This is a genomic window from Streptomyces sp. NPDC051104 (genome assembly GCF_040682835.1).
In the GTDB taxonomy this organism is placed as follows: Bacteria; Actinomycetota; Actinomycetes; order Streptomycetales; family Streptomycetaceae; genus Streptomyces; species Streptomyces cynarae.
Window position 1 is genome coordinate 113,010 of sequence record NZ_JBFBBS010000013.1, and the last position, 54,094, is coordinate 167,103.

The window sequence follows — 54,094 nt, forward strand, 5'->3', positions numbered from 1 at the left end:
GGCCCAGTGCGTCCAGCACCTCCGGCACACCCTCGGTGTCGGAGAGGTTGTCCCCGGTGTTGATCACGAAGTCGGGGCGCAGGCCCGCCAGTGAGCGCAGCCAGCGCTGCTTCTTGCGCTGCCCGCTCACCATGTGGATGTCGGAGACCTGCAGGACGCGCAGCGGATGCGCCCCCGGGGGCAGCACCGGGACCGTCACCCGGCGCAGCCGGAAGGAACGGGCTTCGAAACCGGCCGAATACAGCAGTCCGGCGGCGGTGACCGCCGTGATTCCCAGGGGTACTCCGTATCGTGCGCGCATACGACCATGGTGTCAGAACCGGCTGCCGCCCCGCGTTCACCTGTGGACGACCCCGACCCGGCGACGCCTGTGATCGGCACCGACGGTCCCGGTCGCCCACCGCGCCGCGGAAATGTACGGGCAGCCGCCCCACCGCACCTGCGACAATCAGAGGCATGACCACGCTCAAGTCGAAGCTGCAGGAAGACCTCAACGCCGCGATCAAGGAGCGCGATGAGCTCCGCTCCTCGACGCTCCGGCTGACGCTCGCCGCGATCACCAAGGAGGAGGTCGCGGGCAAGGAGAAGCGCGAGCTCTCCGACGAGGAGGTCACCAAGGTGATCACCCGTGAGGCGAAGAAGCGGCGGGAGGCCGCCGACGCGTTCGCTCAGGGCGGTCGCGCCGAACAGGCCGAGCGGGAGAAGGCGGAGGGCGAGGTGCTCGCCGCGTACCTGCCCAAGCAGCTGTCCGACGACGAGCTGCGGCAGATCGTCGCGCAGGCCGTGGAGGAGGCGAAGGCGGCGGGCGCCGAGGGCCCGCGCGCCATGGGGCAGGTCATGAAGATCGTGAACCCGAAGGTGGCCGGCCAGGCGGAGGGCGGCCGCGTCGCCGCCGTGGTCAAGCAGCTTCTCGCGAGCGGCTGATCCGGCCGCCTGCTCGCGGGCACATACGTCGACGGGGGCGCCCCTCACCGAGAGGCGCCCCCGCTGTCATGACGGGCTACCCCCTTCGCCCACCGGTGCCGTTCCCGTTGCCGCCGTTCCCGTTGCCCTGGAAGAAGCCGTCGGGAAAGGAGAAGGTGGGCGAAGGGACCTGCCCGCCCGTGGTTCCGCCGGTGTTGGTCGTGCCCCCGGTGGGCAGGCCGCCGATCAGCCCGCCGATCGTCTGCCCGCCGTTGCCGTTGCCGTTGCCGTTGCCCTTGTCGCCACCGTGGTCGTCCGGGATGTCGACGAGGTTGAAGTCCGGGGCCGGCTTGCCCGCCAGCGCGCCCGTCATCATGTCGCGCCAGATCGGGCCCGGGACCTGGCCACCGAAGACCTTGTCATAGCTGACGCCGCCGATGGTGATGTGGGTCATCTGCCGCTTGTGCGCCGGGTCGCCGACCCAGACCGCGCCCGCCATGTTCGGCGTGTAGCCGACGAACCAGGCGGCGTACCGGAAGTCCGTCGTACCGGTCTTGCCGGCGCTGGGACGGCTGCCGAGTCCGGCCTCCGTACCGGTACCGTCCTCGACGACGCCCTTCAGGAGCGTGTTGACCGTGTCCGCGGTGGTCTCCGACATCGCACGCGAGCACGTCGACTTCGGGACCGGCAGGGACTTCTTCTCGTTGCCGACGGTCTGCGTGATCGACTCGATCGCGACCGGCGTGCAGTACGTACCGCGGTCGGCGAAGGTCGCGTACGCGCTCGCCATGGTGAGCGGCGACACCTCCTGGGTGCCGAGCGCGATCGACGGGGCCTGGGCGATGGGCGCGCCGTCAGCGCGGTGGAAGCCCATCTTCTTGGCCGTGTCTATGACCGGGCAGATACCGATGTCGCTGATCAGCTGCACGTAGTAGGTGTTGACCGACTTGGCGGTCGCCTCCTTCATGCGGTACGGGCCGTGCTCCGTCTCGTTCTCGTTGGTGAGCTTGGTGCCGTCCGTGTTCTGCCACTGCTTGCCGTCACAGGCGGCGACCGGGCTCGGGTACTCCATCTCGTACGGCGACGGGTACTCCTGGGTCGCCGGCTTGCCGCCCTCGATGGCGGCCGCGGCCACGATCGGCTTGAAGGTCGAACCACCCTGGTAGCCGGCGCCGCCGCCCATGTCCTTGTCCACGGACAGGTTGATCTGCGTTTCGTCCTTGCCGAAGCCGTACGGACGCGACTGGCCCATCGCGAGGATCTTGCCGGTGCCCGGCTCGACGATGGTCGCGGCCGTGGCCACCTCGTCGCTCTTGTTGACGTGGTCCTTGATGGACTTCTGCACCGAGTCCTGCGCTTGCGGGTCGAGCGTGGTGCGGATCGTCAGTCCGCCCTGGTTCCAGATCCTCGCCCGCTCCGCCTGGGTCTTGCCGAAGATCGGGTCGTTCAGGAACGCCTCGCGGACGTAGTCGCAGAAGAAGCCCGCGCCCTTGACGGCCGTGATGCAGCCGTTCTTCGGCTGGCTCACGTGCAGGCCGAGGCCCGTCGCCTTGGCCTTGTCGGCGTCCGCCTGCGAGATGTCGTGCAGGTCGGCCATGCGCTGCAACACCACGTTGCGCCGCTGCTTGGCCTCCGCCGCGTCGTTCACGGGGTCGTAGCGCGTCGGCGACTGGACGAGGCCCGCGAGGAGCGCGGACTCCTGGAGGTTCAGGTCCTTGGCGTGCTTGGAGAAGTAGCGCTCGGAGGCGGCCTCGACGCCGTAGGCCTGCTGGCCGAAGAACGTGATGTTCAGGTAGTTCTCGAGGATCTTCTTCTTGCCGAGCTTCTCCTCGATCTGGATCGCGTACTTGAGCTCGCGGATCTTGCGGCCGAGGGTCTGCTGGGTGGCCTGGGCGACCTTGGTCGGGTCGTCGCCGGCCTCCTCGATGAAGTAGTTCTTCACCAGCTGCTGGGTGAGCGTGGAGGCGCCCTGGGCCACTCCGCCGCTCTGCGCGTTCTTGTTCAGCGCGCGCAGGACGCCCTTCAGGTCGATCGCGCCGTGCTGGTAGAACCGCGAGTCCTCGATGGCGACGATCGCCTTCTGCACGTACGGCGAGACGTCCTTGAGGTCCACCACCGTGCGGTCGCGCGAGTAGACCGTGGCGATCTGGCCGCCCTGGCTGTCCAGGATGGTGGTGCGCTGGCTGAGCTGGGGGCTCTTCAGATTGGCCGGGATGTCGTCGAATCCCTGGACCGACCCCTTGGCCACAAGTCCGAGCGCACCCGCGGCGGGCAGCGCGATGCCGGCCATCACAGCCCCCGCGAGCACACTCACTCCGAGGAACTTGGCAGCCTGCTGCACGGGGGACTGCCCCCCGCCCGAGCGCTTTTTTGGCATGAGGGCAGCCTACGTTCTCATTCGCCGGACACGCGTATAGGCCTTGGCCTAAGCTGCTCCCAACTGTCACAGCAGTAGGGCCACGTATCAAGTACGTCCGGCGACCCCGAATCGTTCCGGCGTTCCTCGAACTTTTTGGCAGATGCGTGCCCGGATTCGCCTTGTGTGTCACCAGGTGTCCGTTGTGACGTCACTGAACTGCCCTGGTCGGTCCGGAAAGTCACGTTTGTCACCAGCTCACTCCCACGGGTGATCTGCCGTTTACCCATAGTCCGTTCGGACCATTCAAGATTGGGCCCGAAGGGGGTGTTGCGCTGTCCCCTCCTTCCGTAACGTCCTCAACTGGCGGCGGTGAATATGCCGCTGCCGCCGTGGGGGAGCCTCGATTCGGGAGAGGACGGCGCCGGTATGGGCTGGGTAACCGACTGGAGTGCGCAGGCGGCCTGCCGCACTACCGATCCGGATGAACTGTTCGTTCAGGGAGCAGCGCAGAACAGGGCCAAGGCGGTGTGCACCGGATGTCCGGTACGCACGGAATGCCTGGCGGATGCGCTGGACAACCGCGTCGAGTTCGGCGTGTGGGGTGGCATGACGGAGCGGGAGCGCCGCGCACTGCTGCGCAGGCGGCCGACCGTCACCTCCTGGCGTCGCCTGCTTGAGACCGCGCGTACGGAGTACGAGCGCGGGGTGGGCCTGCTGCCCCTCGGTGAGGAAGAGACGTACGAGAACTACGCGGCGGTGAGCTGAGGGCGGCCACCGTCCGAGGCGGGCGCCCGCCGTCGGCGGGCGACGAACGCCTCATGGTCCCCTCGGCGTGCCTTCCACTCCGACCTGGGTCTCTTCGCAGGTGTCCTTCAACGGGCCTCTTCGAGGGCCCTCTTCAAGGACGGTGTCGCCAGGGGCGGGTGTGTCATGGCCTGCGGGGCCGCGCGTCTGTGCCACGGGCGGCGCGCAGGCATCAGCAGCCCTGCCTGCCGGGCCCTGCGAGGCTGGCTGCCGCGCCCTGGGGCTCGCGCACGGCCGTATGCCTGCCTCGGTCCTCCGAGCGCCAGCGCCCCGGGTGTCCGGCGGGCGTATACCGGTCTCGGCTGCGTCCCGGCGGCTGCGTTTCAGGCGTATGCCTCGCGCTCCTCGGGTCGATCGGGCTGGTTGGCCGCGAGGCGGTCACCGATGTCCCGTAGTCCCGCGAGGTCGTGGACGTCGCCGGGCAGTGCGGCCACTTCCGCCACGGCCACCTCAGGGTGGAGCGCGGTGAAACGGTCACGCGTGCGCTGTTCGCGGGAGAGCAGTTGCATACGCTCGGCATGCAGTCGCAACAGACCCACGGTGAGGTGCTCGACGCTCCGGTCCTGGTCCGTGGCGGTGGGGGAGTCCGCGCCGGGGCCAGATGCTCCGGATGAGGTGGATTCTGAACTGCCGTACGTGTCGGGAGCGTTACGAAGTCCAGCTTTCCCGCCCCGCTGATCCACAATGCGGGACTCGTCAAGATTTTCCGCGGCGGCGAGCGCCCGCTCGGCCGACAACTGGGCGGCGTCGCTGCCGTGGACCCTGTTGAGCACCAGGCCGGCCAGCGGCATGTCCTCGGCGGCCAGGCGCTCCACGAAGTACGCGGCCTCCCGCAGCGCGTCCCGCTCCGGGGCCGCCACCACCAGGAACGCCGTACCGGGCGCCTGCAGCAGCTTGTAGGTGGCGTCCGCGCGCGTGCGGAACCCGCCGAACATGGTGTCCATGGCGGCCACGAACGTCTGGACGTCCTTCAGGAGCTGACCGCCGAGCAGCTTCCCCAGGGCGCCCGTCATCATCGACATGCCGACGTTCAGGAACTTCATCCCCGCGCGTCCGCCCATCTTCGCCGGGGCCATCAGCACCCGGATCAGCCTGCCGTCCAGGAAGGACCCGAGCCTCTTGGGGGCGTCCAGGAAGTCCAGCGCCGAGCGCGAGGGCGGTGTGTCGACGACGATGAGGTCCCACTCGTCCCGCGCCCGCAGCTGCCCCAGCTTCTCCATCGCCATGTACTCCTGCGTGCCCGCGAAGCCCGCCGAGAGCGACTGGTAGAAGGGGTTGCCCAGGATGGCGGACGCCCGCTCGGGGTCCGCGTGCGCCTCGACGATCTCGTCGAAGGTGCGCTTCATGTCGAGCATCATGGCGTGCAGTTCGCCGCCCGCGGTGTCGTCGATGCCCTTCACCCGCCGCGGGGTGTTGTCGAGCGCGTCGATGCCCATCGACTGGGCGAGCCGGCGGGCCGGGTCGATGGTGAGCACCACCACCTTGCGGCCGCGCTCGGCGGCGCGCAGGCCGAGGGCCGCCGCCGTGGTCGTCTTGCCGACGCCGCCGGAGCCGCAGCACACGACGATGCGGGTCTGCGGATCGTCGAGGAGCGGGTCGATCTCCAGGACGGGCACCGGGTTCAACGCGCGCGTGGAGCGCGTGTCGTGGGCGTACGGCGCATCGTGGGCCGGATCGGCCGCCTCGGCGTGCCGGTGGGCCGTGTCGTCGTGAGTGTTGTCGTGCGTGGATGCCGTGTCGGCCTGTGTGGGGGCCTGGTCGTCGTGCGTGGGGGCCGGGTCCGAGCTCATGAGATCCCTTGCTGACGCAGTTCCGTGGCCAGTTCGTACAGGCCCGCCAGGTCCATTCCCTCGGCGAGCAGCGGCAGTTCGTGCAGGGGCAGGCCCAGTCGCGTGAGGACGGCACGCTGCTCGCGCTCCAGGCCGAACCGCTCCGCGTACTCGTCGGCCTGCTTCAGCAGCGGCTCCACCAGCCGCTCCGCGAGTCCGCCGCGCCGCGCGCCGCCGAGCCCGGCGCCCGAGAGGGACTGGGCGATGGCCGTCCGCGGCGCCGCGTGCGCGAGGTCGAGGTCCGTCTGGTCCAGGACCGTGGGCCGCACCATGTTCACGATGATCCGGCCCACCGGGAGCTTCGCCGCGCGCAGTTCGGCGATCCCGTCGGCGGTCTCCTGGACGGGCATCTCCTCCAGGAGCGCCACCAGGTGCACAGCCGTCTCGGGGGACTTCAGCACCCGCATCACGGCCTGGGCCTGGTTGTGTATCGGGCCGATCTTGGCGAGGCCGGCCACCTCGTCGTTCACGTTCAGGAAGCGGGTGATGCGGCCGGTGGGAGGTGCGTCCATCACCACGTAGTCGTACGCGAACCGGCCGCTCCTGTCCTTCCTGCGGACGGCCTCGCACGCCTTGCCGGTCAGGAGCACGTCCCTGAGGCCGGGCGCGATGGTGGTGGCGAAGTCGATGGCGCCGAGCTTCTTCAGGGCCCGTCCCGCGCCACCCAGTTTGTAGAACATCTGGAGGTAGTCCAGAAGGGCCAGCTCGGGATCGATGGCGAGCGCGTACACCTCGCCGCCGCCCGGGGCGACCGCGATCTTCCGCTCCTCGTACGGAAGCGCCTCCGTCTCGAAGAGTTGTGCGATGCCCTGTCTGCCCTCGACCTCGACCAGAAGGGCGCGTTTGCCCTCGGTCGCGAGGGCGAGCGCGAGTGCCGCGGCGACCGTGGTCTTTCCGGTCCCGCCCTTACCGCTGACGACCTGGAGCCTGCTCACGTCCTCGAGCCTAACCAGTTCGCGCGCGGGCTACGCGGGAGGCTGCGGACAACCGTGGTCGCGGTCGGCCTCCCACCCGGTCGCCCGCGCCGTCCCGGCCGCGCCCGCGCGGCGGCCGCGGCGGCCGTTCCGCCCGGCTTTCCGCCAGGTCGTGGGCACGATGGTGGCCGACCGAGTGCCCCTTGGGCCACAGCGGCTACAGTCGGCCCCATGACCAAGTGGGAATACGTCACCGTACCGCTGCTCGTCCACGCCACGAAGCAGATCCTGGACACCTGGGGCGAGGACGGCTGGGAGCTCGTCCAGGTCGTGCCCGGGCCGAACAACCCCGAGCAGCTGGTGGCCTACCTGAAGCGGGAGAAGCAGGCGTGAGCGCGGTCGAGTCCCGGATCGCCGAACTGGGCCTGCCCCTGCCGGAGGTCGTGCCGCCGCTCGCCGCCTACCAGCCCGCCGTGCAGTCGGGGCCGTACGTGTACACCTCCGGGCAGCTCCCGATGGTGGACGGCAAGCTGCCGGTGACCGGCAAGGTGGGCGCCGAGGTCACCGCCGAGGAGGCCAAGGAGCTGGCCCGCACGTGCGCGCTGAACGCGCTCGCGGCGGTCAAGTCCGTGACGGGCGACCTGGACCGCATCGCGCGCGTGGTGAAGGTCGTCGGCTTCGTGGCGTCGGCCTCCGACTTCACGGGCCAGCCCGGTGTCGTCAACGGCGCCAGTGAACTGCTCGGCGAGGTCCTCGGCGACAAGGGCGTGCACGCCCGCAGCGCGGTCGGCGTGGCGGTGCTCCCGCTGGATGCGCCGGTCGAGGTGGAGATCCAGGTGGAGCTGACGCAGGCGTGATCGACCCTCGCCGGCCACGCGAGGGCGATGACGTCCTGGAGAGGGCGAGGACGACGTCCCTCGGCGGGCGATCGTCGCCTCTCGAACATCTGCTCACTACGGGATAGCCTCCGCCCATGGCGAATGGGCAGTGGTTTCCCCCGGAGTGGCCAGAGCGGATCCGCGCGCTCGCGGAGGGCACGCTCACCCCGGTCACTCCGAAGCGCGCGGCCACCGTCATGCTCCTCAGGGACGACGGCGGCGCACCCGCCGTCCACATGCTGCGCAGACGCGCCTCCATGGCGTTCGCCGGAGGCGCGTACGCCTACCCGGGCGGCGGTGTCGACCCGCGCGACCACGACCTGAGGATCGGCTGGGCGGGCCCCACGCGCGCGTGGTGGGCTCAGCGCCTCGGCGTCGACGAGACGTCCGCCCAGGCCATCGTCTGCGCCGCCGTACGGGAGACGTACGAGGAGGCGGGCGTGCTGCTCGCCGGCCAGGCCCCGGACACGGTCGTCGGCGACACCACGGGCGCGGACTGGGAGGCGGATCGCGCGGCCCTGGTCGCCCGCGACCTGTCGTTCGCGGAGTTCCTCGAGCGCCGAGGGCTGGTCCTGCGCTCCGACCTGCTCGGTGCGTGGACCCGCTGGATCACCCCGGAGTTCGAGCCCCGCCGCTATGACACCTGGTTCTTCGTGGCCGCGCTCCCCGAGGGGCAGCGCACCCGCAACGCCTCCACGGAGGCCGACACCACGGTGTGGATCCGCCCGGCCGAGGCGGCGGCCGCGTACGACAAGGGCGAGCTGCTGATGATGCCGCCCACCATCGCGACCCTGCGCCAGCTGATCGGCTGCGCGACCGCCGCCGAGGCGCTGAAGGCCGCGCCGGGCCGCGAGCTGACCCCCGTCCTGGCCACGGCCCGCCTGGAGGACGGCCGGATCGTGCTGTCCTGGCCAGGCCACGACGAGTTCACCAAGCACATCCCGACGGGCCAGGCGCCCGCATGACCCACGTGACGGAAGGTGCCCTGGCATGACGGACGCCGCAGCCCTCCCCGGCCGGCCGCGTGGCGCGGTCCTCTCCGGCCCGGCCACCACGCGCGCGGTGAACGTCCTCGCGCCCAACGCGTCTGCGATGACACTGGACGGCACCAACACCTGGATCGTCTCCGAACCCGACTCCGAGCAGGCGGTGGTGATCGACCCCGGACCGCTCGTCGAGGGCCACCTGCGCACCGTGATCGACACGGCCGAGAAGTCCGGCAAGCGGGTCGTGCTCACCCTGCTCACCCACGGCCACCCCGACCACGCGGAGGGCGCCGCCCGGTTCGCCGAACTGACGGGCACGAAGGTACGCGCCCTGGACCCCGCGCTGCGCCTGGGCGACGAGGGGCTGGGCCACGGGGACGTGATCACGGTCGGCGGCCTGGAACTGAGGGTCGTGCCGACGCCGGGCCACACCTCCGACTCCCTGTGCTTCCACCTCCCGGCCGACCGGGCGGTGCTGACGGGCGACACCGTCCTGGGCCGCGGTACGACGGTGGTGGCACACCCCGACGGCCGCCTGGGGGACTATCTCGACTCCCTGCGCCGCCTCAGGTCGCTCACGGTCGACGACGGCGTCCACACGGTGCTCCCGGGTCACGGGCCCGTCCTGGAGGACGCCCAGGGCGCCGTGGAGTACTACCTCGCCCACCGCGCCCACCGCCTGGCTCAGGTCGAGACGGCGGTGGAGAACGGCCACCGCACACCGAGCGAGGTCGTCGCCCATGTGTACGCGGACGTGGACCGCTCCCTGTGGTCGGCGGCGGAGCTGTCGGTGCGGGCACAGCTGGACTACCTGAGGGAGCACGGCCTGATCTGAGCCCTGGGCGCGGGGTTCTGACGCCGTGCACGCGCGCGTACTCCGCCGTTCAGGCCTGAGCGGGTCTCTGGGGCGGCAGCCCGGTGGAGGCAACGGGCCCCGCCTCACCGAGAGACGGGACCCGGAGCCGTACGGCCGAGGCCGAGCGTCAGCGCGACCGCTTCGCCAGCCGCTCCACGTCCAGCAGGATCACGGCCCGCGCCTCCAGGCGGAGCCACCCGCGCTGGGCGAAGTCCGCCAGCGCCTTGTTCACGGTCTCGCGGGACGCGCCGACCAGCTGGGCCAGCTCCTCCTGCGTGAGGTCGTGCACGACGTGGATGCCCTCCTCGGACTGCACGCCGAACCGGCGCGACAGGTCCAGCAGGGCGCGGGCCACACGGCCCGGCACGTCCGAGAAGACCAGGTCGGACATCTGGTCGTTGGTCTTGCGCAACCGCCGGGCGACGGCGCGCAGCAGCGCCGCGGCCACCTCGGGCCGCGCGTTCAGCCACGGCTGGAGGTCGCCGTGGCCCAGGCCCAGCAGCTTGACCTCGGTCAACGCGGTGGCCGTCGCCGTACGCGGGCCCGGGTCGAACAGCGACAGCTCGCCGATCAGCTCACCGGGGCCGAGGACCGCCAGCATGTTCTCGCGGCCGTCGGGGGACGTGCGGTGGAGCTTGACCTTGCCTTCCATGACCACATAAAGGCGGTCACCGGGGTCGCCCTCGTGGAACAGCGAGTCGCCGCGGGCGAGGGTCACCTCACTCATGGAGGCGCGGAGCTCCGCGGCCTGCTCGTCATCGAGCGCCGCGAAGAGCGGGGCGCGCCGCAGAACGTCGTCCACGAGTTCTCTCCTTGTCGACCTGCTCAGGGGATCTTGCTCCCCCGGATACCAGGGGACCGTGTTCCCCATTTTGCCGGACGGTCCAAACAGTGTGATCTGTCACAAGGATGCCGCACCGAGAGGCCGGGGTAAGCGGCAGGGGCCCAATTGGAGGCTGATCTTCCGGGTGCGGGGCGGATGTCGGTGCAGGGCCTTAGGCTGGCCGGGTGTCCAAATCGCCGGTGAGAGCACAGGCCAAGGGAGCTGGACGGGTGGTTGCACGTCGCGATTCCGCTATGGGCGAACAGGGCCCCGGCGGCGGAAGGAAAACGGCAAAGACGGCGAAGACGGCGCCCGAGGAGGCGCCGGAGCAGCGCCCTGCCGCGAAGACGGCCACCAGGAAGTCCACGGCCGCCACCAAGAAGGCCGCTGCGGTGGAGAAGGCCGCTCCCACCAAGAAGGCCGCTGCGGTGAAGAAGGCCGCTCCCGCCAAGAAGGCGGCCTCGGCGAAGAAGGCGGCCCCCGCCGAAAAGGCCGCCGCGAAGAAGGCCCCGGCCAGGAGGGCCCCCAGGAAACCCGCCCACGCCGAGGTCGTCGCCGCCGACGGCACCGTCGCCGTCAAGAACGTCCCCGCGAAGACCGTCGCCGCCAAGCCCCCCACGAGCGAGTCGCGCGCCGCCCTCGTCCGCCGTGCCCGCCGTATCAACCGCGAGCTCGCCGAGGTGTACCCGTACGCCCACCCCGAGCTCGACTTCGAGAACCCCTTCCAGCTCATCGTCGCGACGGTCCTGTCCGCGCAGACGACCGACCTCCGGGTGAACCAGACGACCCCGGGGCTCTTCGCCAAGTACCCGACCCCGGAGGACCTCGCGGCGGCCAATCCGGAGGAGGTCGAGGAGATCCTGCGCCCGACCGGGTTCTTCCGGGCCAAGACCAAGTCGGTCATAGGGCTCTCCAAGGCCCTGGTGGAGCAGTTCGGCGGCGAGGTCCCCGACCGCCTCGAAGACCTCGTCAAACTGCCCGGTGTCGGCCGCAAGACCGCCTTCGTGGTGCTCGGCAACGCCTTCGGCCGCCCCGGTATCACCGTCGACACGCACTTCCAGCGGCTCGTGCGCCGCTGGCAGTGGACCGACGAGACCGACCCGGACAAGATCGAGGCGGCCGTCGGCGCTCTCTTCCCCAAGAGTGACTGGACCGACCTGTCCCACCACGTGATCTGGCACGGCCGCCGTATCTGCCACGCTCGCAAGCCGGCCTGCGGCGCCTGCCCGATCGCCCCGCTCTGCCCGGCCTACGGCGAGGGCGAGACCGACCCGGAGAAGGCGAGGAAGCTGCTGAAGTACGAGAAGGGCGGCTTCCCCGGCCAGCGGCTCAAGCCCCCGCAGGCGTATCTGGACGCGGGCGGAAAGCCGGCCCCGCCGCTGGGCGCCGGATGACGGCCGTGCGCGGTGCGGCACGCCGCCCGGGGGAGGGACGTGTCGCGGCGGGCCGCGGGGTGCGACACCCACACGAGGGATGCGCGGAACGATCCGTGGTACCGCGGGCGTTGGGATCGGCAGAACGGGGGTGGCGATGACGCACGCGAGCAACACGGGCCACAGGCACGACACGGACGGCGGGCGGTTGCGGCTGAGCACGGAGGGCCTGCCCGACTGGCTCGACCCGGTCGTACGGGCCGCACGGACCGTCGAGCCCCTCCAACTCAGCCGTTTCCTGCCGCCGGAGAACGGCGCGGGGCGCCAGTCGGCCGTGCTGATCCTGTTCGGGGAGGGCGAGCGCGGTCCCGAGCTGCTGCTGATGGAGCGCGCCGGTTCGCTGCGCTCGCACGCCGGGCAGCCCTCGTTCCCCGGTGGCGCCCTCGACCCCGAGGACGGCGACCCGAAGGGTGAGGGACCACTGCGGGCGGCCCTGCGGGAGGCCGAGGAGGAGACCGGGCTCGACCCGGCCGGCGTGCAGCTCTTCGGCGTGCTCCCCAAGCTCTACATCCCGGTCAGCGGCTTCGTCGTGACACCGGTCCTCGGCTGGTGGCGCGAGCCGAGCCCGGTGGGTGTCGTCGATCCGGACGAGACGGCGCGGGTGTTCACCGTGCCCGTGGCGGATCTCACGGATCCGGCCAACAGAGCCACCACGGTCCATCCCAGCGGCCACCGAGGTCCGGCATTCCTGGTCGAATCGGCCCTGGTCTGGGGCTTCACGGCCGGTGTCATCGACCGCCTGCTGCACTACGCCGGCTGGGAGCGCCCCTGGGACCGCGACAAGCAGGTCCCGCTCGACTGGCGCGCATGACAAGGTGACCCCCGTGCTGTGTTTTCCCGGGGAGCGGCGTGCCGCCGTGCCGCCGCGCGGTGAGCCGTGTCCCCGGCCGGACGACGGCGACCGGAACGTGACGAGGCGAGGCTTGAAGCAGTGAACGTGCTGGACATCCTGTTGCTGGTCGCCGCCGTCTGGTTCGCGGTCGTCGGCTACCGCCAGGGCTTCGTCGTCGGCATCCTGTCGGTGATCGGCTTCCTGGGCGGCGGTCTCGTCGCGGTCTATCTGCTGCCGTTTCTGTGGGACCGGGCTACCGGCGACCACAAGGTGAGCACGACCGTCGCCGTCGTCGCCGTCGTCGTGGTGATCGTCTGCGCCTCCGTCGGCCAGGCCCTGACCACCCACCTCGGCAACAAGCTGCGCCGATACATCACATGGTCCCCGGCGCGCGCCCTGGACGCCACGGGCGGCGCCCTCGTCAACGTGGTGGCGATGCTCCTGGTCGCCTGGCTGATCGGCTCGGCCCTGGCCGGTACGACGCTGCCGACGCTCGGCCGGGAGGTCCGCGGCTCCAAGGTGCTCCTCGGCGTCTCCCGCGCCCTGCCGGCGCAGGCGGACCCGTGGTTCGCGGACTTCTCCTCGGTCCTCGCGCAGAACGGCTTCCCGCAGGTCTTCAGCCCGTTCGCGAACGAACCGATCAACGAGGTCCAGCCGCCCGACCCGGCCCTCGCCAGGAGCGCGGTGGCCGTGCGCGCGCAGCGCTCCATCGTGAAGGTGATGGGCACGGCGCAGAGCTGCGGCAAGGTCCTCGAAGGCACCGGTTTCGTCTTCGGCGACCGCCGTGTGATGACCAACGCGCACGTGGTGGGCGGCGTCGACGAGCCCACCGTGCAGATAGGCGGCGAGGGACGGAAGTACGACGCGAAGGTCGTCCTGTACGACTGGCGGCGCGACATCGCGGTACTGGACGTGCCCGACCTTGACGCCCCGGTGCTGAAGTTCGCGTCCACGGACGCCACCGGAGGCAGCGGCGCGATCGTCGCGGGCTTCCCGGAGAACGGGTCGTACAACGTCCAGCCCGCGCGCGTCCGCGGCCGCATCACGGCCAACGGCCCCGACATCTACCACCGCGGCACGGTGCGCCGCGACGTGTACTCGCTGTACGCGACCGTCCGCCAGGGCAACTCCGGCGGCCCGCTGCTCACCCCCGACGGCAGGGTCTACGGGGTGGTGTTCGCCAAGTCCCTGGACGACGCCAACACGGGGTACGCGCTGACGGCGGACGAGGTCCGTCAGGACATCGCCCAGGGGCGTGCGGCGAACCAGCAGGTGGACAGCGACAGCTGCGCCCTGTGAGGCCCGGCGGGCCAGGAGCGGCCGTGGACGGGCGCCGGCTCAGCCGCGCGGGTGGCGCAGACGGACCGAGACCCAGCGGACCCGGCGGCGCAGAATGCGGGGGATCCCCACCTGGGTGTCCGTGCCCGCCAGTTGCGGGGCGCCCCTCTGGTGGGAGCCCGGCGCGGCGGCCGAGCGGCGGTTGCGTGCCACGTCACTGTAGTCGTGCGTCCAGCCCATACCCGGACGTCTGCCCCCGCCCCAAGGTCGATAACCGCTTCCGGGCCGCCCAATTGGCCTATGCGGCGGGCATGTGGCCGTTCGTGGAACAGGCGTTCTCGTCCGGATAGCGGGCGGATGCGCCGAGTCACCGGCCGATTCCGTCCGCGTTCCGGCCGACAGGCCGATTCCGGATGGTCGGGCGGCGGATCAGCGGTCGGGTTCGGGGTCCTTCAGCCAGTTGATCAGCTCTGAGGAGAACGCCACCGGGTCCTCCTCGTGCGGGAAGTGCCCGAGACCGTCGAACAGCCGCCAGCGGTACGGCGCCTCGACGTACTCGCCGGACCCGGCCGCGCTCCTGGTCCGCATCACCGGGTCCAGCGAGCCGTGCAGATGCAGGGTCGGTACCCGTACGGGCCGCTTCATGCGGCGGTTGAACTGGATGCCGTCGGGCCGGACCAGGGAGCGCACCATCCACCGGTACGGCTCGATGGAGCAGTGCGCCGTCGACGGGATGAGCATGGCGCGCCGGTACACCTCCAAGGCCTCGTCGTCCGGCAGCCGGGGTCCCGACCAGTCCCGGATCAGCTGCCCCACCAGAGCGGCGCCGTCGGCGGTGAGCCTGCGCTCGGGGATCCAGGGCCGCTGGAGTCCCCAGATGTGGGAACTCGCGGACGACTGCTTGACGTCGCCGAGCATCGCCGAGCGCCAGCGCCGTGGATGCGGCATCGAGGCGACCGCGAGCCGCCGTACGAGCTTGGGGCGCATGACGGCCGCCGTCCAGGCCAGGTAGCCGCCCAGGTCGTGGCCGACGAGCGCGGCGTCGGGCTCGCCCAGGGACCGTACGACCCCGGTGATGTCGAGCGCCAGGTTCGCGGGGTCGTAACCGCGCGGCGTACGGTCGCTGCCGCCCACTCCGCGCAGGTCCATCGCCACGGCCCTGAAGCCCGCGTCGGCCAGCGCCACCAGTTGGTGCCGCCAGGTCCACCAGAACTGGGGGAAGCCGTGCAGTAGCAGGACCAGCGGGCCGTCGCCCAGTTCGGCGATGTGGAAGCGTGCGCCATTGGCCGCTACGTCCCGGTGTGTCACCTTTTTCCCGCCGGGGACGTCGAGTCGTACGACCGAGGGGGATTGCGCCGAAGGGGTGGCGGGGTCCGTCATGAGGACGAGCGTGCCACAGGTTCGACCGCCTTGTCGGCCTGCTGGGGCTCACGCGGGTGCGGCTTGGCGTTCTGCAGGACGCCGGCGGTCTGCTTCATCGACGCGGCGACCTTCTGCGGGCCCTTGTTCTTCTTCGCCTTCTTGGCGAACACCAGGCCGATGAGCCCGAGCAGGCCGGCGACCACCACGTTCGCGCCGAAGGAGAGCAGGAAGCAGACGGCCAGGTTCCAGCCGCTCCACGTCCGGATGCCGTACGCCAGCGCGAAGTTCAGCATCGGCAGCGAGAACAGCAGGACCGCGCCCGCGGCCGAGAACGCGCCGCCGCTCATCGCGCCGCGCTTGACGTCCTGTTTGAGCTGGGCCTTGGCCAGTGCGATCTCGTCGTGCACCAGTGCGGACAATTCGGTCGTCGCCGAGGCGAACAGCTGGCCGATGCTGCGTTCGGCACCGACCGGGCTGCCGTCGGGTGCGCTCATCGCGTTCTCCCTGCTCTCTGCGTACGGGCTCCGCGGACGCTGCGGAGTGTGGTGATGTGTCAGATCATGCCGGACGCTCGTTCTCCTCGCTTGCCCTGCCCGCCACTTCGGCAAGCGTGCCATCAGCGTCAGCGTCAGCGCCTGCGGCAGGCGGACCGGCGTCCGTGCCGCGCCCGGCCGACTTCAGCGCCGCGAGCCTGCGGTGCTCGGCGGCCTTCCGCTCGTGGATCTCGGCCACGCGCAGGTGGTACCCCGGGTCGTCTTCCTCGTAGATGTCCGGGATGCCGTCCAGGTCGTCGTCGCGCTCCTCCTCCGCGCACAGGGCGCGGTACTTGGCGTTCCGTATCTTCAGCAGCACCGTCGCGCAGGCGGCCGCGATCAGCGATCCGGTGAGGACGGCGGCCTTCACCTCGTTCCCAAGCGCCGGATCGCCGTCGAAGGCCAGTTCGCCGATGAGCAGCGAGACGGTGAAGCCGATACCGGCCAGGGAGGCGACCGCGAACACGTCGGCCCACGCGAGGCCCTCGCTCAGCGAGGCCCGGGTGAAGCGGACCGTCAGCCACGTACCTCCGAAGATGCCGACCGCCTTGCCGACGACGAGGCCGAGCACGACACCGAGAGTCTCCGGCCGGGTGAACACGTCCGCGAGCGCCCCGCCCGAGACCGCGACGCCCGCGCTGAACAGGGCGAACAGCGGCACCGCGAGTCCCGCCGACAGGGGGCGTACGAGGTGTTCGATGTGTTCCCCGGGGGACCGCTCCTCACCCTCCCGCCGGTGGCAGCGCAGCATCAGGCCCATCGCCACACCGGCGATGGTGGCGTGGATGCCGCTGTTGTACATCAGTCCCCAGATCACCAGGGCCAGCGGCACGTACACGTACCAGCCGCGCACCCCCTTGCGCAGCAGCACCCAGAACACGGCGAGGCCGGCGACGGCGCCGCCGAGGGCCGCGAAGTCCAGGCCGTCCGTGAAGAAGATCGCGATGATCAGGATGGCGAACAGGTCGTCGACGACGGCCAGGGTGAGCAGGAAGGCGCGCAGGGCGGAGGGCAGGGAGGTCCCGATGACCGCGAGCACCGCCAGCGCGAAGGCGATGTCGGTGGCGGTGGGGACGGCCCAGCCGGCGAAGGACCCGCCGCCGGCCGCGTTGGTCAGGGTGGAGACGAGCGCGGGCGCGGCCATGCCGCACAGGGCGGCGACCACCGGAAGGGCGGCGGCGCGGGGGTCGCGCAGATCGCCCGCGACCAGTTCCCGTTTGAGTTCGATCCCTGCGACGAAGAAGAAGATCGCGAGGAGACCGTCCGCGGCCCAGTGCTGGACGGACAGGTTCAGGCCGAGGGAGGCGGGGCCGAGGTGGTAGTGGCCGACGCTCTCGTAGCTGCTGTGGAGGCCGGGTGTGTTCGCCCACACCAGGGCGGCCACCGCGGCGAGCAGGAGCAGCACGCCGCCGACGGTCTCGGTACGCAGCGCGTCCGCGACGAAGGTGCGCTCGGGCAGGGACAGACGTCCGAGGAAGGTTCGGGTGCGGGACGCGGCCACGGTAGGGACCTCCGGGTCGTACGGCAGACGGGCGGTCGTCACGGAACGTGCGGACCGCTTGCCGACCAGACTTCCCGGCGCACCTTGAGCCCACTATTTTACCTGATCATTACGCTCCGATGCTCCTCAGGGGTGTGGAGGGTGATGACAACAGGGCGCCCGGCGTACGGCCGAGCGCCCCGTCGAGGCCGGGATTCTCAGTCCTCGCTCGGTGCCGCCGGGAGCTTGGTCTGGATCAGGTCCATCACCGTCGAGTCCGTCAGCGTCGTGACGTCGCCGAGCTGGCGGTTCTCCGCGACATCGCGCAGCAGGCGCCGCATGATCTTGCCGGAGCGGGTCTTCGGCAGCTCCGCCACCGGCAGGATCCGCTTGGGCTTGGCGATCGGGCCGAGCGTGGTGCCCACGTGGTTGCGCAGCTCCGCCACCAGGTCCTCGGTCTCCGCGGCCGTACCGCGCAGGATCACGAAGGCGACGATCGCCTGGCCCGTCGTTTCGTCCGCCGCGCCGACGACGGCCGCCTCGGCGACCGACGGGTGCGCGACGAGGGCCGACTCCACCTCGGTGGTGGAGATGTTGTGCCCGGACACCAGCATCACGTCGTCCACGCGGCCGAGCAGCCAGATGTCGCCGTCGTCGTCCTTCTTGGCGCCGTCACCGGCGAAGTACTTGCCCTCGAACCTCGACCAGTACGTGTCGATGAAGCGCTGGTCGTCGCCCCAGATGGTGCGCAGCATCGACGGCCACGGCTCGGTGAGCACCAGATAGCCGCCGCCTCCATTCGGCACCTCGTTCGCCTCGTCGTCGACGACGGTGGCGGAGATGCCGGGCAGCGGCCGCTGCGCGGAGCCCGGCTTGGCCTCGGTGACGCCGGGCAGCGGGGAGATCATCATCCCGCCGGTCTCGGTCTGCCACCAGGTGTCCACGACCGGTGTGCGGTCCCCGCCGATGTGCTTGCGGTACCAGACCCACGCCTCGGGGTTGATCGGCTCACCGACGGAACCCAGCACCCTGAGCGATGACAGGTCGAACTTCGCGGGGATGTCGTCGCCCCACTTCATGAAGGTACGGATCGCGGTGGGCGCCGTGTACAGGATGGTGACCCCGTACTTCTGCACGATCTCCCAGAAGCGGCCCTGGTGCGGGGTGTCGGGTGTGCCCTCGTACATGACCTGGGTCGCGCCGTTGGCCAGCGGGCCGTAGACGATGTACGAGTGCCCGGTGACCCAGCCGACGTCCGCCGTGCACCAGTACACGTCGGTCTCGGGCTTGAGGTCGAAGACGGCGTGGTGGGTGTACGCCACCTGGGTCAGGTAACCGCCGGAGGTGTGCAGGATGCCCTTCGGCTTACCCGTCGTACCCGACGTGTACAGGATGAACAGCGGGTGCTCCGCCTCGAAGGCCTCGGGCGTGTGCTCGGCGGACTGCCGGTCCACGAGCTCGTGCCACCAGATGTCCCGGCCCTCGCTCCAGGCGACCTCCTGGCCCGTGCGGCGTACCACGAGCACGTGCTCGACGTCGTCCACGCGCGCGACCGCGTCGTCGACGGCCGGCTTGAGCGCGGACGGCTTGCCGCGCCGGTAGCCGCCGTCGGCGGTGATGACGACACGCGCGTCGGCGTCCTGGATGCGGGTGGCGAGCGCGTCCGCCGAGAAGCCGCCGAAGACGACGGAGTGGGCGGCGCCGATGCGGGCGCAGGCCAGCATCGCGATCGCGGTCTCGGGGATCATCGGCATGTAGACGGCGACCCGGTCGCCCTTGCGGACACCCAGCTCGAGGAGGGCGTTCGCGGCCTTGGAGACCTCGTCCTTGAGCTCGGCGTAGGTGATCGAGCGGCTGTCGCCGGGCTCGCCCTCGAAGTGGAGGGCGACGCGGTCGCCCAGACCCGCCTCGACGTGCCGGTCGACGCAGTTGTACGCGACGTTGAGTGTGCCGTCCTTGAACCACTTGGCGAACGGCGGGTTCGACCAGTCCAGCGTCTCGGAAGGCTCCTTGGCCCAGGTCAGCCGGCGGGCCTGCTCGGCCCAGAAGCCGAGCCTGTCAGCCTTGGCCTGTTCGTACGCCTCTGCCGTGACGTTGGCGTGGGCGGCCAGGTCGGCGGGCGGCGCGAACCTGCGCTCTTCCTTGAGCAGGTTGGCCAGGCTTTCGTTGCTCACGACATCTCCCTTTCCCAGGGTGTCCGTTGTGTCCCAGGCCACAGCTCACCAGACCGGAGGGCTCGGTGACAAGGGCCGACCGGAAAAATGGTTTAGACCTGTCGCGGTCCGCCGGCGGACGTTCTGCCCCAGGTCACGTGCGGGCCGCCCGCCCGGTTCACATGGCGGGTTCGTTCGGCGACGCATCTCACATTCGCCCGGAGGGGGGCCGGAGGGGGTCCAGAGGGGTCCGGGAGGGGCCGGAGGGGATTCGGAGGGGGTCCAGAGGGATTCGGAGGGGGTCCGGGAGGGGCCGGAGGGGATTCGGAGGGGGTCCAGAGGGATTCGGAGGGGGTCCGGGAGGGGTGTCGTCACGGTGGTGCGCGGCGCGGCGCGGCGCGGACCGGTCTGGCCCGGTCCGCGCCGCACCGCCGTGTCACGCCGGGTGGCGCAGGTCCCCGGCCGCCCGCACTCGGCTGAAGACGTCGTCGCCGCCCTCGGACGGGGCCAGCAGATACGCCTGGGCCTCGCCCACGTGGAAGTACATCGCGTGCAGTTCCAGCGCGCCCTCGCCGAGCGCCCGGGCGACGGACTCGTGCGCCCGCAGATGCTCCAACTGCTGCACCACATTGGTCAAACACAGCTGTTCGACCGTATCGGCCGGCTCACGCCCGGCGATCCGGGCCCACGGCCCCTCGTCGTCGGCCATCCGCTCCAGGCTGGGCAGCCCGTGCCGCAGCCACCGCCTCAGCGGAGTCTGGGCGCCGTCCGCGTCCGAGGTGAGCAGGGCCTGCATCGCGCCGCACCCGGAGTGCCCGCACACCGTGATGGAGCGCACCTTGAGCACGTCCACCGCGTACTCGATGGCGGCCGCCACCGAATCGTCCCCGCTCTCCGCGCCGGGCAGCGGTACCAGGTTGCCGACATTGCGGACGACGAAGAGGTCGCCGGGCCCGCTCGAGGTGATCATCGAGGTGACGAGCCGGGAGTCGGCGCAGGTCAGGAACAGGTGCGACGGCCGCTGCCCCTCACGCGCGAGACGGGCCAGCTCACCGCGCACCAGCGGGGCCGTGTTCTGCTGGAAGGCGCTGATGCCGTGCGCGAGTTGCCGCCCGCTCGGTCCGGTGGCCTCGCCCGGTGCCCCTGGGCCGTCGCCTGCGGACGCGGTCGGTGGGCGTTCGCACCGGTGGTTGCGCCACGGCGTCCAGGGCCGGCACCGGCATGCCGACGGCCCGGCGGACTCCGCGCCCGAGTCGGCCCGGGCCGAGCTCAGCGAGGGCACCGCGACCGGAGAGCCGTCCCGGCCGGTCAGGGCGACCGTGCCGCCCCGCGCGCGGTGGGTGCGCTGCCAGTCCTGCAGCGACTCGTGCGCGGCGTGGTCCATGAACGACCCGTCCAGCTCCACGACGGCCTCCGCCCCGACGGGCACCAGGTGCAGTGTCCGGCTGAGCCGGGGAACCGCGAGGAACGTCAACTGGCCTCGTACATGTACGTGATGGACTCCCTTCCGCTGCTCGTGGGTGATGCGGGTGCGGGTGAGGCGGTGCAGGGCGACGGCGACGGCCGCTGCCACGCCCAGCGCCACGCCCTGGAGGACGCCCAGGAGGACGACGCCGAGTGTGGTGACGGCGTACACCAGCACCTCTCGGTGGCGGGTGACCGTGCGGATGTGGTGCAGGGACACCATCTGGATGCCGACGGCCATCACCAGTGCGGCGAGCGAGGCGAGGGGGATCAGCTCGAGCACCGGGACCATCAGCAGCGCGGCCACCACCACCCAAACGCCGTGCAGCATCGTGGAGTTCCGGCTGACCGCTCCGGAGTTGACGTTCGCCGTACTTCTCACGGCGACGCCCGCGATCGGCAGTCCGCCGAGCGCTCCGGAGACGATGTTCGCGGCGCCCTGTCCGAGCAGCTCGCGGTCCAGGTCGGAGCGGCCGAGGTGCGGATGGCGCCGGGCCGCCAGCTTGTCCACGGCGACGGCGCCGAGCAGGGACTGCACGCTGCACACCAGGGTGATGGTGAGGACGGCGGCGGCGATGCCGAGCGCCGGGCCCTCGGGCAGTCCGGCCAGGGTGTGGCTGCTCCAGGACGGCAGGTCGACCCTGGGCAGGGTCAGCCCGGCGAGCGAGGCGGTCGCGGTGGCGCCCGCCACGGAGACGAGCGGGGCCGGGACCCGGCGCAGCAGGTGCCCTGTCCGTCCGGGAAGCCGTGGCCAGGCCAGGAGCAGGGTCAGGGTCAGCACGCTCACCGACACGGCCGCCGGATGCAGGTGCGCCAACTGGGCGGGCAGCGCCCGGAGGTTGTCGAGGACGGCGCTCTGCGGGGTGCCGCCGAGCACGATGTGCAACTGGGCGACGGCGATGGTGGCGCCGATGCCGGCGAGCATGCCGTGCACGATCGCGGGGCTCACCGCGAGCGCGGTGCGCGCCACGCGCAGGCAGCCGAGGCCCAGTTGGGCGAGGCCGGCGAGGACGGTGACGGCGCATGTCGTACGCCATCCGTAGCGGTGGATGAGGTCGGCGGTGACCACGGTGAGGCCGGCGGCGGGGCCGCTGACCTGGAGCGGGCAGCCGCCGAACCGGCCGGCGACGATTCCGCCGACGGCCGCGGCGACGAGGCCGGCCTGGAGCGGGGCGCCGGTGGCTAGGGCGATGCCCAGGGACAGGGGGAGAGCGATCAGGAAGACGGCGAGGGAGGCGGACAGATCGGCGCCCGCGACGCGGAAGCGGCGGGGCGGGGCGGGCGGGGGGCTGTGGGGCGGGTGTACGCGCTTCGTCCGAGTCGAGTCGGCGGCGCGGGCGGGGATGCAGGCGGGCATGGTCCCGTCTCCTCCGGTGCGGCGCGGTCGCGGAACTGGTGGCCCCGGCGGGGTCCAGGGGTCGGGCGCGGCCGTGGGTCACGGCATAAGCGGCGGGATGTCTCACTGCTTCGGTAAATGGATCGTAATGGACGGTAAAGGAAAGGTATCTGATATAAGGCCAAATGGGGCATTTAATCACTCAAAAGGGTGGATCGGTTATTTCATCGGCTTGTCATATAAATTCCTTCAGCGTTCCGTGCGACCTTGGCTTGGTCGCAGGGGCACGGGCTTCCGCTTGTGTCTGCCGCGTCGCACCACACCTGCTCAGCGTGGCCCGACCGAAGGAAGAAGGTGGGTGGAAGATGACCGCCACCCCGAGAACCGCCACCCCGAGAACCGGAACCCCCTCTCGCAGGACCGCCACGGGCGTCGCCCTGGCCGCCGCCTGCGCCACCGCGCTGGCCGGCTGTTCCCTCGGACCGGCCCGTTCCGAGCAGAGCCCGCGGAAGGGGGCCGGTGCCGGTGCCGGTGCCGGGGCTCCGGGCAGCGCGGTCCGCCTGATCGGCGACGGCTCCACCGCCTACACGGGCGCCCAGCCGCATCTGCAGAGACCCGAGCGGCTGAAGCCCGGCCGGAAGCCCCCGCAGTTCGTGGTCTTCTCGTGGGACGGGGCCGGTGAGGACAGCCAGAAGCTCTTCTCGCACTTCCGCGAGGTCGCCAGGGCCAACAACGCGACGATGACGTTCTTCCTGAGCGGTGTGTACATGCTGCCCGAGGAGAAGCGCGACCTGTACCGGCCGCCGCAGCACTCGCCCGGCCGCTCGGACATCGGCTTCAACGACGAGAAGGGCATCAAGGACACCGTCGAGCAACTGCGGCTGGCGTGGCTCGAGGGCAACGAGATCGGCACCCACTTCAACGGACACTTCTGCGGCCCCGAGGGCGGGGTCGGCCAGTGGTCGGTGGAGGAGTGGAAGGACGAGATCGCCCAGGCCAAGGCGTTCGTGAAGTCCTGGAGGACCAACTCCGGTCTCAAACAGGAGCCTTCGCTGCCCTTCGACTACGACAAGGAGCTCATCGGTGGCCGCACCCCGTGTCTGGAGGGGCAGCAGAACTTCATGAAGGCGGCCCGGGAGCTGGGTTTCCGCTACGACACCTCCGGCGTCGACGAGCAGGTCTGGCCGAAGAAGAAGGAAGGGCTGTGGAGCCTGTCGATGCAGCTCGTGCCCTTCCCGGGACACACCTACGAGCAGCTGGCCATGGACTACAACTTCATGGTCGACCAGTCGGGCACCCAGACCCAGGGCGACCCCGACAAGTTCGAGGAGTGGGGCGCCCAGATGCGGGACGGCCTCTACCAGGGCTTCCGGCGGGCGTACGACGGGAACCGCGCGCCCCTGATCATCGGCAACCACTTCGAGTCCTGGAACGGCGGCACTTACACGCGTGCCGTCCAGGAGGTCGTCGAGCACGTCTGCAACCAGTCCGAGGTGCGCTGCGTCTCGTTCCGCCAACTCGTCGACTGGCTGGACGCACAGGACCCGCAGGTCCTGGAGAAACTGCGCACCCTGAAGGTGGGGCAGGCCCCGGCCGAGGGCTGGGAAAGCTTCCTGGTCTCCTCGCCGGCCCCGGCGCCGAGGGGAGTGCCGGGGGCACCGCCGGCCAAGCGGTAGACGGTGCGGCCGTCGCTCACACCGCGGCCGTCAGGGCCTCGCTGAGGACGAAGCCCGGGTCGATCTGGGCCGCAAGGTCCGCGCCCGTGCGCTCGTTTCCCCAACTGGTCGCGTTCTTCCGGTGGAAGTGCACCATCTGGCGTGTGTACCGCTCCCAGTCGCGTAGTTCGTACGCCGCGTCGGCGGCCGCCTGGAGCACGCGAAGGGAGCGGCGGCTCGCGTCCTCCAGGGACTCGAACCGCGGCGGGCGGCCCTTCTCCATGGACCGCACCCAGTCCGAGTGCCCCACCGTCACAAGCAGGTCGTCACCCACGTGGGCGCGGAGGAAGTCGATGTCGTCCCGGCCCTGCACCTTGTTGCCGACGACCCTCAGGATGACCCCGTAGTCCCGCGCGTACTCCTTGTACTGGCGGTAGACGGAGACCCCCTTCCGGGTCGGCTCGGCGACCAGGAACGTCATGTCGAAGCGGGTGAACATGCCGGAGGCGAAGGAGTCCGAGCCCGCCGTCATGTCGACCACCACATACTCGTCTCGGCCGTCCACCAGGTGGTTCAGGCACAGCTCCACCGCTCCCGTCTTGGAGTGGTAGCAGGCGACCCCCAGGTCGGCGTCCGTGAACGGGCCGGTGACCATCAGACGGACGGTGCCGCCGTCGAGATCCACCGGACGCGCGCAGGCCTCGTAGACCGGGTTGTCCTCCCGTACCCGCAGCAGTCGCGACCCCTCCCCGGGCGGCGTGGTCTTGATCATCGTCTCGGGGGAGGAGATCCGCGGATTGATGCCGCGCAGATAGTCCTTGATCAGCGGTAGCCGCTCGCCCATGGCCGGCAGCGCCGCGGCATCGTCCTCGTCGAGCCCGAGCGCGGGCCCGAGGTGCTGGTTGATGTCCGCGTCGATGGCGATGACGGGCGCACCGGCGGCGGCGAGATGGCGGATGAACAGGGAGGACAGGGTCGTCTTGCCGCTGCCGCCCTTCCCGACGAAAGCAATTTTCATATTCACGAAGCGTAGCGTCGCGGTAGCTGTCCGTGGCAGACCTGTGGAAAGAAGACCACCCCTTCGAAGGAGGGGCCCCGGGGTGCGTAGGGTCGTACCCATGAGTACGACAGGTGCGTCCGCCGACCCGCTGGCGGCCCTGGGGGCGCTGCCCGGGGTCGCCGAGTCCGTGGAATCCGTGCGCAAGGCCGTGGACCGGGTCTACGGGCACCGGATCATGCGGCGCCGCAGCAATGAGATCACCTCCGAGGCGGCGCTGCGTGGCGCGCGCGGCTCGGCCGCGCTGTCCGGCGCCGACTGGGCCTTGGAGGAGGTGCGGCGGCGCACCGACTTCAGCGGTGACGACGGCGCCCGTACGGTCGGGGCCGCGCTGCGGCTGACCGCCGAGGCGGGGCAGCTGCTGTCCATCTGGCGGCAGTCACCCCTGCGGGTGCTCGCGCGGCTGCATCTGGTGGCGGCGGCGGATCCCGACCCACGCGTGGGGCGCCCCCGGCAGGACGGTGAGGGCGTCGACGAGCCGCTGGTCGAGCTGCCGCTGTCGGACGCGGCCGAGGTCTCCGGCCGCCTCGAGGGACTCTCCGAGCTGATCATCGCGGGCAGCTCCGCGCCCGCCCTGGTGACCGCCGCCGTGGTGCACGGCGAACTGCTCGCCCTGCGGCCCTTCGTGTCCCACAACGGCCTCGTCGCCCGCGCGGCGCAGCGCATCGTCCTGGTGGGGAGCGGACTCGACCCCAAGGCGATCTGCCCGGCGGAGATGGGCCACGCGGAACTGGGCCGGGCCGCCTACGTCGCGGCCCTGGACGGCTATGTGTCGGGCACCCCGGAGGGCATGTCGGCCTGGATCGCCCACTGCGCAAAGGCGGTCGAACTCGGCGTCCGCGAGTCGACGGCGGTCTGCGAGGCGCTGCAGCGCGGGGCCGCCTAGGGATGGGGAAAGGCCCCCTGGGGGCCCTTCGGCAATGGTTGCGGCGGTACGAAGTCTCGTACCGCCGCTGGCATGTTCACCAAGTTACCAAGCGTCCTCGAAAGTCGCCCATCAGGTCGGGAACTTTGCCCGTCACCTGGTGCGGCTGGCCCGTAATCGACGGGTCGACGTCGCGTGGGTGCCCGGTGTTCATGCTAGGTCCGTGGGGCCAATTGCGTTTAAAAGGTGATCCTTTCGGATGTCCTTTGGTCTCGCGGGCCGTTAACCCCTTTGTACTCCAGGGCACGGACAAGCGGAAGCCTTTGATGCAGTTCTTTACTTTTAGCTTCAAAGAGGTGCGAATCGGGCGGGAGTGTGCTTCTCCTGGGCGTCCGGGGTTCACACGAGGGGTGCGCGGCGCCGGCTCGCGTACCAGACGAGTCCTGCCGTGGCCGCCGCCGCGCCTATCGCGGCCACCGCGAGGAGCGCGGGGCGCGGTGGTACCGACAGCCGCTGCTTCAGCCGCACCGGGCGGTGGAAGTCGAGAATCGGCCATCCTCGCGCGAGTGCCTCGCGGCGCAGCGCCCGGTCGGGATTCACGGCGTGCGGATGGCCGACGGCCTCCAGCATCGGCAGGTCGGTGATCGAGTCGCTGTACGCGTAGCAGTGCGCCAGGTCGTATCCCTCCGACTCCGCGAGTTCCCTGACGGCCTCCGCCTTCGTCGGCCCGTAGGCGTAGTACTCCACCTCGCCCGTGAAGCAGCCGTCGTCGCCCACGACCATCCGGGTCGCCACCACACGGTCCGCGCCGAGCAGTTCGCCGATCGGTTCGACGACCTCGGCGCCCGACGTGGACACGATCACCACGTCGCGCCCGGTGCCGTGGTGCTCCTCGATGAGGGAGGCGGCCTCGTCGTAGATGATCGGATCGATCAGGTCGTGGAGCGTCTCGGCGACGATCTCCTTCACCTGCCGGACGTTCCAGCCGCGGCACAGCGCGGACAGGTACTCCCGCATCCGCTCCATCTGGTCGTGGTCGGCGCCGCCCACCAGGAACACGAACTGGGCATATGCGGTACGCAACGCCGCCCTGCGGTTGATCAGTCCCCCTTGGTAGAAGGACTTGCCGAAGGTGAGAGTGCTCGACTTCGCAATGACCGTCTTGTCCAGGTCAAAGAAGGCCGCTGTGCGGGGCAAGGAGTGGTTTTCCACGGGCCTGAGCATAGGGGCCCACCATTCGGCGTAAGGTGGGGCGTGTGGGTTTGCCTGAGAGGGCTCTCGGGTACACCATGGAAGTCACGGATCGTTCGCGACCGTGCTAACCCGGTCCGACTCCTCCCCCCCCCGAGTCGGCCGTGGGGACGACCCCCGCTCTCCCCCCCGGCGGGGGTCGTCGCATGTCCGGGTGGGTTTTTCTGTTTTTCGACGCGATTCCGCAGGTCTGTGGCGGCCCTGCGATGCGCGATTGGCCATGTCCATGCCCTGTGACCCTCCGTAGTCCTGGTGCTGCTCTGCGGATGCCGCCGAGCCCTCACCGGTATGGGTGAAGGCGATATTCACAACCGCTGAGTTGTCCACAGTTATCGACCAAGATCCACACGATTTCCGGGATCGCTGCACCTTGATTCCAGCGCGTCCGGCCGACGGCGAGTTCCCGCCGGTTCACGGCAGCCAGTTCATGGCCCGTGCACGGCCGGTTCCGTTTGTCGGGCGCGTAGGGCCGGTTCGTATCGGCCGGTCATATGGAGGCCGGTGGCCGGTTCTCCACCCGGGCGGGAAGCGCGGGCCGAGCAGGCACGCGGACACGCCCGAAGGAAGCAGCGAAGGGGGCTGGAATCGTGGCGGGAGCCATCACACACGAAGGACCGGCCGCCGCCGAGGGGCGGCGGAGCGGACCGCTGATCGTCACCGAGGACGCCGAGCTCCTCGACGACCTGCTGCGCCTGTGCGCGGCCGCGGGCGCCAGAGCGGAGGTGCACCCGGGAGTGCCCGAGCAGCGGGGCGGCTGGGAGGCGGCACCCCTGGTCCTGGTCGGCGACGACGCGGCGCGCCGGGTGCGCGGCGCCGTGCGCAGACGGGGAGTGGTGCTGGTCGGCCGGGATCAGGACGATCCCGGAGTCTGGCGGCGCGCCGTCGAGATCGGCGCCGACCACGTCCTGCTGCTGCCGGACGGCGAGCAGTGGCTGGTGGACCGCATCGCCGACGTGGCCGAGGGGGTCGGCCGGCCCGCGCTCACCGTCGGCGTGATCGGCGGGCGTGGCGGGGCCGGCGCCTCCACGCTCGCCTGCGCCCTCGCCGTCACCTCCGCGCGTGAGGGCAGGCGCACCCTGCTCGTGGACGCGGATCCGCTGGGCGGCGGACTCGACGTACTCCTCGGCGGGGAGACCACGGAAGGGCTGCGCTGGCCGGCGTTCGCCGCCTCCCGGGGGAGGGTGGGAAGCGGCGCGCTGGAGGAGTCCCTGCCCCAGGTGCACGCGCTGCGGGTACTGAGCTGGGACCGCGGCGACACCGTGGCCGTCCCGCCCCAGGCGGTCCGCGCGGTCGTCGCCGCGGCCCGGCGACGCGGCGGCGCTGTCGTCGTCGATCTCCCGCGCCGTGTCGACGAGGGGGTCGCCGAGGTCCTCGCGCAGCTGGACGTCGGGATCCTGGTGGTCCCCGGAGAACTGCGGGGGGTCGCGGCCGCGCGGCGGGTGGCGTCCGCGGTCGGCATGGTCCTCGGCGACCTGCGGATCGCGGTTCGGGGGCCGTACACGCCGGGGCTGGACGACCGGGAGGTGGCGCGACTGCTGGGGCTGCCGCTGGTCGGCGAGGTGCCGTACGAGACACCACCGGCGGACGGTTCGGTACCGCCCGGGGGAGCGGCGCGGGGGTCGCTCGCCCGGTTCTGCTCGGCCTTCTGGGAGCGGGCGCTGGCCGAGGCGGGTGACCCCGTATGAGCACGGGCTGGGGCGCGACGGCAAGCTCAGCGGGGCCCGGTGCCGGGGCGGACGTGGGACCCGGCGGCGCGGTGGGGCCCGGCGAGCGGACGCGGCTGCTGGACGGAGTGCGGCAGTGGCTGGCCGAGAGCGGGGCCGAGCCGACCCCCGCGCGCGTGGCGCAGGCGCTGCGGGAGCAGGGGCGGGTGCTCGGGGATGCGGAAGTGCTCGGCGCGGCCCGGAAGTTGCGGTCCGAACTGGTCGGCAGCGGCCCTCTGGAACCGTTGCTCGCCGACCCTTCCGTGACCGACGTCCTGGTGTCCGCGCCGGACCGGGTGTGGGTGGACCGGGGCGCCGGACTGGAGCTGACGGAGGTGTCCTTCCCGGACGCGGCGGCCGTACGGCGCCTCGCGCAGCGGCTGGCGGCCGTGGCCGGGCGGCGGCTCGACGACGCCCGACCGTGGGTCGACGCCCGTCTGCCGGACGGCACCCGTCTGCATGCGGTGCTGCCGCCGGTCGCGGTCGGCTCGACATGCCTGTCCCTACGGGTCGTACGGCCCCGGGCGTTCACCCTCGACGAACTCGTGGCGGCGGGCACGGTGCCGCCGGGCGGGGACCGGGTGCTGCGGGCGCTGATCGCCTCCCGGCTCTCCTATGTGATCAGTGGCGGAACCGGTTCGGGCAAGACCACGCTTCTGAGCGCGCTCCTGGGCGTGGTGGGGCCGACCGAGCGGATCGTGCTCGCCGAGGACTCGGCTGAGCTGCGCCCCGACCACCCGCATGTGGTGCGTCTCGAGGGGCGGCCCGCGAACCAGGAGGGCGTGGGGCTCGTCGAGCTCCAGGACCTGGTGCGGCAGGCACTGCGCATGAGACCCGACCGGCTCGTCGTCGGCGAGGTGCGCGGACCCGAGGTGGTGTCCCTGCTGGCCGCGCTGAACACGGGCCACGAAGGCGGCTGCGGCACGCTCCACGCGAACGCGGCGGCCCAGGTGCCCGCCCGGCTGGAAGCGCTCGGCACGGCGGCGGGCCTGGACCGGGCCGCGCTGCACAGCCAGCTGGCGGCCGCGTTGTCGGTGGTCCTCCACCTCGTGCGCGACCGGACCGGGCGGCGCCGGATCGCGGAGGTGCATGTGCTGGAGCGGGACGCGTCCGGGCTCGTGGTGACGGTGCCCGCCCTGCGGTGGGGACCGGAGGCCTTCACGTGCGAGCGGGGGTGGGAGCGGCTGCGGGAGCTGCTCCGGGACGGAAGCGAGGGCAGTGAGGTGGAGGTGCTGTGAGCGGGGTCGGTCGGATGGCAGTCGGTGGGACGGGGCTCGGGCAGATGACGGCTGGGGGTGCGCCGGGGATCGGTCATCTGGCGGTCGGCGTGGGCCTGGTGTGTGCCGGGGCGGCTGCCTGGATGGTGAGCCGCCCGAACACGGCGGCCCGCCGCGCCCGGTTGCTGTTCGCGGGCGGCGGCGCCGCGGCGCGGGGCGGCCCGCCGCCCTGGGAGCGGTTCGTGCTCCGGGTGCGGCGGTTGCCCGTGGAGTGGTGGTCGGTGGCCGTGGGCGCGGTGATCGCGGTGCTCGGGACGTCTCTTCTGCCCCTGGTGGCCGGAGCCGTGGGTGTGCCGGTGTTGCGCCGGGTGCGGCGGACGCGGGAGGCGGGGCAGGCACGGGAAGCGCGTGGCGAGGGGGTGATCGCGCTGTGCGGAGCGCTCGCCGGGGAGGTGCGCGCCGGGCGTCAGCCGGGTGAGGCACTGCTGCGGGCGGCTCGTGACTCCGGCGGGCTCGGCGAGGTCCAGGCGGCGGTGCTGGCGGCTGCGCGGTTCGGCGGGGACGTCCCGGGCGCGCTCGCGGACGCGGCACGGCAGCCGGGGGCCGACGGGTTGTCCGGGCTCGCCGCGTGCTGGCGGGTGGCCGTGGACCGGGGGGCGGGACTGGCGGCCGGGCTGGACCGGCTTGAGGCGGCGCTGCGTGCGGAGCGCGACCAACGCGCCGATCTGCGGGCGCAGTTGGCGGGCGCCCGCTCGACGGCGGTCCTGCTCGCGGGGCTCCCGTTCCTCGGACTGCTGCTGGGCACCGCGCTCGGCGCACACCCGCTGCACGTGCTGCTGCACACCGGGGCGGGGCTGGCGTGTCTGGTGGCCGGTGGCGTGCTGGAGGGGGCGGGGCTGTGGTGGGCGCTGCGGATCGTGCGCGGGGCGGAGGCGGCGTGAGCGCGGGCGTTGTCCACAGGCTGGGGATGTTGTGCGCGGTGCTGGCGCTGTGGTGGCCGGCGCGGACACTCGTCGTCGCGCGGCGGAAGCGGAGGGTGCGGCGGCGGGTGGATGCGGTCCTGGCGGGTGCGGGTGCGGGTGCGGGTTCGGGGGTGGGTGCGGGTGCGGGTGCGGGTTCGGGGGTGGGTGCGGGTGCGGGTTCGGGGGTGGGTGCGGCGCAGGAGCGGTCGCGCGAGCGGGTGCCGGGTGGAGTGCTGGGCCGGGCCGAGGTGCGGGATGCCGTGCGGCGGTGGCTGCCGGTCACCGGGGCGGCGTGTGCCGGCTGGGTGGTGATCGGAGGGTTCGTCGGGCTGGGGGCCGGACTGGTCACCGGGTTCGGCGTGGCGCGGTGGCGGGCTCGGCAGGAGTGCGACCGCCGCACCGAGGAGTACGACCCTGCCCTGGCCGCCCGTCAGCTCCCGCTGGCCGCCGACCTGGTGGCGGCGTGCATCGCGGCGGGCGCGAGCCCGGTGTCGGCCGCCCAGGCGGTGGGCGAGGCCTTGGCGGGACCGGTCGGGGAACGGCTGGCGCGGGGCGCGGCCGAGGTGCGGCTCGGCGGCGAACCGGCCGATGCGTGGCAGCGGCTCGCCACGCTCCCCGGCGCCGGAGCACTGGCGCGGCTCCTTGAACGGGCGGGCGATTCCGGTGCCCCGGCTGCCGCACCGGTCGGGCGCCTCGCGGCTCAGGCGCGGGCCGAGTGGGCCCGAGGGGCGACGGCACGGGCGCGCCGCGCGGGCGTCCTGATCACTGCCCCGGTGGGGCTGTGCTTCCTGCCCGCGTTCATCGCCGTCGGGGTGCTGCCCGTGGTGATCGGGCTGGCGGGAGGGCTGCTGGGAGGGGGTGGGAGATGAGGGTGCACGACATCCGGTGACGACTGACGGACCGGACGGACGGACAGAGAACGGCCGCGGCCGGACAGAGAACGACCGGACAAACGGCCACGCAAACGACCAGACGACAACGAGAACCCACGGGGGTTGATATGAGCAAGGCGGTACGAGTACGAGCCCGGGTGCGTGCGCTGGTGCGCCGGCTGCGGGCGGTGGTGCGCAAGGACGCGGGCATGGTCACGTCCGAGTACGCGGTGGGGATCATCGCCGCGGTGGCCTTCGCGGCGGTCCTCTACAAAGTGCTGACGAGCGGGCAGGTCAGCGCGGAACTGCAGGCGATCGTGAAACGGGCGCTCAGTGTCCGGATGTGACGGCGTGAGGGCGCGCCGGGGAGCGGGCCGTGGCCGGGACCAGGGCTTCGTGACGGCGGAGACCGCGGTCGTGCTGCCCGCCCTGGTGCTCTTCGCGATGGCCCTCGTCTGGGCCTTGTTGGCCGCGTCCGCGCAGATCCGGTGCGTGGACGCGGCCCGCGCGGGGGCCCGGGCGGCAGCTCGGCAGGAGCCGCCGGGCGTGGTGCGGGACACGACCGGGCAGGCGGCTCCCGACGGCGCGAGGATCACGGTGAGCCGACAGGGCGACCTGGTACGCGTCCTGGTCGTGGCGCATCCCCCGGGCCCGGATGTGTTCCCTCTCGAACTGCGCCACGAAGCGGTGGCGTTGGCGGAGGAGACGGTGGGGGTGAAGCAGTGAGGGGATGTGAACCGGTCGCCGTCCGGGGGCTCTTGGTGGCCCTCGATGCCCGTGTGGCGGCGGCTCGTTCGGATCGCGGCACCGCCACCGTCTGGGTCCTGTGCCTGCTCGGCGCGATGTGTGCCGTGTTCGGCGTCCTGCTGGCCCAGGGCGAGGTCGTGCTGGCCCGGCACCGTGCGGCCGGTGCGGCCGACCTCGCCGCACTAGCGGCCGCGGACCACTGGATGGACGGAGGCGGCAAGGCGTGCGCCACGGCGGCCCGGGTGGCCCGGGCCCAGGGAAGCAGGCTCGTGCGGTGCGCCCTCGTGGGGGCGGTATCCGACGTCACGGCGGCGTCGGCCGCGGGGCCGTTCACCACCGAGGTCAGGGCGAGGGCGGGGCCGGCGGAGCCGAGGGCGCCGCAGCCGAGGGCGCCGCAGCCGCCGGACCGCTCGCCGCCTCCTCGGGCGCCCCGCGCAGCAGCGCCGTGAGGAGGCGTACGGCACCCCTCTTGTGCAGCGGATCGTTGCCGTTGCCGCACTTGGGGGACTGGATGCAGGACGGGCAGCCCGCCTCGCACTCGCAGGACGCGATGGCCTGGCGGGTGGCGGACAGCCAGGCGCGGGCCGTGTGGAAGGCGCGCTCCGCGAAGCCCGCGCCGCCCGGGTGGCCGTCGTACACGAAGACCGTGGGCAGGAGCGTGTCCGGGTGCAGCGGCACGGAGACGCCTCCGATGTCCCAGCGGTCGCAGGTGGCGAAGAGCGGAAGCATGCCGATCGAGGCGTGTTCGGCCGCGTGCAGCGCGCCGCCGAGGATCTCCGGGCCGATCCGGGCCTGGTCCAGCTGGTCCTCGGTGACCGTCCACCACACGGCGCGGGTGCGCAGCGTGCGAGGAGGGAGGTCGAGTTTCGTCTCGCCCAGCACCTCACCGGTGATGACACGCCGACGCAGAAAGGAGACGACCTGGTTGGTGACCTCGACGGAGCCATAGCACAACCGGCCCTCGCCCCAGGGGATTTCCACGTCCGTCTCCAGGACGGAGATGGAGGTGGTGTCGCGGGCGACCGTCGTGTACGGCGGGTTGGCCTCCTCGACCAGGGCGACGGAGTCCTCCAGGTCGAGCGACCGCACCAGGTACGTACGGCCCTGGTGCAGATGGACCGCGCCCTCGTGGACCGTCGTGTGGGCGGCGCCCGCGTCGACCGTGCCGAGCAGCCGACCGGTGCCGGCCTCGACGACCTGGACCGGGCGCCCGCCCGCCCCGCGGATGTCCGTGAGGTCGGCGGCCCGCTCCCGGCGCGTCCAGTGCCAGGTCTTCGTGCGGCGGCGCAGCAGCTTCGCGGCCTCCAGCTGCGGCAGCACGTCCACGCACGCGGGACCGAACAGCTCCAGGTCGTCCTCCGTCAGCGGCAGCTCGGCCGCCGCCGCGCACAGGTGCGGCGCGACGACGTAGGGGTTGTCCGGGTCGAGGACCGTGGACTCCACCGGCTGGTCGAAGAGGGCTTCGGGGTGGTGGACGAGGAACGTGTCCAGAGGGTCGTCACGGGCGACCAGCACCGCGAGGGCGCCCTGCCCGGCACGGCCCGCGCGCCCCGCCTGCTGCCACAGCGACGCGCGTGTCCCCGGGTACCCGGCGATCAGCACGGCGTCCAGCCCGGACACGTCCACGCCGAGCTCCAGGGCGGTCGTCGCGGCGAGGCCGAGGAGTTCCCCGGAGTGGAGGGCCCGCTCCAGGGCGCGGCGCTCCTCGGGAAGGTAGCCGCCGCGGTAGGCGGCCACGCGGCGGGCCAGGGAGCGGTCGACCTCCGCGAGGCGTTCCTGGGCGATCACCGAGATCAGCTCCGCGCCGCGGCGGGAGCGGACGAAGGCGACCGAGCGCACGCCCTGCACGGTCAGGTCGGTCAGCAGGTCGGCGGTCTCGGCGGTGGCCGTGCGCCGGACGGGCGCGCCCCGCTCTCCGTGCAGCTCGGTGAGCGGCGGCTCCCACAGGGCGAAGACCAGCTCGCCACGCGGGGAGGCGTCGTCCGCGACCTCGACGACCGGCAGGCCGGTGAGGCGGCGGGCGGCCACCGAGGGCTCGGCGGCGGTCGCGGAGGCCAGCAGGAAGACGGGTGAGGCGCCGTAGCGGGCGCACAGGCGGCGCAGCCGGCGCAGGACCTGGGCGACATGGGAGCCGAAGACGCCGCGGTAGGTGTGGCACTCGTCGATGACGACGTACTTCAGGGCGCGCAGGAAGGAGGACCAGCGCGGATGGGAGGGCAATATGCCGCGATGCAGCATGTCGGGGTTGGTGAGGACGTAGTTGGCGTACTGGCGTACCCATTCCCGTTCCTCGGGCGGCGTGTCGCCGTCATAGACCGCGGCGCGGATCGCCGTGCCGAGAGGATGTGAAAGTTCCTTCACCGATCGGCACTGATCCGCCGCGAGAGCCTTGGTGGGGGCGAGGTACAGGGCGGTCGCGCCCCGGCCGTTCGGAGCCTCGGCGCCGTCCAGCAGCCGCGACAGCACCGGGACCAGGTAGGCGAGCGACTTGCCCGACGCCGTGCCCGTGGCGACGACCACCGAGTCGCCGTCCAGGGCGTGCTCGGCGGCGAGCGCCTGGTGGGCCCAGGGGTGCTCGATGCCCGCGCGGCGCACGGCGGCGACGACCTCGGCACGGATCCGGTCCGGCCAGACGGCATGGCGGCCCTCTCGCGGGGGCAAGTGCTCCGTATGAGTGATGCGCGCAGCCCGGCTCGGACCCGAGGCGAGCCGGTCCAGCACAGTGCCCGGCGAGAGGCGGGACACGGGGCCCGTCAGGGGTCGATCGGATCGGTGATTCTTGGCCATCGGGACCGAGTGTGTCACTGGCGTGACGGACAATGGGTCCAAGGCGTCGTACACGCCTGCCGGTAAGTGATTGAATGCCATCGCGGCTGGCGAACCGTCCCGGGGGCTGAAGCCGAGGTGCCCGAGGGGCGACCGCTCGATAGCAAGGTGCTGGAGGATCCGTGGACCTGTCCCTGTCGACCCGTACCGTCGGCGATCGTACGGTCGTCGAGGTCGGTGGCGAAATCGACGTATATACCGCGCCCAAGCTGCGCGAGCAGCTGGTCGAGCTGGTGAACGACGGGAATTTCCACCTCGTCGTCGACATGGAGGGCGTGGACTTCCTCGACTCCACCGGGCTCGGCGTGCTGGTGGGCGGCTTGAAGCGTGTTCGAGCCCATGAGGGCTCCCTGCGCCTGGTGTGCAACCAGGAGCGCATTCTCAAGATCTTCCGCATCACCGGCCTCACCAAGGTGTTCCCGATCCACACCTCGGTCGAGGAAGCGGTGTCGGCCACCGACTGACCCCGCTTCCGGGCCGTGGTGCCCGGACGGCAGAAGCAAGAGCGGGGGGCGCGGGCCAGTACGGCCCGGCCCCCCGACCGCACGCCCGAAGTTCTGAGGGGGATGCATGGCCACCGTTGAACTCCGCTTCAGCGCGCTGCCCGAACACGTCAGGACCGCCCGGCTCGTGGCGGCGGCGGTGGCGCGCCGGGCCGGAGTGGAGGAGGCCGCACTCGACGAGGTCAGGCTCGCTGTCGGGGAGGCCTGCTCCCGGGCCGTGGGACTGCACCAGAGCAACGGCATCTCGGCGCCGGTGCGAGTGCTGCTGACCGAGGAGGAGAAACAGTTCTCCATCGAGGTCGGCGACGAGGCGCCGCACATCGTGCCCGGGGACGAGCCCGCGGGTGCCGACGCGGTGGAGGCGGAGGCGGAGGCCGAGGAGGACGAGATGGGCCTCGCGGTCATCAGTGGCCTCGTCGACGACGTGGAGGTCACCACCGGGGAGAACGGCGGACTGATCAGGATGAGCTGGCCGGCCACGCCGCCCGGCGCCGCCCCGTTCCCGGCCTGACGGCACGTTTCTCCCGCAAGCCCCGAAGACTTCTCCGGAAGGGTCCTGCCTGTGCAGGGCCCTTCTTTTTGTAAAGTCGTATTGTATTTTGTGAACCGCTTCACGTGAATACCTTCACGATCAATAGCGCGATAATTTGATCAAGAGTCCATCTCGTCAATGGTTTTGAGGCGTTACCACTTTCGGGTTCTGTGGCTGATGTGCGATCTTTTCCTGAAGAGCAAGTGGCGTCTCAATCGGTTTACCGCGCACTGTTTTCATCAGGTTCCGGTACCTACAATCCGTCCACATCTTGAGCTCAGCCCAAGCGTCAAGGAGGACGAATGGCGGGGCTTTCTACCCCTCAACAGTTTGACCACCCCTCAGCCCTCGCGGCCGCGGTCCTGACCCACGACAACCGCATGATCGTGGTGGTCATCGGGGCCGTCGCGCTGGCGGCCCTCGTGGTGGCCGGGATTCTGGTGCGCGAGGTGCTCGCGGCCGGCGAGGGCACCGACAGCATGAAGAAGATCGCGGCCGCGGTCCAGGAAGGCGCGAACGCCTATCTGGCCCGGCAGTTGCGCACGCTCGGCGTATTCGCCGTGGTCGTGTTCTTCCTGCTCATGCTGCTGCCCGCGGACGACTGGAATCAGCGCGTCGGACGGTCGGTGTTCTTCCTGATCGGTGCGGCGTTCTCGGCGGCCACCGGCTATATCGGTATGTGGCTCGCCGTGCGCAGCAATGTGCGCGTCGCCGCGGCGGCGCGCGAGGCGACCCCGGCGGAGGGTGAGCCGGAAAAGGACCTCACCGCCGTCTCGCACCGGGCGATGAAGATCGCTTTCCGCACAGGCGGTGTCGTCGGCATGTTCACGGTGGGGCTCGGTCTGCTGGGCGCCTCCTGTGTCGTGCTCGTCTACGCGGCGAACGCCCCGAAAGTCCTCGAGGGCTTCGGTCTGGGCGCCGCGCTGATCGCCATGTTCATGCGTGTCGGCGGCGGCATCTTCACCAAGGCCGCCGACGTCGGCGCCGACCTGGTCGGCAAGGTCGAGCAGGGCATTCCCGAGGACGATCCGCGCAATGCCGCGACCATCGCCGACAACGTGGGCGACAACGTCGGCGACTGCGCGGGAATGGCTGCCGACCTCTTCGAGTCGTACGCCGTCACGCTCGTCGCCGCGCTGATCCTGGGCAAGGCCGCGTTCGGCGACTCGGGGCTGGCGTTCCCGCTGATCGTGCCCGCGATCGGGGTCGTGACCGCGATGATCGGCATCTTCGCGGTGGCCCCGCGCCGGACCGACCGCAGCGGCATGTCCGCGATCAACCGGGGCTTCTTCATCTCCGCGGTGATCTCGCTGGGGCTCGTCGCGGCGGCCGTCTTCGCCTATCTGCCGTCGTCGTACGCCGCCCTGAAGGGCGTCACCGACGCGGCGATCCGCGCCAAGAGCGGCGATCCGCGGATCCTCGCGCTCGTCGCGGTCGCCATCGGCATCCTGCTCGCCGCCCTGATCCAGCAGTTGACCGGCTACTTCACCGAGACCAGCCGCCGTCCCGTGCGGGACATCGGCAAGACCTCGCTGACGGGTCCCGCCACCGTGATCCTCGCCGGTATCTCCGTCGGTCTGGAATCGGCCGTCTACACGGCGCTGCTGATCGGTCTCGGCGTCTACGGGGCGTTCCTGCTCGGCGGTACGTCGATCATGCTCGCGCTGTTCGCGGTGGCGCTGGCCGGCACGGGCCTGCTCACCACAGTCGGCGTGATCGTCGCCATGGACACCTTCGGTCCGGTCTCCGACAACGCACAGGGCATCGCCGAGATGTCCGGCGATGTCCAGGGCGCGGGCGCGCAGGTGCTCACCGACCTGGACGCCGTGGGCAACACCACCAAGGCGATCACCAAGGGCATCGCCATCGCCACAGCCGTTCTCGCGGCCTCGGCGCTCTTCGGCTCGTACCGCGACGCGATCACCACGGCCGCGCAGGACGTGGGCGAGAAGGTCGGCGACGGCGGGCCGATGAGCCTGGTCATGGACATCTCGCAGCCCAACAACCTGGTCGGTCTCATCGCCGGCGCGGCGGTCGTCTTCCTCTTCTCGGGGCTGGCGATCAACGCGGTGTCGCGGGCGGCCGGTGCGGTGGTCTTCGAGGTGCGGCGGCAGTTCCGCGACCGGCCCGGGATCATGAACTACACGGAGAAACCGGAGTACGGCAAGGTCGTCGACATCTGCACCAAGGACGCCCTCAGGGAGCTGGCAACGCCCGGTCTGCTCGCCGTCATGGCGCCCATCGCCATCGGGTTCACGCTCGGCGTCGGAGCGCTCGGCGCGTACCTCGCGGGCGCGATCGGCACCGGCACGCTGATGGCGGTCTTCCTCGCCAACTCCGGAGGCGCCTGGGACAACGCCAAGAAGCTCGTCGAGGACGGCCACCACGGCGGCAAGGGAAGCGAGGCGCACGCCGCGACGGTGATCGGCGACACGGTCGGTGACCCGTTCAAGGACACCGCAGGTCCGGCGATCAACCCGCTGCTGAAGGTGATGAACCTGGTGTCGCTGCTGATCGCGCCCGCGGTCATCAAGTTCTCCTACGGCAGCGACAGGAACATCGGCGTGCGGATCGCCATCGCGGTGCTCGCGCTCGTCGTGATCGTGCTCGCGGTGTACATCTCCAAGCGGCGCGGGATCGCCGTGGGTGACGAAGACAACGCCGAGGAGGTGTCCAAGCCCGCTGATCCGGCGGTGGTGTCGTAGCCCGGCTGCACGGCACCCCGCTCTTACGCCTGGTCGGATACGGGCACACGGGCGGGCGTACGGCGCTCCTCCAGAGGCCGTGCGCCCGCCCGTGTCCGTGTGCGGGGCCTCTCGTGAGCCTTCTCTCGCTTGGTGTAAAAGGCTGCAACAGCACCCATAGGTGATATTCGGCCTGCGGGCGTCGCCCGATTGGCGTGTATCTTCCGGGCCGAGAGAGCCATGGAAGGGACCAATCCGGTGAACAAGAAGCTCGCGGCCACAGTGTCCGGCGGTGCGGTGCTGGTTCTGGCGCTGTCGGCCTGCACCAGCGGTGGCAAGAGCCAGACCGACGACAAGCTGGCCTCCTGGGCCAAGCAGGTCTGCGACGCGGTGCCGGCGCAGAACGCGAAGATCAAGGCCGCCAACGACGCGATCACGAAGGCGGCCTCGGACACCACGAACCCGCCTCAGACCATCCAGAAGACCGACTCCCAGGCCTTCCAGGACATGTCCGACGGCTACAAGACGCTCGCGACCGCCCTGAACAACGCCGGAGCGCCCCCCGGCGTCGACGGCGGTGCGCAGCGGCAGCAGGACGCCGTCAAGACCCTGGACAACCTCTCCGCGTCCTACGCCGACCTGAGGAAGAAGGTGGACGCGCTCAACACGAAGGACCAGGGCAAGTTCGCGTCCGGGCTGCACGACATCGCGGCCCAGATGGCCGAGCTGGAGAAGCAGAACCAGAGCGGGACCACGGCGCTGAAGAACCTCGAGCAGGGCGACGTCAAGAAGGCGATCGCGGAGCAGGCGAGCTGCAAGAAGGCGGCCGCTACGGCCTCGGCGACCGCGGGCTGAGTCCACCCGCACGCCACAATGGGGGCGTGAGTACCCCCAGTCGCACCCTGCCCTCCCTGGACCGCACCGATGTCGCCGCACGGCTGCGGGATGCCCTGCTCGGCGCCTCCTTCACCGCCGACGGGCTGCTCGACCTGCTCGGAGCGCCCGCGTACGCGGCGCTCGCGCGGAGCGAGACCGTCCCCGCACTCCGGGCGACGCGCGGGGACACGCCGCTGGAGACACTCGTACGGCTGTTCCTGCTGCAACAACCCGTCCTCCATGCGCGCGTGGCCGACGTCCTGCCCCTCGACGCCTGCCTGGAGGCCGGCTGGCTGGTGCGCACCGGCGGGGACGAGGTCGCCGCGACCGTGGACGTGCGGCCGTACGGCGGACCGGACGGCGAGGACTGGTTCATCGTCTCCGACCTCGGGTGTGCCGTCGGCGGTGCCGGGGGCATCGGCAGCCGGGACGAAAGCGTCGTTCTCGGGGTCGGCGGCGCCTCCACCACCCTCGCCGGCATCACCGTACGGACCCCCGTCGGCTCCGCCCTCGACCTCGGCACCGGCTCCGGGATCCAGGCGCTGCACGCCGCCCAGCACGCCACGCGCGTGACCGCGACCGACGTCAACGCGCGCGCCCTGCACATCGCCGCGCTCACCCTCGCGCTGTCCGGCGCCCCGGCCGCCGATCTGCGCCAGGGGTCGCTCTTCGAGCCGGTCCGGGACGACGAGACGTTCGACCTGATCGTCTCGAACCCGCCCTTCGTGATCTCCCCCGGCGCCCGGCTCACCTACCGCGACGGCGGGATGGGTGGGGACGATCTGTGCCGCACGCTCGTTCAGGGGTCGGGGGAGCGGCTGAACCTGGGCGGGTTCGCGCAGTTCCTCGCCAACTGGCAGCACGTGGAAGGGGAGGACTGGCAGGACAGGCTCAGGTCGTGGGTGCCGCGCGGCTGCGACGCGTGGATCGTGCAGCGCGAGGTGCAGGACATCACGCAGTACGCCGAGCTGTGGCTGAGGGACGCCGGGGACCACCGCGGCGATGCGGCCGAGTACCAGGCGCGGTACGACGCGTGGCTGGACGAGTTCGAGGCGCGCAAGGTGCGCGCGATCGGATTCGGCTGGATCGCCCTGCGCAGGACCGATGCCGCCGAGCCCTCGATCACGATCGAGGAATGGCCGCATCCGGTCGAACAGCCGCTCGGCGACACGGTGCGTGCGCACTTCGACCGCGTCGACTACCTGCGGGCGCACGACGACGCGGCCCTGCTCGCCGGGCACTTCAAGCTCGCCGCCGAAGTCGTCCAGGAGCAGGTCGGGCTGCCCGGCGCCGAGGACCCCGAGCACGTGGTGCTGCGCCAGCACCGGGGGATGCGCCGCGCCACCAAGGTGGACACGATCGGCGCGGGCTTCGCGGGCGTCTGCGACGGCACGCTGAGCGCGGGACGGATCCTGGACGCCATCGGCCAGCTGGTCGGCGAGGACCCCGTACTGCTGCGCGACCGCACGCCCGCACAGATCCGGCTGCTGGTCGAACAGGGGTTCCTGGAGCCCGCGCGCTGACGGGTGGCGGCCGAGTTGGAGGCGGAGGTCATCGGGGGTGGGGCCGGTGGGGCTGCTGGGTCGCCCGGGTCGGCGCGAAGCTCTGCACCAGCGAGTTCGCGCCGAGTTCGTTCCGGCCGCCCACCCTGGCCCCGGTCCCGCACGCCCTGCCGCGCCGGGGCGCACAGGGCGTGCGGGGGTGGATTGTCCGCCGCGCGTTCACCTCGGGTTCGCGTGCAGGCTTTCCCGGCGTGCCAGCCTCCCGTCGCCGGGGCGGGTCGGGTGGAGGGAAGCCCGGCCGGCCGGGCGGGAGGGAAACGACATGGAGAGCGGGCCGGCGATCGTCACGGGGACGGTGTTCGTCCTGTTCGGCGGCGGTCTGCTGACCTGGACCGCGACACGGATGTACCGTGGTGAGCCGGTGGCGGACGGTGTGAGCCGTATCGCATCCGCCACGCTCGCGAGCCTCGCCGCCGTGGCCGCGCTCGCGGTCGGTGCGTGGTGCTTCCTCCGCCTCTGACATCACCGTTCCCGGTTCCCGGGCGACCGGAGCCGGAGTGACTGGGAGATCACGCTCCGGACAGGTCCGAAAAAGCCGCTGGACAGTCCGGGCGGCAGGAATGCCGGTAGTCGGGTTACCGTTCGAGTGGCCGTTGTGGGCTTTTCCCGTTTGACACGGGGGCGGGATGTACCGTCACACTCCGCAGCGTCACCAGCGAGCCAGAAAGCGACCTCACCCCGGGACCAAGGCCTGGGGAGGCCCCAGCGTCGACCGGAGAGAAGAGCGAAGTTGTCCCCGACCAGCGAGACCGCACAGGGCGGCCGCCGACTCGTCATCGTCGAGTCGCCTGCCAAGGCGAAGACGATCAAGGGCTATCTCGGCCCGGGCTACACCGTCGAGGCGAGCGTCGGGCACATCCGCGACCTTCCGAACGGCGCCGCGGAGGTGCCCGAGAAGTACACCGGCGAGGTCCGCCGCCTCGGCGTGGACGTCGAACACGACTTCCAGCCGATCTACGTCGTCAACGCCGACAAGAAGGCGCAGGTCAAGAAGCTCAAGGATCTGCTGCGCGAATCCGACGAGCTCTTCCTCGCCACCGATGAGGACCGCGAGGGCGAGGCCATCGCCTGGCACCTCCAGGAGGTGCTGAAGCCGAAGGTCCCGGTCAAGCGGATGGTCTTCCACGAGATCACCAAGGACGCGATCCAGCAGGCCGTGCGCAACCCGCGCGAGCTGAACCAGAAGCTCGTCGACGCCCAGGAGACCCGCCGCATCCTCGACCGGCTCTACGGCTACGAGGTCTCGCCGGTCCTGTGGAAGAAGGTCATGCCGCGCCTGTCGGCCGGCCGTGTCCAGTCGGTCGCCACCCGTCTCGTGGTGGAGCGGGAACGCGAGCGCATCGCGTTCCGTTCCGCCGAGTACTGGGACCTGACGGGCACCTTCGCCACCGGCCGCGCGGGGGACCCCTCGGACCCGTCGTCGCTGGTCGCCCGTCTGCAGAGCGTCGACGGCAGGAGGGTCGCGCAGGGGCGTGACTTCGACTCCCTGGGACAGCTCAAGAGCGATCAGATCCTCCATCTCCACGAGGCCGACGCCCGTGCCCTCGCCGCCGCCCTGGCGGACACCCGCTTCTCGGTGCGGTCCGTCGAGTCCAAGCCGTACCGGCGCTCGCCGTACGCCCCGTTCCGTACGACGACGCTGCAGCAGGAGGCGAGCCGCAAGCTCGGCTTCGGCGCGAAGGCCACCATGCAGATCGCGCAGAAGCTGTACGAGAACGGCTACATCACGTACATGCGTACGGACTCCACGACGCTGTCGGACACGGCGATCACCGCCGCCCGCGCCCAGGTCACGCACCTGTACGGGGCCGAGTACCTGCCCGACGCGCCGCGGACCTACGCCGCCAAGGTCAAGAACGCCCAGGAGGCGCACGAGGCGATCCGGCCCTCGGGTGATCGTTTCCGCACCCCGGCGGAGACGGGACTGACCGGCGACCAGTTCAAGCTCTACGAGCTGATCTGGAAGCGGACCGTCGCCTCCCAGATGAAGGACGCGACCGGCAACTCGGTCACCGTCAGGATCGGCGGCACCGCCGCCGACGGCCGGGTCGCCGAGTTCAGCGCGTCCGGCAAGACGATCACCTTCCACGGCTTCCTGAAGGCCTACGTCGAGGGCGCCGACGACCCGAACGCCGAGCTCGACGACCGCGAGCGCCGGCTGCCGCAGGTCGCCGAGGGCGACGCGCTGAGCGCCGAGGAGATCACCGCCGACGGCCACGCGACCAAGCCCCCGGCCCGCTACACCGAGGCAAGCCTGGTCAAGGAGCTCGAAGAGCGGGAGATCGGCCGTCCGTCGACGTACGCGTCGATCATCGGCACGATCCTGGACCGCGGCTATGTGTTCAAGAAGGGCACGGCCCTCGTGCCGTCCTTCCTGTCCTTCGCCGTGGTCAACCTCCTGGAGAAGCACTTCGGGCGGCTCGTCGACTACGACTTCACCGCGAAGATGGAGGACGACCTCGACCGCATCGCCCGGGGCGAGGCGCAGGCCGTGCCGTGGCTGAAGCGGTTCTACTTCGGCGAGACGGCATCCGGCAGCGGCTTCCCCGCGGGGACCAACGGCACCGCGGCCGACGCCGGGAACGGCGACGGGGACCACCTCGGCGGCCTCAAGGAGCTGGTGACCGACCTGGGCGCGATCGACGCGCGCGAGGTGTCGTCGTTCCCCGTCGGCAACGACATCGTGCTGCGGGTCGGCCGCTACGGCCCGTACATCGAGCGCGGTGAGAAGGACACCGAGCAGCACCAGCGCGCCGACATCCCGGCCGACCTCGCGCCCGACGAGCTCACCGTCGAGCTGGCGGAGGAACTGCTGGCCAAGCCGAGCGGCGAGCGCCCGCTGGGCGCGGACCCGGAGACGGGCCGCCCGATCGTCGCCAAGGACGGCCGCTACGGCCCGTACGTCACGGAGATCCTCCCCGAGGGCACCCCGAAGACCGGCAAGAACGCGGTCAAGCCGCGCACGGCCTCGTTGTTCAAGTCGATGTCCCTGGACACGGTGACCCTCGACGACGCGCTGAGGCTGATGTCGCTGCCGCGCGTCGTGGGCACCGACGCCGACGGGCAGGAGATCACCGCGCAGAACGGCCGCTACGGCCCGTACCTGAAGAAGGGCACGGACTCGCGCTCGCTGCAGTCCGAGGACCAGCTCTTCACGATCACGCTGGAGGAGGCCCAGGCGATCTACGCCCAGCCCAAGCAGCGTGGCCGGGCGTCCGCCAAGCCGCCGCTGAAGGAACTGGGCGAGGACCCGGTGAGCGGGAAGCCGGTCGTCGTCAAGGACGGCCGCTTCGGGCCGTACGTCACCGACGGCGAGACCAACGCGACCCTGCGCTCCGGCGACAGCGTGGAGGCGATCACTCCGGAGCGCGGCTTCGAGTTGCTCGCGGAGAAGCGCGCCAAGGCGCCCGCGAAGAAGACGGCGAAGAAGGCCGCCGTCAAGAAGGCACCGGCCAAGAAGACGACGTCGACCGCGGCGAAGAAGACGGCCGCCAAGAAGACCGCCGCGAAGACGACTGCGAAGAAGACGACGACGGCGAAGAAGACGGCCGCCAAGACGGCGGCGTCGAAGGGCACCGCGGAGGACTGACGCGGAAGAGGACCGAGCCCGAAGGGGCACCGGTTCCTCACAGCCCCTTCGCTAAACACACGGTCCGGCATCGGTTCGGTGTCGGGCCGTGTGTACATGGCGAGTGGCCTCCTCATGCTGTCGGTGGCTCCCGATAGTCTGAATGCATGACGCGAGCCGAGCAGCCAACGGCCCCCCAAGCGGCCCCCGACGACGCCCTGGTCGCGGATTCCCGCGAGCGCGCAGTCCGCGCCCTGCTGCGCCAGCCGCAGCTGAAGCGGCTGTGGAGCGCCCAGCTCGTGGGCGGCATCGGTGACGCGCTCGCCGTGCTCGTCCTGATCCTGCTCGTCCTCCAGGCGGCCATCGCCGAGGGCTCGTTCGGCGGCGGCTACCGGGGTGTGGCGTTCGCGATCGCGACCGTCTTCGGCGCGCGGATTCTTTCCACCCTGCTCTTCGGGGCCGTGCTCCTCGGCCCGCTCAGCGCGCTGACGTCCCAGGAGGGGCCGCTCGACCGCCGCTGGACCATGGTCGGTGCGGACGGTGTGAGGGCCGCCCTGCTGATCGTCGCCCCCCTGTGGATCGACTGGACCCCGGGGAGAGCGCTCGCGCTCCTGCTGGTCACCGCCTTCGTCACCGGCGTGGCCGAGCGCTTCTGGACGGTGTGCCACGAGAGCGCGGCGCCCGCCCTGCTGCCCGCGCCGCCCCTGGAGGGCGCGACGGTGCGTCCGCTGCCGGACCACATGGACGCCCTGCGCCGTCTGTCGCAGCGGACAGGATTCGTGGCGGTGCCGCTGGGCGCTGCCGGACTCGTCGTGGTGGCGCTGGTGAACAACCTGCTGGGCACGGGCATCGCCTGGTTCGGCCAGCACCAGGCGGCCCTCGCGTCGTACGTGGCGGCCGGTCTGTTCGCCGCCTCGCTGTCGGTGGCCACCTCGCTCGAGCTGCCCGACACCCGCACCCCCCGCGCACGGTCGCCGCTGGAGGGCCTGCGCCGCCCCCGGACGGACGCGGGCGTCGCGAAGGGCCGCACGGGCGCGCTCCCGCTCCTGGTGCTCGCCTGCGCCGCCGTCGCCGGGGCGGTCGCGGCCGCCGTCTCCGTCTGTGTGCTGCAGGCCAAGGACCTGGGTGGCGGCCCGGTGCTCCTCGGCCTGCTGGTCCTCGCACTGACCGGCGGCGCGGTCGTCGGCATCCGTACGGCGCCCCGCGTGCTGCCCGCGCTGTCGCGGCGCCGACTGCTCGCGCTGGCGATCGCCGTCACCGGGATAGCGCTGCTCGCCGCTGGTCTGGACCCGGACGTCACCAGCGTGCTGCTGATCGCGCTGCTCGCGGGCATCGGCGCGGGCGTGGCCGCGAACACCGGGCACACGCTGCTCGACCAGGAGGCCGAGGAGCACCGCCGGGCGCGGACCACCGAGCATCTCCACGCGGTCGTCCGGGTGGGCGTCGCGCTCTGCGCGCTCGTGGCGCCGGTAGTGGCCGGGGCAATCGGGCCGCACCGGATGGAGAACGGCAGGTTCGTGTTCGCGCACGGCGGCGCCGCCTTCACGCTGATGCTGGTCGGCGCGCTGCTGCTGCCCGTGGCCGCACTGGTGCTCGCCAAGGTCGACGACCGCTCCGGTGTGCCGTTGCGGCAGGACCTGCTCGACGCCCTGCGCGGCGGTGACGATCCGGAGCACGCCCACGCGGCGAACGGATTCTTCATCGCCCTGGAGGGCGGCGACGGCGCCGGGAAGTCCACCCAGGCCGAGGCGCTCGCCGAGTGGATCCGCGCCAAGGGCCACGAGGTGGTGCTGACCCGTGAGCCGGGTGCGACTCCGGTCGGCAAGCGGCTGCGGTCGATCCTGCTGGACGTCTCCAGCGCCGGCCTGTCGCACCGCGCGGAGGCGCTGCTGTACGCGGCGGACCGCGCGGAACACGTGGACACGGTCGTACGTCCGGCCCTGGAGCGGGGCGCCGTCGTGATCTCGGACCGGTACATCGACTCCTCCGTGGCCTACCAGGGCGCGGGCCGTGACCTGTCCCCGACCGAGATCGCCCGCATCAACCGCTGGGCGACCGACGGCCTCGTGCCGCACCTCACGGTCCTGCTGGACGTCGCGCCGGAGACCGCGCGGGAGCGGTTCACCGAGGCGCCGGACCGGCTGGAGTCGGAGCCGGCCGAGTTCCACGCGCGTGTGCGGTCCGGTTTCCTCACGCTGGCCGCCGCCGACCCCGCGCGCTACCTGGTCGTCGACGCCGGACAGGAGCCCGAGGCGGTCACGACCGTGATCCGGGCCCGGCTCGACCAGATGCTCCCGCTGTCCGAGGCCGAGCTGAAAGCGCAGGAGGAGGCCCGCCGCAAGGCCGAGGAAGAGGCCCGGCGCAAGGCCGAGGAAGAGGCGGCACGCAAGGCCGAGGAGGAGCGGCTGGAGCGCGAGCGCCAGGAGCAGCTCGCCAAGCTGCGCGCCGAGGAGGAGGAGCGCAAGCGGCGCGAGCTGGAGGAGGCGCAGCGCCGCGAGGCAGAGCGGCAGGCGGAGGAGGCCCGGCGGCGCGCGGAGGAAGCCCGTCGGCGCGCCGAGGAGGAGAAGGCGCGGCTGCTGGCCGAGGAGAAGGCCCGGGCCGAGGAGGAGGCGCGGCGCAGGGCCGAGGAGGAGCGGCGGCGCCGGGAGGCCGAGGAGGAGGCCCGGCTGCGGGCGGAGGCCGAGGAGCGACGGCTGGAGAAGCAGCGGAAGGCCGAGGAGGCACTGCTGCGGGCCGAGGAGGCGCGCAGGGCCGCGGCGGAGGCTGCGGCGTCGGCCGCGGCGGCGGCATCGGCTTCGCCCACCAAGGGAGACGCCGGATCCGGCGCGCCCGCACGGGGTGCGTCGCCGGACAACGAGACGACGGTCCCCACGCCGCTGGTGACGCCGACGAACGCGTCCGGCGGGCCGCTGGACGAGACCGCGGTCCTGCCACCGGTGCGGGCGCGAGACATCGACGCCGAGACCACGGCGGAGCTGCCGGCGCCGCCCGAGCCGCAGGGAGCGGCCGAGGAGACGGCGGTGCTGCCCCCCGTGGTGCCGGGATCCACCGACGAGACGGCCGTCCTGCCGCCCGTACGGGACGCGGGCGCCGGTGCTCCGGAAGACAGGGTTCCGCCCGGCTTCTTCCGCGACGAGCGCCCGGCTCCGCGACCGGACGGCGCCGAGGACCGTACGCGCGAGCTGCCGCAGCTGGACGCCGACGGCCGCCCCCGCCGCACGCGCCCGGACTGGGCGGAGGAGACGCCCCTGGACGACCTCCCGACCCTGGCGGACGAACTGCTCGGCCCCCGGGAGGACGAGGACTGGGACGACGGCCGGGACGGGCGGGGACGCGGCAGGCGCCGCTGAGCGGGACCTGCCCCGGCTGTCGGCGCCGCCGCCGTTGTCAGTGGTGACCCGCACAATGGATCGCGGTAGGGCGCAGTACGACGGAAGGGCGGTGTCCCCGTGAGCGTGTGGGACGACCTGGTGGGCCAGGAGAAGGTGTGCGAGCAGCTCGAGGCGGCTGCCCGGGACGCCGACGCCCTGGTCACCGCGGCCGCCGCCGACACCCCGCCGCCCGAGGCGTCCAAGATGACGCACGCCTGGCTGTTCACGGGTCCGCCCGGCGCGGGACGTACGCAGGCGGCGCGGGCCTTCGCCGCGGCGCTGCAGTGTGTGAGCCCCGACCGCGCGCTCGGCGGCGCCCCCGGCTGCGGCTTCTGCGACGGCTGCCACACCGCCCTGATCGGCACCCACGCGGACGTCACCACGGTCGCCGCCGTCGGCACCCAGATCCTCGCCGACGACATGCGCGACACGGTCCGCAAGTCGTTCACGTCGCCGGCGAACGGCCGCTGGCAGGTGATCCTCGTCGAGGACGCCGAGCGGCTGAACGAGAAGTCGGCCAACGCGGTCCTGAAGGCGGTGGAGGAGCCCGCTCCCCGCACGGTCTGGCTGCTGTGCGCGCCGTCCCTGGAGGACGTCCTGCCGACGATCCGCTCCCGCTGCCGACACCTGAACCTGCGCACGCCCACCGTGGAGGCGGTCGCGGACATGCTCATGCGGCGCGACGGTATCGAGCCGGAGATCGCTGCCGCCGCCGCCCGCGCCACCCAGGGCCACGTGGACCGTGCCCGCAGGCTGGCCACGGACGAGGGGGCCCGCGCCCGCCGAGCAGCCGTTCTGAAGCTCCCGCTGCGGCTCGACGACATCGGCGGCTGCCTCAGAGCCGCCCAGGAGCTGGTCGACGCGGCCACGGACGACTCCAAGCAGCTCGCCGAGGAGATCGACGCCAAGGAGACCGAGGAGATGAAGGCGGCGCTCGGCGCGACGCAGGGCGGCCGGATGCCGCGCGGCACCGCGGGCGTCATCAAGGAGCTGGAGGACAAGCAGAAGCGCCGCAGAACGCGCACCCAGCGCGACAGCCTGGACCAGGCCCTCACCGACCTCACGGGCTTCTACCGCGACGTCCTCGCCCTCCAGCTCGGCTCCCGCGCAGCCCTCGCCAACACGGACGCGGAGGACGCCCTGGAGCGGCTGGCCCGCGGCAGCACACCCGAGGCCACGCTCCGCCGTATCGAGGCGATCGCCGCGTGCCGGGACGCCCTGGACCGCAATGTGGCCCCGCTGCTGGCGGTGGAGGCCATGACGATGGCGCTCAGAGCGGGATGACGGCGAAACCCTTCCCTCTTCCGTGGGTGGGGCGGTGCGGTCGGTCGCCCGCGTACTTTGTCACTCGTACGAGGTGCCTGCGTCACTGGACGGCATCAATCCGTCGCGCACGGTTACGCTCACGAAATGCACACCAGGCGCATTCCCGGACCGTCCCGCCTTCTGCACCCCCTCCGCCGTCCCCGAGACTCCCGTCGTTCTCTCCCCGCGATGCGGACGGGCGGCACGCTGCTCGCCGCCGCCGCGCTGCTCGTCTCGGCCTGCTCCCCCGGCGGTTCGACGACCGCGCGCACGGCCCTGGCCGCGCTGCCCCAGTCGCCCCCCTCGGCGCTGGCCCGGTACTACACACAGAAGCTGACCTGGCGCACCTGCGGCGTCCCCGGCTTCCAGTGCGCCACCATGAAGGCCCCGCGCGACTACGCCAAGCCCGGCGCCGGCGACGACGTACGGCTCGCCGTGGCCCGCAAGAGGGCCACCGGCCAGGGCAGGCCCCTGGGGTCGCTGCTCGTGAACCCGGGCGGGCCGGGCGGTTCGGCGGTCGGCTATCTGGAGCAGTACGCGGGCGTCGGCTACCCGGCCGAGATCCGCGCCCGCTACGACATGGTCGCCGTCGACCCGCGCGGCGTCGCCCACAGCGAGCCGGTCGAATGCCTCGACGGCCCCCGGATGGACGCGTACGCGCAGACCGACATCACCCCCGACGGCCCGGCGGAGACGCGCCGCCTGGTGGATGCCTTCAAGCGGTTCGCGGAGGGCTGCGGACGGCACTCGGCGGCCCTGCTGCGCCATGTCTCGACGGTCGAGGCGGCCCGGGACATGGACATCCTGCGCGGGGTGCTCGGCGACCGGAGGCTGAACTACGTGGGGGCGTCGTACGGGACGTTCCTCGGGGGGACGTACGCGGGACTGTTCCCGCAGCGGGTGGGCCGGATGGTGCTGGACGGTGCGATGGACCCGGCCCTGTCCGCGCGCAGGCTCAACCAGGAGCAGACGGCGGGATTTGAGACGGCGTTCCAGTCCTTCGCCAAGGACTGCGTCCGGCGATCGGACTGCCCGCTGGGCGGCCCGGGCACGTCGCCGGCGAAGGTCGGCGACAAGCTGAAGGCGTTCTTCAAGAAGCTCGACGCGTCACCCATCCCCACGGGCGACGCGGACGGCCGCAGGCTCGGCGAGGCCCTGGCGACGACCGGAGTGATCGCCGCGATGTACGACGAGGCGGCCTGGCCCCGGCTGCGCCAGGCGCTGACCTCGGCGATGAAGAACCGCGACGGCGCCGGGCTGCTCATGCTGTCGGACAGCTACTACGAGCGTGACGCGGGCGGCAGGTACTCGAACCTGATGTTCGCGAACGCGGCCGTGAACTGCCTCGACCTGCCGCCTGCGTTCTCGGGCCCGGAGGACGTCGAGAAGGCGCTCCCGACGTTCGAGAAGGCCTCCCCGGTGTTCGGGCGGGGACTGGCCTGGGCGTCGCTGAGCTGCGCGTACTGGCCGGTGCGTGCGACCGGACGGCCGCACCGCATCCAGGCGAAGGGGGCGGCGCCGATCGTGGTGGTGGGCACGACCCGCGACCCGGCCACCCCCTACCGCTGGGCGCGCTCCCTCGCCTCCCAGCTCTCCTCCGGCAGGCTCCTCACGTACGACGGCGACGGCCACACGGCATACGGCCGCGGCAGCAGGTGCGTGGACTCGACGATCGACGCGTATCTGCTCCGCGGCACGCCACCGGCGAAGGGAAAACGCTGCTCGTAGGAGCCGCGCCGCTCCCTGGAGGCCCCGCCTCCGGGGGGTGGTCAGAGCACCCTCCGAAACTGTGTAGACTTACCGACGTTGCTGATCGCACCATAGTGCGGGCAGCGCGCCGCCTTAGCTCAGATGGCCAGAGCAACGCACTCGTAATGCGTAGGTCTCGGGTTCGAATCCCGAAGGCGGCTCCATAAGAAAGGGCCGGGTCAGTACCTCTGACCAGGCCCTTTGTCGTTTCCTTGATCGTCCTGTGGTCTGAACCACTCACTGTTCAGGGCTCAAAACCCCCCGCTGTGGCCGCGGTGTGGCCAGGGTGCAGAAAAGGCGGGCCACACGCCTGTCAGGCCCCCCGCCTGCGCTGCCTCTTCGCCCTCTTCGCGGCCTGCTTCCCTGCCTGCTCGGGCAGCGCCTTCTGGTAGGCGTCGGTGATCGTCCGCACCGAGGCGTGCCCGAGCGTCTCCTGCGCTGCCTCCTGCGACTTCCGGTAGGCGGTGATGAGGTCCAGGGACGCCGAGGCGGTAGCGGCGTGCATCTCGGGCAGCACCGTCTGGTAGGTGTCGGTCGTCATCCGCATGGACGAGTGCCCGAGCATCGCCTGCACGGCCTTCGGGGCGACGCCGGCGGCCAGTGCCAGGCTCGCGGCCTCGTGGCGGCCGTCGTGGAGCCGGATCGGCGGCAGGCCGGACAGTTCCACCAGGCGCTCCCAGCGGTCGGTGAAGAACTGCGGGTGGTACGCGGAGCCGTCCTCCTTGGTGAAGACCCGGTTACCCGAGTCCTTCCAGGCGTTGTTGGCCTTCCACTCCTCCTGCTCGGCGCGCTGCCGATCGCGCCACGCCTTGAGCAGCATCACCGAGTCGCGGTTGAGCTTGATGTCGCGCACGCTATCGGCCTTCGGAGTGTCCTCGTGGATCTCGTAGGAGATCGACACCAACTGCTCGGTGATGTGGATGACTTCCTCGTCCAGGTCGATCTCGTCCCAGGTCAGGGCGGACAGCTCGCCGCGGCGCAAGCCGTGGAAGAGGACCAGGTGCCAGCCGACGAAGTGCCGGTCCTCGACGATGAAGTCCAGGAACTCCGCCGTCTGCTGCAGCGTCCAGACCATGACCGGGGACGGCTTCTCGCCGGTGCGTTTCCAGCGGGCCACCCGCGGGGCAGTCCAGGCCAGCGCGCGGGGCTTGGTCACCTTGGGAGAAGGCCCGGAAGGAGTTGGCCGAGCCGTACGAGGGGCGCAAGCTGTCGCGGGCCGCCTTCGGCGCCGCTGACCGGCGCATCGGGGCCAGCTTGAAGAAGGAGAGGGCCCGGCTGCGGTTCCTGGAGCAGATCGTGGACGTGCCACTCGGCGGGGTTGAGGACCTGGCGCGCTGGTGGGAACACGCGCCACACAGCTCCAAGCGGAGCCTGACGGCACTGCTGGTGGAGAAGGTCCTCGTCCACCCCGCGCGGGCGCGCGGGGTACGGGATGTGGACGACCGGGTCACGCTGAGCTGGCGTACAGAGATGGCCGCGTAGGCGGGTGTTGCGCGCAGCTCAGTCCTGCAGCTCGTGGTCGGGCGACTTCGCCCACCAGTAGATGACCTCGTTCAGGGTCTGAACGCCGAGCTTCTTGCGTAATTGGCCCAGCTGCTCGTTGATCCAGGCCGGACCGATTCCCAGGTTCTTCGCGGCCTGCGCCTGCGTGCGGCCCATGCACAGCTCGCGCAGTATTGCCCGCTGCAGGGCCGTCGTCACTAAGGAGCTGTTGTCTTTCCGGACGTGCGGACTGCGTTTTCGCTGGTGAGGCATGGGTTCGGTGATCTGGTGGGAGTGACGGCTTGTCACGTCGTCGCTGCTGTGGGGGGCGTGGATGCCGTCGCTGGTCGGACTGCTGGAACAGCGCGAGCCGGGTGCTCGCCGCCGAGTGGACGAGCTTCGGAAGGAGGCCGACCGCATCCAGGCCGAGCTGGCCGTGGCCGAGCGGGAATGGCAGGAGTGGGTCATCGCCCGCTCGAAGGTCGGTGAGGTGCTGGCCCCGGCGGACGGGCCCGGGCAGGACCGTGCCCGGGCCGACGAGAGTGTGCCGGCCGCCGAAGGGCAGCCAGGAATGGGGCCGCAGCCGGCGGAGGCGGCGAAGCCGAAGTCTCAGGTGCCGGTACGGCGCGAGGGACTGGCCTGGTCGGCGCTGTCGGTGGACTACCAGCGCATCCTCAAGGTGGCGGCCGACCGGGCCCGGCTCGGGCAGGGGCCGCTTTCCTGCCAGGAGATGGCCGCCGAGTTCGGCATGGACGTGGTGCCGGCGCGGGTGGAGGCACTGCGGTCGAAGGCGAAACGCCTGGTGGCCCGGGGCTGGCTGGCCAAGCTGGCACCGGGCCTTCACACCCGCCCGCGGGGTCAGCGGGCCAGGCGGCGGCTCATGACCATGGTCATCGACCAGTAGACCATCGCCTCGGCACTGGCCGTGCGCCGCTCATAGTCGCGGGTCAGGCGGCGGCTTCGCATCAGGTGGGCGAAGAGGCGCTCGACGATCCACCTCCTAATGAGGTTGTCAAGCCGCAGCAGTGACGGGGAGGTTGCTTTGGTAGCACTGTCCGTCACGGATGAGAGCCCACAGGACGTT

The 54,094-nt window shown here is 71.5% G+C and carries 46 protein-coding genes, 1 tRNA gene and 1 pseudogene (1 of these 48 running past the window's edge); 31 read left to right on the plus strand and 17 right to left on the minus strand.

The genetic code is table 11. The annotated features are described in order from the left end of the window. On the minus strand, positions 1-301 hold the 5' end (the start) of the coding sequence (locus AB0N14_RS20345) for a metallophosphoesterase (protein WP_366027076.1). Its footprint begins 641 nt before the window's first position; 301 of the gene's 942 nt are visible here — the first part of the coding sequence; the start codon lies at positions 299-301; the stop codon falls past the left edge of the window. A 155-nt stretch (positions 302-456) separates the two neighbouring features. Here AB0N14_RS20345 and AB0N14_RS20350 point away from each other — a divergent pair, with 155 nt between their 5' ends. Further along, positions 457-924, plus strand: a complete 468-nt coding sequence (locus AB0N14_RS20350; protein ID WP_103837934.1) for a GatB/YqeY domain-containing protein — start codon at positions 457-459, stop codon at positions 922-924. 76 nt (positions 925-1,000) lie between these two features. Here AB0N14_RS20350 and AB0N14_RS20355 read toward each other — a convergent pair whose 3' ends face one another. Next, a complete protein-coding gene (locus AB0N14_RS20355) occupies positions 1,001-3,280 on the minus strand; it encodes a transglycosylase domain-containing protein (protein ID WP_366027077.1) in 2,280 nt (759 codons plus the stop codon). 408 nt (positions 3,281-3,688) lie between these two features. Between AB0N14_RS20355 and wblA the strand changes: the two genes are divergently transcribed. Continuing rightward, positions 3,689-4,027: a transcriptional regulator WblA gene (gene wblA / locus AB0N14_RS20360; RefSeq protein WP_366027078.1), complete on the plus strand. Its 339-nt coding sequence runs from the start codon at positions 3,689-3,691 to the stop codon at positions 4,025-4,027. Between the two features lie 362 nt (positions 4,028-4,389). Here wblA and AB0N14_RS20365 read toward each other — a convergent pair whose 3' ends face one another. Continuing rightward, positions 4,390-5,856: an ArsA family ATPase gene (locus AB0N14_RS20365; protein ID WP_366027079.1), complete on the minus strand. Its 1,467-nt coding sequence runs from the start codon at positions 5,854-5,856 to the stop codon at positions 4,390-4,392. Further along, on the minus strand, positions 5,853-6,830 hold the full coding sequence (locus AB0N14_RS20370; protein WP_366027080.1) for an ArsA-related P-loop ATPase: 978 nt from the start codon (positions 6,828-6,830) through the stop codon (positions 5,853-5,855). Before AB0N14_RS20370 ends, AB0N14_RS20365 begins: the two co-directional genes overlap by 4 nt. 210 nt (positions 6,831-7,040) lie before the next feature. On the opposite strand from AB0N14_RS20370, the gene AB0N14_RS20375 reads away from it, so the two are divergent. From AB0N14_RS20375 to AB0N14_RS20390, 4 genes are all read left to right on the plus strand, one after another. Next, complete coding sequence (locus tag AB0N14_RS20375) at positions 7,041-7,202, plus strand: DUF4177 domain-containing protein (protein WP_003981536.1); 162 nt, start codon at positions 7,041-7,043, stop codon at positions 7,200-7,202. Beyond that, on the plus strand, positions 7,199-7,666 hold the full coding sequence (locus tag AB0N14_RS20380) for a RidA family protein (RefSeq protein WP_366027081.1): 468 nt from the start codon (positions 7,199-7,201) through the stop codon (positions 7,664-7,666). The genes AB0N14_RS20375 and AB0N14_RS20380 overlap by 4 nt, the downstream gene beginning before the upstream one ends. A 116-nt stretch (positions 7,667-7,782) precedes the next feature. Next, a complete protein-coding gene (locus tag AB0N14_RS20385; RefSeq protein WP_366027082.1) occupies positions 7,783-8,652 on the plus strand; it encodes an NUDIX hydrolase in 870 nt (289 codons plus the stop codon). A gap of 25 nt (positions 8,653-8,677) precedes the next feature. Then, on the plus strand, positions 8,678-9,508 hold the full coding sequence (locus tag AB0N14_RS20390) for an MBL fold metallo-hydrolase (protein WP_366027083.1): 831 nt from the start codon (positions 8,678-8,680) through the stop codon (positions 9,506-9,508). A 148-nt stretch (positions 9,509-9,656) separates the two neighbouring features. On the opposite strand, the gene AB0N14_RS20395 is transcribed toward AB0N14_RS20390, so the two are convergent. Continuing rightward, complete coding sequence (locus tag AB0N14_RS20395) at positions 9,657-10,331, minus strand: Crp/Fnr family transcriptional regulator (RefSeq protein ID WP_103837943.1); 675 nt, start codon at positions 10,329-10,331, stop codon at positions 9,657-9,659. A gap of 275 nt (positions 10,332-10,606) precedes the next feature. Between AB0N14_RS20395 and nth the strand changes: the two genes are divergently transcribed. The 3 genes from nth (at position 10,607) to AB0N14_RS20410 (ending at position 13,916) form a co-directional block, all read left to right on the plus strand. After that, positions 10,607-11,746 (plus strand): endonuclease III, encoded by a 1,140-nt coding sequence (nth, locus tag AB0N14_RS20400; RefSeq protein ID WP_366027084.1) that lies wholly within the window; start codon positions 10,607-10,609, stop codon positions 11,744-11,746. Between the two features lie 136 nt (positions 11,747-11,882). After that, positions 11,883-12,596: a CoA pyrophosphatase gene (locus AB0N14_RS20405; RefSeq protein ID WP_366027085.1), complete on the plus strand. Its 714-nt coding sequence runs from the start codon at positions 11,883-11,885 to the stop codon at positions 12,594-12,596. Between the two features lie 120 nt (positions 12,597-12,716). After that, complete coding sequence (locus tag AB0N14_RS20410; protein ID WP_366027086.1) at positions 12,717-13,916, plus strand: MarP family serine protease; 1,200 nt, start codon at positions 12,717-12,719, stop codon at positions 13,914-13,916. Positions 13,917-13,955: 39 nt separating this feature from the next. Here the strand turns inward: AB0N14_RS20410 and AB0N14_RS20415 are convergent, their stop codons facing one another. The 6 genes from AB0N14_RS20415 to AB0N14_RS20440 all read right to left on the minus strand — a co-directional run bounded on the left by AB0N14_RS20415 (position 13,956) and on the right by AB0N14_RS20440 (position 22,244). After that, positions 13,956-14,135, minus strand: a complete 180-nt coding sequence (locus tag AB0N14_RS20415; RefSeq protein WP_366027087.1) for a hypothetical protein — start codon at positions 14,133-14,135, stop codon at positions 13,956-13,958. A 189-nt stretch (positions 14,136-14,324) separates the two neighbouring features. Further along, positions 14,325-15,275, minus strand: coding sequence for an alpha/beta hydrolase (locus tag AB0N14_RS20420; RefSeq protein WP_366027088.1), 951 nt, complete (start codon positions 15,273-15,275; stop codon positions 14,325-14,327). Beyond that, a complete protein-coding gene (locus AB0N14_RS20425) occupies positions 15,272-15,751 on the minus strand; it encodes a phage holin family protein (protein ID WP_366027089.1) in 480 nt (159 codons plus the stop codon). The genes AB0N14_RS20420 and AB0N14_RS20425 overlap by 4 nt, the downstream gene beginning before the upstream one ends. A 64-nt stretch (positions 15,752-15,815) precedes the next feature. Then, entirely contained in the window at positions 15,816-17,291 is a 1,476-nt protein-coding gene (gene nhaA, locus AB0N14_RS20430) for a Na+/H+ antiporter NhaA (RefSeq protein ID WP_366027124.1), read from the minus strand. A gap of 197 nt (positions 17,292-17,488) precedes the next feature. Then, complete coding sequence (acs, locus tag AB0N14_RS20435) at positions 17,489-19,444, minus strand: acetate--CoA ligase (RefSeq protein WP_366027091.1); 1,956 nt, start codon at positions 19,442-19,444, stop codon at positions 17,489-17,491. Positions 19,445-19,859: 415 nt separating this feature from the next. Then, positions 19,860-22,244, minus strand: coding sequence for a SulP family inorganic anion transporter (locus tag AB0N14_RS20440; protein ID WP_366027092.1), 2,385 nt, complete (start codon positions 22,242-22,244; stop codon positions 19,860-19,862). Between the two features lie 344 nt (positions 22,245-22,588). Between AB0N14_RS20440 and AB0N14_RS20445 the strand changes: the two genes are divergently transcribed. After that, positions 22,589-23,899, plus strand: coding sequence for a hypothetical protein (locus tag AB0N14_RS20445; protein WP_366027093.1), 1,311 nt, complete (start codon positions 22,589-22,591; stop codon positions 23,897-23,899). 16 nt (positions 23,900-23,915) lie between these two features. Here the strand turns inward: AB0N14_RS20445 and AB0N14_RS20450 are convergent, their stop codons facing one another. Then, entirely contained in the window at positions 23,916-24,896 is a 981-nt protein-coding gene (locus AB0N14_RS20450) for an ATP-binding protein (RefSeq protein ID WP_366027094.1), read from the minus strand. Positions 24,897-24,996: 100 nt separating this feature from the next. Between AB0N14_RS20450 and AB0N14_RS20455 the strand changes: the two genes are divergently transcribed. Continuing rightward, complete coding sequence (locus tag AB0N14_RS20455; RefSeq protein ID WP_366027095.1) at positions 24,997-25,821, plus strand: oxidoreductase; 825 nt, start codon at positions 24,997-24,999, stop codon at positions 25,819-25,821. Positions 25,822-26,199: 378 nt separating this feature from the next. Here AB0N14_RS20455 and AB0N14_RS20460 read toward each other — a convergent pair whose 3' ends face one another. Continuing rightward, the gene (locus tag AB0N14_RS20460; protein ID WP_366027096.1) at positions 26,200-27,024 is read right to left on the minus strand and encodes an HAD-IB family hydrolase; all 825 of its coding nucleotides are present in this window, start codon (positions 27,022-27,024) and stop codon (positions 26,200-26,202) included. A gap of 614 nt (positions 27,025-27,638) precedes the next feature. On the opposite strand from AB0N14_RS20460, the gene ssd reads away from it, so the two are divergent. The 7 genes from ssd to AB0N14_RS20495 all read left to right on the plus strand — a co-directional run bounded on the left by ssd (position 27,639) and on the right by AB0N14_RS20495 (position 33,001). Continuing rightward, a complete protein-coding gene (gene ssd / locus AB0N14_RS20465) occupies positions 27,639-28,736 on the plus strand; it encodes a septum site-determining protein Ssd (RefSeq protein WP_366027097.1) in 1,098 nt (365 codons plus the stop codon). Continuing rightward, entirely contained in the window at positions 28,733-29,992 is a 1,260-nt protein-coding gene (locus AB0N14_RS20470) for a TadA family conjugal transfer-associated ATPase (RefSeq protein WP_366027098.1), read from the plus strand. The genes ssd and AB0N14_RS20470 overlap by 4 nt, the downstream gene beginning before the upstream one ends. A 44-nt stretch (positions 29,993-30,036) precedes the next feature. Then, the gene (locus AB0N14_RS20475) at positions 30,037-30,912 is read left to right on the plus strand and encodes a type II secretion system F family protein (protein WP_366027125.1); all 876 of its coding nucleotides are present in this window, start codon (positions 30,037-30,039) and stop codon (positions 30,910-30,912) included. Then, positions 30,909-31,802, plus strand: a complete 894-nt coding sequence (locus tag AB0N14_RS20480) for a type II secretion system F family protein (RefSeq protein WP_366027099.1) — start codon at positions 30,909-30,911, stop codon at positions 31,800-31,802. Before AB0N14_RS20475 ends, AB0N14_RS20480 begins: the two co-directional genes overlap by 4 nt. Positions 31,803-31,933: 131 nt before the next feature. Then, complete coding sequence (locus AB0N14_RS20485) at positions 31,934-32,152, plus strand: DUF4244 domain-containing protein (protein WP_200422355.1); 219 nt, start codon at positions 31,934-31,936, stop codon at positions 32,150-32,152. Next, entirely contained in the window at positions 32,139-32,531 is a 393-nt protein-coding gene (locus AB0N14_RS20490; protein WP_366027100.1) for a TadE family type IV pilus minor pilin, read from the plus strand. The genes AB0N14_RS20485 and AB0N14_RS20490 overlap by 14 nt, the downstream gene beginning before the upstream one ends. Positions 32,532-32,584: 53 nt before the next feature. Next, positions 32,585-33,001: an Rv3654c family TadE-like protein gene (locus AB0N14_RS20495; RefSeq protein ID WP_366027101.1), complete on the plus strand. Its 417-nt coding sequence runs from the start codon at positions 32,585-32,587 to the stop codon at positions 32,999-33,001. On the opposite strand, the gene AB0N14_RS20500 is transcribed toward AB0N14_RS20495, so the two are convergent. Further along, entirely contained in the window at positions 32,895-35,420 is a 2,526-nt protein-coding gene (locus AB0N14_RS20500) for a DEAD/DEAH box helicase (protein WP_366027102.1), read from the minus strand. The genes AB0N14_RS20495 and AB0N14_RS20500 overlap by 107 nt on opposite strands. A gap of 80 nt (positions 35,421-35,500) precedes the next feature. Here AB0N14_RS20500 and bldG point away from each other — a divergent pair, with 80 nt between their 5' ends. From bldG to AB0N14_RS20555, 11 genes are all read left to right on the plus strand, one after another. Next, positions 35,501-35,842, plus strand: coding sequence for an anti-sigma factor antagonist BldG (gene bldG, locus AB0N14_RS20505; RefSeq protein WP_103840429.1), 342 nt, complete (start codon positions 35,501-35,503; stop codon positions 35,840-35,842). Positions 35,843-35,948: 106 nt separating this feature from the next. Then, a complete protein-coding gene (locus AB0N14_RS20510) occupies positions 35,949-36,392 on the plus strand; it encodes an ATP-binding protein (protein ID WP_366027104.1) in 444 nt (147 codons plus the stop codon). 323 nt (positions 36,393-36,715) lie between these two features. Continuing rightward, entirely contained in the window at positions 36,716-39,118 is a 2,403-nt protein-coding gene (locus AB0N14_RS20515) for a sodium-translocating pyrophosphatase (RefSeq protein ID WP_366027105.1), read from the plus strand. Between the two features lie 219 nt (positions 39,119-39,337). Then, on the plus strand, positions 39,338-39,952 hold the full coding sequence (locus tag AB0N14_RS20520) for a small secreted protein (protein WP_366027106.1): 615 nt from the start codon (positions 39,338-39,340) through the stop codon (positions 39,950-39,952). Between the two features lie 26 nt (positions 39,953-39,978). Next, positions 39,979-41,496 carry a class I SAM-dependent methyltransferase gene (locus AB0N14_RS20525; RefSeq protein WP_366027107.1) on the plus strand — a complete coding sequence of 506 codons (1,518 nt, stop codon included), beginning with the start codon at positions 39,979-39,981 and terminating at the stop codon, positions 41,494-41,496. 301 nt (positions 41,497-41,797) lie between these two features. Then, positions 41,798-41,995 carry a hypothetical protein gene (locus AB0N14_RS20530; RefSeq protein WP_366027108.1) on the plus strand — a complete coding sequence of 66 codons (198 nt, stop codon included), beginning with the start codon at positions 41,798-41,800 and terminating at the stop codon, positions 41,993-41,995. A 270-nt stretch (positions 41,996-42,265) separates the two neighbouring features. Next, a complete protein-coding gene (gene topA, locus AB0N14_RS20535; RefSeq protein ID WP_366027109.1) occupies positions 42,266-45,124 on the plus strand; it encodes a type I DNA topoisomerase in 2,859 nt (952 codons plus the stop codon). A 146-nt stretch (positions 45,125-45,270) separates the two neighbouring features. After that, positions 45,271-48,453: a dTMP kinase gene (tmk, locus tag AB0N14_RS20540; protein WP_366027110.1), complete on the plus strand. Its 3,183-nt coding sequence runs from the start codon at positions 45,271-45,273 to the stop codon at positions 48,451-48,453. Positions 48,454-48,552: 99 nt separating this feature from the next. Next, complete coding sequence (locus AB0N14_RS20545) at positions 48,553-49,758, plus strand: DNA polymerase III subunit delta' (RefSeq protein ID WP_366027111.1); 1,206 nt, start codon at positions 48,553-48,555, stop codon at positions 49,756-49,758. Positions 49,759-49,968: 210 nt separating this feature from the next. Further along, complete coding sequence (locus AB0N14_RS20550) at positions 49,969-51,507, plus strand: alpha/beta hydrolase (RefSeq protein WP_366027112.1); 1,539 nt, start codon at positions 49,969-49,971, stop codon at positions 51,505-51,507. Positions 51,508-51,615: 108 nt separating this feature from the next. Continuing rightward, positions 51,616-51,692 (plus strand) — tRNA-Thr (locus tag AB0N14_RS20555). A 149-nt stretch (positions 51,693-51,841) separates the two neighbouring features. On the opposite strand, the gene AB0N14_RS20560 is transcribed toward AB0N14_RS20555, so the two are convergent. After that, positions 51,842-52,684, minus strand: a complete 843-nt coding sequence (locus tag AB0N14_RS20560; RefSeq protein WP_366027113.1) for a site-specific integrase — start codon at positions 52,682-52,684, stop codon at positions 51,842-51,844. A 23-nt stretch (positions 52,685-52,707) separates the two neighbouring features. Between AB0N14_RS20560 and AB0N14_RS20565 the strand changes: the two genes are divergently transcribed. Next, positions 52,708-53,010, plus strand: coding sequence for a hypothetical protein (locus tag AB0N14_RS20565; RefSeq protein WP_366027115.1), 303 nt, complete (start codon positions 52,708-52,710; stop codon positions 53,008-53,010). A gap of 18 nt (positions 53,011-53,028) precedes the next feature. On the opposite strand, the gene AB0N14_RS20570 is transcribed toward AB0N14_RS20565, so the two are convergent. Continuing rightward, complete coding sequence (locus tag AB0N14_RS20570) at positions 53,029-53,229, minus strand: hypothetical protein (RefSeq protein ID WP_366027116.1); 201 nt, start codon at positions 53,227-53,229, stop codon at positions 53,029-53,031. A 115-nt stretch (positions 53,230-53,344) separates the two neighbouring features. Between AB0N14_RS20570 and AB0N14_RS20575 the strand changes: the two are divergent. After that, positions 53,345-53,894 (plus strand): annotated as a pseudogene (locus tag AB0N14_RS20575) (hypothetical protein). Here the strand turns inward: AB0N14_RS20575 and AB0N14_RS20580 are convergent. Continuing rightward, on the minus strand, positions 53,869-54,094 hold a 226-nt coding region (locus AB0N14_RS20580; RefSeq protein WP_366027117.1), incomplete at its 5' end, for a transposase. The pseudogene AB0N14_RS20575 and the gene AB0N14_RS20580 sit on opposite strands and share 26 nt — an antisense overlap.

Coding starts and splice junctions, on each gene's coding strand:
- AB0N14_RS20405 (WP_366027085.1), top strand. CDS start 11,883: ATGACGCACGCGAGCAACACGGGCCACAGGCACGACACGGACGGCGGG.
- AB0N14_RS20475 (WP_366027125.1), top strand. CDS start 30,037: ATGACGGCTGGGGGTGCGCCGGGGATCGGTCATCTGGCGGTCGGCGTG.
- AB0N14_RS20420 (WP_366027088.1), bottom strand. CDS start 15,275: ATGACGGACCCCGCCACCCCTTCGGCGCAATCCCCCTCGGTCGTACGA.
- AB0N14_RS20365 (WP_366027079.1), bottom strand. CDS start 5,856: ATGAGCTCGGACCCGGCCCCCACGCACGACGACCAGGCCCCCACACAG.
- AB0N14_RS20350 (WP_103837934.1), top strand. CDS start 457: ATGACCACGCTCAAGTCGAAGCTGCAGGAAGACCTCAACGCCGCGATC.
- AB0N14_RS20445 (WP_366027093.1), top strand. CDS start 22,589: ATGACCGCCACCCCGAGAACCGCCACCCCGAGAACCGGAACCCCCTCT.
- tmk (WP_366027110.1), top strand. CDS start 45,271: ATGACGCGAGCCGAGCAGCCAACGGCCCCCCAAGCGGCCCCCGACGAC.
- AB0N14_RS20520 (WP_366027106.1), top strand. CDS start 39,338: ATGGAAGGGACCAATCCGGTGAACAAGAAGCTCGCGGCCACAGTGTCC.
- AB0N14_RS20440 (WP_366027092.1), bottom strand. CDS start 22,244: ATGCCCGCCTGCATCCCCGCCCGCGCCGCCGACTCGACTCGGACGAAG.
- AB0N14_RS20500 (WP_366027102.1), bottom strand. CDS start 35,420: ATGGCATTCAATCACTTACCGGCAGGCGTGTACGACGCCTTGGACCCA.
- nth (WP_366027084.1), top strand. CDS start 10,607: ATGGGCGAACAGGGCCCCGGCGGCGGAAGGAAAACGGCAAAGACGGCG.
- AB0N14_RS20550 (WP_366027112.1), top strand. CDS start 49,969: ATGCGGACGGGCGGCACGCTGCTCGCCGCCGCCGCGCTGCTCGTCTCG.
- AB0N14_RS20455 (WP_366027095.1), top strand. CDS start 24,997: ATGAGTACGACAGGTGCGTCCGCCGACCCGCTGGCGGCCCTGGGGGCG.
- AB0N14_RS20515 (WP_366027105.1), top strand. CDS start 36,716: ATGGCGGGGCTTTCTACCCCTCAACAGTTTGACCACCCCTCAGCCCTC.
- AB0N14_RS20485 (WP_200422355.1), top strand. CDS start 31,934: ATGAGCAAGGCGGTACGAGTACGAGCCCGGGTGCGTGCGCTGGTGCGC.
- AB0N14_RS20510 (WP_366027104.1), top strand. CDS start 35,949: ATGGCCACCGTTGAACTCCGCTTCAGCGCGCTGCCCGAACACGTCAGG.
- AB0N14_RS20415 (WP_366027087.1), bottom strand. CDS start 14,135: ATGGGCTGGACGCACGACTACAGTGACGTGGCACGCAACCGCCGCTCG.
- AB0N14_RS20530 (WP_366027108.1), top strand. CDS start 41,798: ATGGAGAGCGGGCCGGCGATCGTCACGGGGACGGTGTTCGTCCTGTTC.
- AB0N14_RS20450 (WP_366027094.1), bottom strand. CDS start 24,896: ATGAAAATTGCTTTCGTCGGGAAGGGCGGCAGCGGCAAGACGACCCTG.
- AB0N14_RS20425 (WP_366027089.1), bottom strand. CDS start 15,751: ATGAGCGCACCCGACGGCAGCCCGGTCGGTGCCGAACGCAGCATCGGC.
- AB0N14_RS20355 (WP_366027077.1), bottom strand. CDS start 3,280: ATGCCAAAAAAGCGCTCGGGCGGGGGGCAGTCCCCCGTGCAGCAGGCT.
- AB0N14_RS20375 (WP_003981536.1), top strand. CDS start 7,041: ATGACCAAGTGGGAATACGTCACCGTACCGCTGCTCGTCCACGCCACG.
- AB0N14_RS20460 (WP_366027096.1), bottom strand. CDS start 27,024: ATGCTCAGGCCCGTGGAAAACCACTCCTTGCCCCGCACAGCGGCCTTC.
- AB0N14_RS20390 (WP_366027083.1), top strand. CDS start 8,678: ATGACGGACGCCGCAGCCCTCCCCGGCCGGCCGCGTGGCGCGGTCCTC.
- AB0N14_RS20385 (WP_366027082.1), top strand. CDS start 7,783: ATGGCGAATGGGCAGTGGTTTCCCCCGGAGTGGCCAGAGCGGATCCGC.
- wblA (WP_366027078.1), top strand. CDS start 3,689: ATGGGCTGGGTAACCGACTGGAGTGCGCAGGCGGCCTGCCGCACTACC.
- AB0N14_RS20470 (WP_366027098.1), top strand. CDS start 28,733: ATGAGCACGGGCTGGGGCGCGACGGCAAGCTCAGCGGGGCCCGGTGCC.